The sequence below is a fragment of the Photobacterium jeanii genome (assembly GCF_001650345.1).
Lineage (GTDB): Bacteria > Pseudomonadota > Gammaproteobacteria > Enterobacterales > Vibrionaceae > Photobacterium > Photobacterium jeanii.
This window is the reverse complement of the sequence record NZ_LVHF01000018.1, coordinates 1-57,671: the sequence shown is the minus strand read 5'-3', so window position 1 is coordinate 57,671 and position 57,671 is coordinate 1. Positions and strand designations below refer to the sequence as shown.

The window sequence follows — 57,671 nt, the reverse complement described above, 5'->3', positions numbered from 1 at the left end:
TGCGCTAAACATGCACGATCTGCTAAAAGCCGGAGTAATGTAATGGCGCAAATCGAAACTATTTACGGCCCTGTTGGTCAAAACGTATATCACAGTGCGAAAGAAATCCGCCTATTGATCTGTGATGTCGACGGTGTGTTTTCTGATGGTCGCATCTACATGGGTAACGAAGGTGAAGAATTAAAAACCTTCCATACCCGTGATGGCTACGGTATTAAGTCGCTCATGGGTGCTGGCGTTGAAATCGCCATTATTACTGGTCGTAAGTCAGCGATCGTTGAAAACCGTATGTCTGCGTTGGGCATCAAGCATGTCTACCAAGGGCAAGACAACAAACTGGCTGCCTATGCAGATATTCAAGCCAACCTGAATATTGCACCCGAGCACACCGCTTACATCGGTGATGACTTGATTGACTGGCCTGTGATGGAAAAAGTGGGTCTGTCGGTTTGTGTCGCTGATGGTCACCCGCTGTTAGCACGCCGTGCTGACTTCGTGACGCGTATTCAAGGTGGCTACGGTGCGGTACGTGAAGTGTGCGACCTGATCCTCGAAGCGAAAGGCGAACTCGACAAACATAAAGGTTTAAGTATATGACCTTACACAAGCTGCTCTACACCTTCGCGTTTATCGTGTGTGTAGTGACAGGCTTTTATTTATTCGACAAATATTGGCAAGACGATGTTCAGGTAACCCCTGATGCTGAAAAGCCAATGTTTACTGGTAGCGTGGTCACCAATACCGCTTATACCGAAGCGGGTGTTCGTAGCTATCAAGTTGACTCGGATTATCTTGAGCACTTCAGTAGCACTGGCGATACCGACTTTACTAAGCCTGTACTCTGGGTCTTTCGTGACGGTAGCGAGACCGAGTGGCGTATCAGTTCTAATGATGCCACACTCGATCAAGATCAGATCCTCTACATGAAAGGTAATGTTCGGATCTTCAACTTACTGCCAGAGTCGACCTTAAAAGTGATTCAAACCGATACCTTACGTATCGATTTGATCAGCAAAGATTTTGATACCTCTGATCATGTCACCATGACGGGCGATGCCTTTATTAACGAAGGTGATGGAATGACAGGGAACATGGATCGCAGTGTGGCGACCCTACTTAAAAACGTAAAAGGTAGATATGAATCTATTCAAAATTAGTACCTTACTTTGCCTGTGTATCAGCGCATCAAGCTGGGCACTAAGCAACGATACCGAGCAGCCTATCTACATTGATTCTGATAAGCAGGATCTTGATATGCAAAACAATACCGTGACCTTTACCGGTAACGTTATTTTGCGCCAAGGCAGTATCGATATTCGCGCAGATAAAGTCGTGGTAACGCGTCCTGGCGGTAAAAGCGGTCAAGAAGTGATTGACGCTTATGGTAAACCTGCGACTTTCCATCAAGTAATGGATGACGGTAAACCTATCGACGGTGAAGCATTAGAAATGCGCTACGAAACCTCGATCGAGTTTCTGAAAATGACCAACGAAGCCTTGTTGATCCAAGACGGCAGTGAGATCCGCGGTAAAGTCATCACCTATAAAATTGATGAACAAAAACTCGCGGCACAAAGTGGCGATAAGAAACGCGTCACCACTATCTTGCAGCCGAACCAACTCAACTCGAATAAGAAATAAGCACGACATGGCAACGTTAAAAGCAGAACATCTCGCGAAAAGCTACAACGGCCGTAAAGTGGTGTCGGATGTAAGTCTTGAAGTGAAATCAGGCGAAATCGTAGGCCTCCTTGGGCCAAACGGTGCAGGTAAAACTACCTCGTTCTACATGATCGTGGGCTTGGTTGCGCGTGATGAAGGCAATATCACCATTGATGATGTTGATATCAGCCTTCAACCCATGCACAACCGTTCACGCATGGGTATCGGTTATCTGCCACAGGAAGCCTCGATCTTCCGTCGCCTGAGCGTACACGACAACTTGATGGCGGTACTGCAAACCCGCAAAGAGTTGAGCCGTGAAGAACGCCAAGACAAGCTGGAAGAATTATTGGATGAATTCAACATACAGCACATTCGTAACAGCCTAGGTATGGCATTATCAGGGGGTGAACGCCGCCGTGTCGAGATTGCTCGCGCGCTAGCTGCCAACCCTAAATTCATCCTACTTGATGAACCTTTTGCGGGTGTAGACCCAATCTCTGTGATTGATATCAAGAAGATCATCGAGCACCTACGTGATCGTGGTTTAGGCGTTCTGATCACCGACCATAACGTTCGTGAAACTCTCGATGTATGTGAACACGCATACATTGTTAGCCAAGGGCAACTAATTGCTCATGGTTCACCGAGCGACGTTCTGAACGATGAACACGTAAAACGTGTTTATCTGGGCGACCAGTTCCGTCTATAGTTAGATATAGATCGGCACGCACAACAATAACGACAAGGTGCATATATACCAATGAAAACCTCGCTCCAGCTCAAGCTAGGCCAACAACTTGCAATGACGCCGCAACTGCAACAAGCCATCCGCTTATTGCAGCTTTCGACTTTGGATTTACAACAAGAAATCCAAGAAGCTCTCGATGCAAACCCATTACTTGAACTGGATGAAAGCGAGCACAGCACCGACGATAAAGCCAACGAAAACAACGAGGTTGAGGTTTCAGCACAAGACAATAGTCAAGATGCGGAACCAGAACCTTTCGACACCTCAGAAGTGATCGAACAACGCGAAATGCCCGAAGATCTGCCTGTTGATACCACTTGGGACGATGTCTACAGTGCAGGCACTGGCAGTACTGGGATCAGCGTCGATGACGAGATGCCGCTATACCAAGGTGAAACCACCGAGTCACTGCAGGATTACCTAATGTGGCAGGTGCAACTGACCCCATTTAGCGAAACTGATCTCGCCATCGCCACCGCAATCATCGATGCCATTGATGAAAAAGGCTACCTGACCTGCTCAACCGAAGACATCCTCGACAGCCTTGGCGTTGAAGAGGTTGAACTCGATGAAGTGGAAGCGGTACTCAAACGCATTCAGCAATTCGATCCTCTGGGTGTTGCTTCACGCAGCTTACAAGAATGTTTATTGCTACAGTTGGCCACCTACCCGGAAGATACCCCATGGTTAGCGGAAGCCAAGCATATTCTTGAGCATCACATTGGTTTGCTCGGTAACCGTGATTACCGCCAACTCATGCGTGAGACCAAGCTGAAAGAGCCCGAGTTAAAAGCGGTGATGCAGCTGATCCACTGTTTAGACCCGCGTCCGGGTAACCATGTCATTTCGTCAGAGACCGAGTACGTCGTGCCGGATGTGTCGGTATTTAAAGACAACGGTAAGTGGGTAGTCACCATCAACCCTGATAGCGTGCCGCGGATCAAGGTCAACGAACAGTATGCAGCGCTTAGCAAAAACACCCGTAACAGCGCTGATAGCCAATTTATTCGCACCCATTTACAAGATGCGAAGTGGCTCATAAAAAGCTTAGAAAGCCGTAACGAAACCTTGTTAAAAGTGGCACGATGTATTGTCGAACACCAACAAGATTTCTTCGAATATGGTGAAGAGGCTATGAAGCCAATGGTGCTTAACGACATCGCTCTCGATGTTGATATGCACGAATCCACCATCTCACGGGTTACTACCCAAAAATACATGCATACACCACGTGGCATTTTTGAGCTGAAATACTTCTTCTCAAGCCATGTTAGTACGGATAACGGCGGCGAATGCTCGTCTACGGCGATCCGTGCTCTTGTCAAGAAACTGGTTGCCGCAGAGAACCAAGCGAAACCATTAAGTGATAGTAAGATTGCAACATTATTGGCGGAACAAGGCATCATGGTAGCGCGACGAACAATCGCCAAATACCGTGAATCACTTGGGATCCCACCATCGAACCAACGTAAACGTTTGATCTAGCTTTAGCGCCTCAAACGCCCAACAGAAGGAAGATGTCTATGCAAATCAATCTCACAGGACACCATGTGGAAGTTACGGATTCCATGCGTGACTATGTACACACTAAGTTTGAAAAGCTTGAACGTTTCTTTGACAAAATTAATAATGTCCATGTGATTTTAAATGTTGAAAAATTGCAGCAGGTTGCCGAAGCGACCTTGCACATTAACAATGGTGAAATCCACGCCAAAGCGGATTCAGAAGATATGTATGCCGCTATCGACGCGCTAACCGATAAACTCGTGCGCCAACTCAACAAACACAAAGATAAACTCAATAGCCATTAATCATGCAACTGAGAACGGTATTGAGCTTGGACTGCACTAAAAGTGCAGTCCATTGCTCTAGTAAGAAGCGCGCCCTCGAAATCATTAGTGAAATCGCTGCGCAGCGCTTGGACCAGAACCCCCAGCCTTTGTTTGAGTGTATGCTCAACCGAGAGAAAATGGGCAGTACAGGCATAGGCAATGGCATCGCCATTCCCCACGGCCGCATCACTCACAGTGACGAAGCCATCGCCATACTCATCCAATGTGATAACCCTATCGAATTTGATGCTATCGACAACCAACCCGTCGACCTGCTATTTGCATTACTCGTTCCCGACGCACAATGCAAAGAACATCTCAAAACCCTTTCAAGCATGGCTGAAAAGCTCAGCGATAAGCAGATCTGTAAGCAATTACGCACTGCTAAAAGCGATCAAGAGCTTTATCAAATCATGACCAATGACTCATAATGTCTTTAACCCTATCCCCGCTGTTTGAGGAAATGTCGCCATGATGCTAATGGTCGTGAGTGGTCGTTCCGGCTCAGGAAAGTCTGTGGCTCTTCGTGTACTCGAAGATCTCGGTTACTACTGTGTCGACAACCTACCGGTAAACCTACTGCCCCAATTCATCAGTACGGTTGAAAACAACCAACAAGATATTGCGGTCAGTATCGACGTACGCAACATGCCGAGCCAAGCAGGTGAAGTTCAAAAGATCTTGGACTCACTGAGCAGCCAACTCGATGTCAATGTGATGTTCTTGGATGCTGACGACAAAGAACTGGTTAAACGCTATAGCGAAACCCGCCGCTTGCACCCTTTGTCGCGTAACAATATGAGCTTGGAGCAGGCTATCCAATCGGAAAGCCAGATCCTATCAGACATCAAAGAGCATGCCGACCTGGTGATCGACACCACCAAGCAATCCATTCATGATCTCAGTGAAACTGTACGCTCACGGGTATTAGGTCGTGAAAATCGCGAACTGATCATGGTGTTTGAATCCTTTGGCTTTAAGCACGGGTTACCAACCGATGCCGACTATGTGTTCGACGTTCGCTTCTTACCAAACCCACACTGGGTTCCCGAGCTCAAACCACAAACAGGGGTGGATTTAGGGGTTCAAGAATTTCTCTCTAGCCATCCAGAAGTTAACCAGCTAATCAATCAAATCCGCAACTTCATCGAAACTTGGTTACCTATGCTGGAGAAAAACAACCGCAGCTACTTAACCATTGCGATTGGTTGTACCGGCGGTCAACACCGCTCTGTGTATGTGGCAGATCAGCTCGCTACTCACTTTGAGCACGCTGGGCAGCAAGTGCAAGTTCGCCACCGTACCTTGGAAGGCTTGATATGAGCCAGTTGTGCCGCGAGGTTTTCATCAAAAACCGCCTCGGGCTTCACGCTCGCGCCGCGATCAAACTCGTTGAATTAGCGCAAAGCTTTGATGCCACGGTGACTATCTGCAATACGCATAAGCAAGCCACCGCAGACAGCGTGATGGGCTTACTCATGCTTGAGTCAGCCCAAGGGCAACAAGTCACGGTAAGTGCTGAAGGACCTCAAGCTCAGCCAGCGTTAGAGGCCGTTATCGCCCTCATCGAAGCCGGTTTCGACGAAGAAAACTAACCCTAGCTTTTAATTTGTAGCACGCGGATAAAGCATTAACCTTGGCTTATCCGCTGCTATCTTGCTGATAACAAGCAACATCTCCTGATATCTCTTTCTTTCGGTGTTTCAGTGCTTTTTTGACTGTCCCATGAATTTTGCAACGACTCTCAATTCTGGTGAGACAACGACCGCATTATTGCGTTAAAATTCAGCTTATTGCGGAAGTCGTTGACCCGTATAAGCGCTCAGCCATCCATCATTTAATGAGATGGTACATGGCACTACCTTTTCAGTCCCTCGCCTCGCGTAAGACTGACAACCACAATTCCATCTGACCAGTTCTCTGACGTTACTTTGGTACTACGGCAATCTCTCATTACAGAGAATTGCTCAGATGGCACAACCGAGTTTGTATCTATGGCGGATCTACTAGAGCAAGACAACACCCATCAAACCCTGCAGGAAGTGAACAAAGCGTTGGAAAACGGCATGTTCGTTCACGTCCGTCGCATGTTGCAAGACATGGAGCCGGAAGATATCGCTCACCTGCTGGAAGCCTCTCCGCCGAAAGAACGTCAAGTCCTATGGCAACTTACCGATCCTGAAGAACAAGGTGAAATCCTTGATGAATTATCAGAAGACGTAAAAGACGGCATCGTTGCCCAGATGGCACCAGAAAAACTGGCTGCTGTTACCGAAGGCATGGAAAGTGATGACATGGCCTACGTTCTACGTAGCCTGCCAGATGATCGCTACCAAGAAGTATTGGCACAAATGGATGCCACCGACCGTCACCGCATCGAAAAAGCCCTTGCGTATCCGGAAGATACTGCGGGCGGCATGATGAGTACCGACTTCATCACCATTCGTAGTGATGTAAATGCTGACGTAGTCTTGCGTTATCTGCGCATGAAAGGGGAACTCCCAGAAGCCACTGACTCCCTCTATGTGGTGGATGAAAACGAATATCTAATCGGCCACATTTCATTGGCAACCTTGATCACCACCCAACCAGATACCGAAATCCGTGAAGTCATGGATGATGCCGACGAAGCAATTCCAGTCGATATGGACGACAGCGAAATCGCTAATCTGTTTGAACGTCGTAACTGGTTGTCGGCCCCTGTCGTCGATAGCAATAACCACTTGGTCGGTCGTATCACCATCGATGACGTGGTTGATATCATCCGTGAAGACGCTGAGCACTCGATGATGAGTATGGCGGGTATGGACGATGAAGAAGATACCTTTGCGCCGGTGATGAAATCAGCCCGTAGCCGTAGCATCTGGCTAGGGGTTAATGTCCTTGCTGCATTAGCAGCGGCATCCGTATCGAACATGTTTGAAGCCACCTTAGATAAAATGGCTGCTATCGCAGTACTCATGACCATAGTACCGTCAATGGGCGGTGTGGCGGGTAACCAGACAGTTGCCTTGGTGATCCGTGGTTTAGCTGTTGGTCACATCGGTGATTCCAACACCCGCTGGCTACTGAGCAAAGAAGCCCGCGTAGGTATCATCAATGGTCTCTTGTGGGCATTAATCATTGGCGGTGTGGTCGTACTATGGAAAGGTGACTTCTTGCTAGGCGCTATCATTGCCGGTGCAATGCTCACCAACTTGATTGTGGCTGGTGTGGCTGGGGTTTGTATTCCGGTTATGCTCAAGAAATTCAATATAGATCCCGCCCTTGCTGGAGGGATGGCGCTAACTACCATCACCGACATTGTCGGTTTGTCGGTCTTCCTCGGGTTAGCCACCGTCTTCTTGGTCTAACGCCTCGTTAGCAAACCACAGATAATAAAAAACCGAAGGTCATGCCTTCGGTTTTTTTGTCTCCATAGCAACGCACTCATCAGCAGAGAAGGCGTCCTATCAGGAAAGTTATTCGCCTGCGATCTTCATGGTATCAAGCAAGATAGAACCAGTTTGAATTTGGCTGCGCATCTCGGTATCACTACCCACTGCAACAATGTTTTTCATCATGTCTTGCAGGTTACCCGCGATAGTAATTTCACTCACAGGGTATTGGATTTCACCGTTTTCAACCCAGAATCCAGCAGCACCACGAGAGTAGTCACCAGTAATGATGTTGACCCCTTGGCCCATCAATTCAGTGACCAGTAAGCCGCGATCCATCTTCTTCAGCATTTGCTCGAAGCTTTCACCAGTAGAGTTCACCATCCAGTTATGAATGCCACCTGCATGCCCAGTTGGCTGCATCGACATCTTACGCGCTGCGTAGCTGGTTAGTAGGTAGGTTTGCAGACAACCGTCGGTGATAATTTCACGGTCATATGTCGCCAGACCTTCGCTATCAAACGGGGTACTCGCCATTCCACGTAGAATGTGGGGGCGCTCGCTGATATTTAGCCACTCAGGGTAAATTTGCTCGCCAAGTTTATCGAGTAAGAACGATGATTTGCGGTACAAGTTAGCGCCGCTGATCCCCATTACAAGGTGACCAAACAAACCTGTCGCAACATCAGCCGCAAACATCACAGGCGCTTCACGCGTCGTCAGTTTTTGAGCATCAACACGCCCAACGGTACGCTCGGCAGCTTGTTGACCAACACGCTCTGGCGTCCACAGTTCAGAAGCAATGCGAGAGGTGGTGTAGCTGTAATCACGCTCCATCTCCCCATTTTTACCTTGAGCAATTACACAACAACTGGTGCTGTGGCGGCTAGATGCATAACTTGCCAGCATTCCGTGGCTGTTACCGTAAACGCGCACACCGTAGTGGCTGTCGTAGCTTGCACCATCGCTCTGCTTGATGCGAGAGTCGTAATCCAACGCTGCTTGCTCAGCGGCAATCGCGATCGCGGCTGCACTGTCAGGCTCTGGCTCGTCAGGGTGAAACAAATCAAGATCTGGGATCTCGCGCGCCATCAACTCTTCCGGACCAGGACCGGCATAAGGATCTTCTGAAGTGTAACGGGCAATATCCAACGCGGCTGCAACGGTTTGAGCAATCGCATTTTCACTTAAGTCAGAAGTCGAAGCGCTACCTTTACGTTGACCACGGTAAACCGTGATCCCCAGCGCGCCATCGCTATTAAACTCCACGTTTTCAACTTCACACATGCGAGTTGATACACTGATACCCGTGGTTTTATTAATAGCAACTTCGGCGGCATCGGCCTGTTGACCGGCCAGTTCTAAAGCTTTTGCTACTGCCGCTTCCAACTCAACACGCTGTTGTACGACCTGTTCTCTCACGTCCATAATTTCACTTATAGTTTGGCTGTTATAACTAGAATAACACTCCAGTGCGCTAAATTGCGCCCAAATTTGTGTTTAAGCTGATAAAATAGAGGCATTAACACCAAACCGACATCTATATCAGGTTAGTGAGCCCTTTATGAGCCGTAAAAACAAAAAAGCCCCTTGGGAAGAGGAAGAAGAAATCATCTGGGTAAGTAAGTCCGAGATGAAACGCGACATGGAAGAGCTACAACGCATTGGCGAAGAAATCGCTGAGTTGAAGCCAAACGCCCTTGCAAAAATCCCGCTTGATGACGAAATGTTAGCAGCAATCAAAGATGCGCAGCGCTTCAAAAACGAAGCTCGCCGTCGCCAACTGCAATACATTGGCAAGCTAATGCGCAACATTGATGTTGAGCCGATTCAAGCGGCGCTTGATAAGCTAAAAAACAAGCACTCACAAGCAACGGTTGAGCTGAAAAAGCTTGAGCAAAAGCGTGACAAGCTAATCGAAAATGGCGATAGCATGATCAACGCCATTTTGGTTGATCACCCAGATGCAGACCGTCAGCGTCTTCGCCAACTTGTTCGCCAAGCGAAGAAAGAAAAGACGCAAGAAAAGCCAGCAAAAGCTTACCGTGAAATCTTCCAGTACCTTAAAGAGCTGTACTTAGAAGACTAAGCGAGAAGAGCGCTAGATATCGACATAACGCTATTTTCAATATCCCATAAACGACAACGCCAGCATCATGTTGGCGTTGTTTTATCACAGTTAAAGCCTGATCACTCAGTACCACCGACGGTCATTGAGTCCAGCTTCAAGGTTGGCTGTCCGACACCAACTGGTACGCTTTGGCCGGCTTTACCACAAACACCCACACCACGGTCGATATCGAGATCGTTACCCACCATAGATACTTGTTGCATCGCTTCAATGCCGCTACCGATCAAGGTTGCGCCTTTGATTGGACGAGTGATCTTACCGTTTTCAATCAAGTAAGCTTCTGAGGCTGAGAACACGAATTTACCCGAAGTAATATCAACCTGACCACCACCGAAGTTCGGAGCGTAAATACCCTTCTTCACGCTTGAGATGATCTCTTCACGCGAGTGTTCACCAGGCAGCATGTATGTATTGGTCATGCGAGGCATAGGAAGGTGAGCATAAGATTCACGACGACCATTACCCGTTGGGTCTACGCCCATCAGACGCGCATTGAGCTTGTCTTGCATGTAACCTTTGAGCTTACCGCCTTCGATCAACACATTGTATTGACCCGGAGTACCTTCATCATCGATGTTGATTGAACCGCGACGATCCGCCAGTGTCCCATCATCAACAATCGTACAAAGTGGTGAGGTTACTTGCTCACCCATGTGACCTGAGAAGACTGAAGACCCTTTACGGTTAAAGTCACCTTCTAAGCCATGACCTACCGCTTCGTGCAGCAACACACCTGGCCAGCCAGCACCCAAGACCACTGGCATAGTACCCGCAGGAGCCGCTTCTGCATCTAAGTTCACTAACGCCTGGCGAATCGCTTCATCAGCAAAGTTCAGCGCAACCGTCTTACCATTCGCTTCAGGCTGAACAAAGAACTCGTAGCCATAGCGACCACCGCCACCAGCACTGCCGCGCTCACGCTTATCACCGCGTTCAACCAACACACTGATCGACAGACGTACCAATGGGCGAATGTCCGCACCGTACGTACCGTCCAATGCCGCGACTAACACTTGTTCGTACACACCATTGATACTTACCGAAACTTCGGTCACCAATGGCTCTTTGCTGCGAACATAGGCATCAATTTCTTTCAGTAAGGCGATCTTTTGGTGCTTATCAAAGCTTGATAGCGGATCAATCGGCGCGTAAATTTCAGCAGCATCAACGGGCGCAAATGCTTTCACTGATGCACTGCTACCTTGACGGGCAATACCACGTGCCGCTTTCGCACTTTGCATTAGCGCTAATTCATTGATTTGATCTGAGTAAGCAAAGCCTGTTTTCTCACCCGTTACCGCACGCACACCTACCCCACGGTCGATGTTAAACGAGCCATCTTTAATGATGCTATCTTCCAGCACCAAAGATTCATGCCAGCAGGATTGGAAATAAATATCTGCGTAATCAACGTCACGGGTCGCAATTTGCCCCAAGATACGTTGAAGATCGTCGCGATCGATGCCCGACTGATCCAGCATGGTGTTTTCTACAGTTTTTAGCGTCATCTACTCAGCTCTTGTTGTGGCATTGATGCACCCTGTATTTGGCATGCTGCATCAATGGCATATTTGTTCTTATAGTGTGGCTTAAATTCAAATCGATGTCTGCGGTTAACACCCCGCGCCCTTGCGGCTGACAAGCGACCACTTGCCCCCAAGGATCGACAACCATCGAATGCCCCCAGGTCTCACGACCGTCAAAATGCTCACCCGCTTGTGCGGCAGCAATCACCCAGCACTGGGTTTCAATCGCTCGAGCCCGCAACAACACGTCCCAATGGGCTTGGCCGGTAACACGTGTAAAAGCGGCTGGCACCACGATAATATCGGCACCTTGCTCGCGAAGCGCAGTGTATAAAGGTGCAAAGCGGACATCATAGCAGATCGACAAACCAATATTGCCAAAGGGGGTTGGCACAACCACAGCGTCATTGCCTGCAGTGAAGGTATCTGATTCTCGGTAGCTATGGTGCTTGTCTTCGACCTCAACATCGAACATGTGGATCTTGTGATAATGCGCCACCAAATGTCCTTGCGCATCAAAGACCAAAGCAGTGGAAGTTAAACGCCCATCCGATTGACGGATAGGAAACGAGCCCACCACAATCCATAACTCTAAGCGACGCGCGAGCTCTGCAACAGCCTGTTGTATTGGACCATCACCTAATGGCTCTGCATGGCGTTGATAGTCTTCTCGATCCCCAAAAATCAAAGCGTTTTCTGGCGTGACGACCCAGCGTGCCCCTTGCAACTGCAACCCTTGCAGTTTCTTCTTCAGCTTTGCCAAATTCACTTCAGGATCGCGCCCCGAGTTCATTTGTACTATACCGATTTTATTCACTTTGGCTTTCGTCATCATCCTCACTCCTTGAATGATTAAGCCTCGTTGGCTCGCCTATATACTACGCCCAACGAGGCTTATCCGCTTATTTTTCTTCTTGTTTCCCCATTGATTCAGGTACCACAAACTCACCGGTAAAGCGCGATTTCTCCGAGACAATCGGCGCTTCAATCGGCCCTGTAATTTGGTAGTTAATTTGGGTAAATACTTCGACCACAGGCGATAGCGCCGTTGAAATGGCAAACACGTACAATGCCGTTGGCGGTGCGATCGCAAACGCTGTGAGCACAGGGATCCCCGAGGTCAAATCCGGATTAAAGCGCACTTTGGCATTGACCGTTTCATCCACCAAGTTCGCCTGACCTTGGATAAACATATCCCCTGCCAACGCTTTCATCTTAATGTCGTCGGTGGTGAAAATACCGTTATCGATCTTGCCTGAGCCACGAATATAGTCGAATGCTAACCCGTTATCGAACACCCCTGAGAAGTCCAATTGCATCTTACGAATGATCGAATCGATACTGAACAAACCGAGCAAGCGCCCTGCGCCACCCACATTGCTGATCAACCCTTTCCCCGTTTCCGTTTTGATTTCACCGGATAAGGTTTCACGGTGCATCGACCACGGTGCGCCAAGCCACTGAATCGAGGCATAGCTACTGAACGAGGCATCTTCAACCCCACCAGAAATACCGAAGCGGCCCATTAGATCCGAGCTATTTTCTCCTTCGATATCAAACGCAACATGAGTTTCGTTTTGACCGTTTTCTAACGTCCAGTGACCGTCCAAACTGAGCGAAGTCACCCCTGAATCAACTAACAGATTCTGTAACACCAGTGTGGCACCATCATGACGCAATTGCCCAGAAACTTTGCCTAAACGATAACCCTGTAGCCACGCATCTTTGATGGTTAAATCCATATCTGGCGTATTTGCCATCATGCTGCGATCAAACACGGTTGCTGGCGGTACATCGCGCTGCGGTACATATTTCTCGGCAGGTAGATCCTGCTCAATGCCTTCCAGAGCAGGTAAGTTAATGTGGATTTTATCCATCACCACATTCAGCGGCTTATCTTTCGGCCAGAAAGCTTCACCGGTAGCCTCTCTGCTCCCCAGAATAAAGTGCCATTGATTACGGCTATCCCGCGCTGCTAACGCAACATCATGCCAATCAAGGGTCGCCAAGCTTAAACGCTTAAGCTGCACATTAACTCGAGTTGGTAATGGGATCTCTGGAAATACAGAAGGTGCCGCTTTCGCATTCTGAGGACCTGACTCATAGCGAGTTTTTATTTGATCGAACAAGTCGACCCAAGTATCGCCATCAAAATAATCACTGTTGATATTGACGATATGGCTACGTTTGCCAAGCGGACGTAATTGGCTCGCGCCCACCGCTAAGTAGCTGGACTCCAGCGTGAGCTTCGGCTCAGTCAACGCGAGACGTGTACGGTACTTGGCATCCGGTAATAACACATCGGCAGTGAAAGCATCCGCATTCCCCTCAACCAATACCTTAGCTGCAGGCGTTGCGGTACTCGCTTTAATCGCCAGCGGATACGGCAGTTCAGTGCTAACTTGAGTTAACGGCAAACGCATATCGACTTGGTAGTCCAAGCCAGTGTCGTAAAGATTAATGCCTACGTCACCTTGCCACTGACTGCGACCTGACACTTTGGCAAGTAGCGGATCAGCAAATAGCTTTTGTAACGGTGCGATTTGCCAATCACCCGCCACATCGATATCTACCCGATAAGCCTTTGGCTGGTTTTTACCATCAAACGCAATCGACACCGGCTGTGACCACAAATTCGCGGTCATGCCTTTGGCTGCAATCACATCATTATCGAACTGAATTTCGCCACTGACGTTATTCAACGGTAACGGCGGCGCCTCGATACTCACTTGGTTATCAACCAAGTTTGCCTTACCCCACGCGCGAACATCGCTACCATCGAAAGGAATATCTAGCTGGAAGTTAGCCGTTACGGGTCCAGATACCTTGACTGTTGAGAGTGCCGCACCGACTGAGTCCACCAGCGGAGTCGCCATCATGTAATCACGAACATCAGGACCATCGGCTTTAACTGCAACCTTAAGCTCTAGGCCGCCATCTTCACTCAGCTCAGACTTACCGGTCACACGTGTCGCTTTGGCTCCCATCGTGGTCGCATGGCGTGAATCGAGGTACATGAAATCATTTTCAAACAACAGATCCAGCTGCAGGTTTTCCAACTCAGGCCACTCGGTATCAAAGCTAAAACGCCCATTTTTCAGCGGCACTTTGGCTTGGAAAATACCCTCGTGCTTAGTGTACGGGAAATCTTGTAAATCACCGTACCACAGTAGCTGCGCCCCTTCGGCTTTACCGCCACGAATAGCCGCCGACAGGTAATCCGTTAGTTCTGCGCCCAAGGCTGGTTTAGGCAGGTAACGCCAGGTTTCACCGACTTTGGAAGCGGTTGCTTCACCATAGAAAGAAAGCCAGCTTGGCTTATTGGTAGGAAAATCAATTCGGAATTCACCATTCACCGCCAGATGCGGTGTAGTCGCTTTCAGACTATCACTCCATAAGCGCCAGCCTTTATCGTCAATCTGCCAATAAGCGGTGATATCTGCGCTATCAATGTTTAGCGGCGCTTGAAAAACCGAGCTGTACGGCAGCACATCATCTTGCAAACTTAAAATGGCACGACCTTGGTTCAAGTCACCGCTGACATCCGCATTAAGCTTATGCAGCCCCGGTAACAAATCCCATTGCTTAATACCAAACTGTTCAAGCTCCAAAGAGAAACGTGGGGATTTATCGCCTTGCTGAGCAACCAAAATATTGCTGACGAAGCCCGATGGTGCGAGCTGTTGCAGCACTTTCTTGGCTTCAATGTCAGCTGGCAACAATGCAAGTAACGGCTGTAAATGATCCAACTTGATAGTATTGATCGCCACCTGCCAGTCTTGAGGCTGCCACTGAGCAGAAACGTTCAACTCTGGCCAATCCTGTTGGTCGGTTTGCCATTGCATCGCATTGGTATCAATACGCCACCCAGTTTGAGCTTGGGTTGGTTGAATGGCAACGATGCCTTGCTTGATCCCAATTTGACGCGTCTGTTTGTTGTCTTGCCAAGCAAAGTGGCTATCTGCCAGTTTCACCCGACTAGCCGTGAGTTGACCATCTTGCAGAGATACCCATAGCTCAGCATTCACTTCGCTATCTGTGATGGCAACTTGCTCGGTAACCTGCTGGTTAAGCCAAGGTGTGAACGACAACTTTTTCGCCCGCGCATAAATTTGCCCAGACAGCGATGCCAAATCACCACGCTCAGATAAGTTTGCACTAACATCCAGCTCACTAAGCTGAGTGCCCGCAATGCTAATAACCCCTTCTGCTCGGTGGTAACCGAGATTATTGGCCCACTTAAGATGGTCGATATCCAGCTCAATCACTTCACCCGATGGTGCCCACATCGTCACTTGCGCATCACGCAATGAGAAATGGCCAAGACGAACAAAGAATACCTGCTCCAGTTGCTGAGCAAGCGATAAGGTTTCTTGCTCTGTCACGGTCACCGTTTCCGGTTTCGCTGGCGCATCAGGATGCAAACTTGGGATTTGCGTGAGATCGACAGCCAGTTGGTGAATACTGACATCTTTGAAGACAGGGCGTAGCTGAAATGCGGATCGCCACAGATCGAAGCGCACTTCAACATCACCCACTTTCACAAAAGAAGGGCTTACATCAGAAGAGCTCACGCGCACACCTTGCAAGGTCAAAGACGGACCAAAGGTGCGCCAATGCCCTTCTACACGCGTGATCGCCAAATCCATGTCGACTTGTTGCGATACCCATTGGCGGATAGGTTCACGATATTCGTTAAGCTGAGGAAGAAGAAGACGTAAACCACTAACAGCAATCGAAGCCAGTACCAACAAAGTCAGTACCAGCCACATCATTCCTCTCGCCAGACGAACGGGAAGCTTTGTCACTCAGTGCCTCACTTACATCATGACAACATCAAACTGCTCTTGCACGTATAACGGCTCGCCTTTGATTTTGACTTGTTTACCAATGAAGACTTCCAGCTCTGCCAACGCATGATATTCATCACCCGCTAATGCATCAGCAACCGCAGGCGATACATAAACCACAAAGCGATCAGCATCGTATGCGCGGTTCACTCGCGTAATTTCACGCAAGATCTCGTAGCACACACTTTCAACGGTTTTCACCGTGCCACGACCTTCACAAGTCGGACAGGTACCACACAGTACGTGCTCGATACTTTCGCGCGTACGCTTGCGGGTCATCTCGATCAAGCCCAGTTGGGTAAAGCCATTGATGTTAGTTTTCACTCGATCGTAAGACAGTGCTTGTTCAAGCGCTTGTAATACGCGGCGTTGGTGATCTTCCGAAGCCATATCAATGAAATCGATGATGATGATCCCACCCAAGTTACGTAAACGTAGCTGGCGCGCAATGGCTTTGGTTGCTTCGATATTAGTATTGAAGATGGTTTCTTCAAGGTTGCGGCGGCCCACAAAGGCACCGGTATTAATATCGATAGTCGTCATGGCTTCGGTTTGATCGATGATCAAATAACCGCCAGATTTAAGTTCAACTTTACGGTCTAATGAACGCTGAATTTCACTCTCGGTATCGAACAAATCAAAGATAGGCTGCTCACCAGCGTAGTATTCTAGTTTCTCGCTCAGCTCAGGCACGAAATCGTCAGTGAATTCTTTCAACTTCTCGTGCGCAAGGCGTGAGTCAACCTGAATGCAATCTAGCTCGGTACCAACAAAATCACGCAAAATACGTTGCGCTAAACCTAGCTCACCGTACAACATAGATTTGGGTTTGTTCTTAGCGCGACGCTCTAATACTTTGCGCCATAAGTGCTTTAAGAAAGCCGCATCTTGTGCCATTTCATCATCCGTCGCGCCTTCAGCTGCAGTACGAATGATAAAGCCACCCAAGTCATCACAGTGATGCGAGACCACTTTCTTCAAACGCTCGCGCTCTTTCTCGCTTTCGATGCGTTGAGATACACCCACATGACTCGCGCCCGGCATGAACACAAGGTAGCGTGATGGCAGCGTGACATCCGTGGTTAGACGGGCACCTTTGGTACCGAGCGGATCTTTAACCACCTGCACAACAAGGTCTTGCCCTTGGCGTACGAGTTCAGAAATGTCGCGTACTTGGAATTGTTGTTTCTCATTTTCAGCCACACACTCAGTATGTGGAACGATATCTGATGCGTGTAAAAACGCCGCTTTTTCCAAGCCGATATCAACAAATGCCGCTTGCATCCCCGGTAATACACGGCTTACTCGCCCTTTATAAATATTACCAACGATACCGCGTTTAGATTCACGCTCTACGTGTACTTCTTGCAGACTACCTGCTTCAATCATTGCAACGCGCGTTTCACTTGGCGTCACGTTAATTAGCAACTCTGTACTCATGATTGCCTCTATTCTAATTCTAAAAATGCTTTTGCCATCATGTCGGTTTCCACTAACGGTAACCCCATCACAGCGTAATAACTGCCATCGATGCGCTCGATAAATTTGCCGCCAATACCCTGAATGCCGTAACTACCGGCTTTGTCTTGCGGTTCGCCACTTTGCCAATATTGTTCTATTTCTTGCTCAGACAAAGGTTTAAACCAAACGCGAGTAGTCACTAACTGAGTTTCAATGCGACTTGTCGTTGCCAGCGTTACCGAGGTCATCACCTGATGCTCGCGGCCTGACAACAAATTCAACATTCGCTTAGCATCAGCAAAATCTGTCGGTTTTTCTAAAATGGTATCGTCAACCACCACAATGGTGTCAGCGCCCAGTACAGGCAAGGTGCCATCACTGGCCGCAACGCCTGCTAGTGCCTTGTCGTGCGATAATCGCTGCACATATTCAGCAGGACTTTCATGAGCCTGGTGTTGTTCTTCAACATCCACCACAACCCTTTCAAAACAATACCCTAATTGCGCTAATAATTCTTTGCGACGAGGAGAGCCTGAAGCCAGCAGCAATTGCAGTGCAGCCATGAGATACCTTTTCGTTATTCTTTCTTAGACAAACAGAGCCCCATCTGGAGCTCTGTTATCATTAGTGTACTTGCTAAGCCAGCGTGCTATTTTGCGAAAAAGCAAAATGCGGACTATTTCTATTCATGGTTTCATTAACGAATCGAAAACTTACGTCGCATCCTGCGGAGTAATAAAAATAGCCACGGCCATAGTATAAAGTTTAGTAACACCGCCCACACCCGTTGTGGTTCAAAGGTGACTTCAGAAACCAAATACTCGGCCCAGAACTCAATCAACTTACCTAACAAGGTTAATAAAGCGACCAACAGCGCCTGTTGCAATAGCGACAGGTTACGTAAGACCTGGAAGTTAAGGGCCACCAGATAACAGACTATCGCCATCATCAAGCCACGAACCCCAAGGGTCGAGCCCAACATCAAATCCCACAGCAAACCGACAATCAGCGCACTGCCGACATTAACGCGGTGTGGTAATGCCAACACCCAGTAAAAAGTGACCAACAACACTAAAGATGGGCGGAATGGGTCTAGCTCACCCGGCCACGGTGCCGCTTGTAAAATTAGCGCGACGGTAATGGATAACCAGATCCAAAAACGCCCTCTAGGACGACTATGAGGCATCGTTTAGTCCTCCTACATTATGAAGCTCTTGCGGTGTCGGCCATACCAGTAGCAAGTATCGTAAGCGATCAAACTGCACCGTTGGGCGCGCTTTGATCTGGGCAAACGGACGCTTGTTATCGAATGAAAACTCAGTCACATTCGCAACCGGATAGCCTTCAGGGTAGCGACCACCTAAGCCAGATGTAACCAGTAAGTCACCCACTTCAATGTCAGTACTGCTTGGCACATGCTCAAGTTGGATTTGATCAATCTGACCACTGCCCGTGGCGATAACGCGAATGTCGTTACGTACTACCTGTACCGGAATACCGTGGGTGGGATCGATAAGTAAAAGTACGCGACTGTTATGGGCACCGACATAAGACACCTGACCAACGATCCCTTTTTCATTGATCACTGGTTGTCCTTCATACACCCCGTCAGTTCGACCTTTATCGATCATCACTTGGTGGCTGTAAGGGTCTGAATCAACCGCCATCACTTCAGTGATCATCTTGCGCTCATCACGTATAAACGGCGAACCAAGCAAATCACGTAAACGCTGATTTTCTTGTGTTAATTGATCCAACAGCAACACATCGCTCTGCTGTACCAACAGCTCTCGCTTGAGTTTTTTGTTTTCAGCCAAGAGATTTTGATGCGAGCTTAATTGACCGGATACATTATCGAGCATCGCGCGAGGAAGGTTCGCTGCATATTGCAGTGGTGCAATCGCGGAGTTCAGCAGGTAACGGAAATGAGCAAAGGCATCAAGTCGACTATCGGCCAGCATTAAGCTGACCGAAAGGAGTATGGCTAGAAACAGGCGCAATTGCAGAGAGGGACCTCTGCCAAAGATAGGCTTCATGTAACGCTATAACCTGTTTTATCAATCGCCATTGCTGGCATTATTCTTCGCTGAATAAATCGCCACCGTGCATGTCGATCATTTCTAGCGCTTTACCGCCGCCACGAGCCACACACGTTAGTGGATCTTCAGCAACGACAACTGGAATACCTGTTTCTTCAGTTAGTAGACGATCTAGATCGCGAAGTAGTGCACCACCACCGGTTAGTACCATACCGCGCTCAGAGATATCTGACGCCAGCTCTGGTGGACATTGCTCTAGCGCAACCATTACCGCAGACACGATGCCTGTTAGTGGTTCTTGCAACGCTTCTAAAATTTCGTTTGAGTTCAGCGTAAAGCTACGTGGCACACCTTCAGCTAGGTTACGACCGCGAACTTCGATTTCACGAACTTCGTCACCTGGATAAGCTGAGCCAATTTCGTGCTTGATACGTTCAGCTGTCGCTTCACCAATCAAGCTACCGTAGTTACGGCGTACGTAGTTGATCACCGCTTCATCAAAACGGTCACCACCGATACGTACAGATGATGAGTACACAACACCGTTAAGCGAGATAACCGCTACTTCTGTTGTACCACCACCGATATCGATCACCATACAACCTGTTGCTTCAGATACTGGCATGCCAGCACCGATAGCAGCCGCCATAGGCTCATCGATAAGGTAAACTTCGCGTGCACCTGCACCTTGTGCTGATTCACGAATCGCACGACGCTCAACTTGAGTCGAACCACAAGGAACCGCCACCAGTACGCGAGGGCTTGGGCGTAGAATGCTGTTGTCATGCACTTGCTTGATGAAGTGCTGTAACATTTTTTCAGTTACGTAAAAGTCTGCAATTACACCGTCTTTCATCGGGCGAATTGCAGCAATGTTGCCTGGTGTACGACCAAGCATTTGCTTAGCGTCGTGACCTACTGCGGCAACGCTTTTTGTACCACCCGCACGATCTTGGCGAATAGCAACAACAGATGGTTCATCCAGTACGATGCCCTGTCCTTTGACATAAATAAGGGTGTTGGCGGTACCCAAGTCAATAGACAGGTCATTAGAAAACATGCCACGAAGTTTTTTAAACATAGTCTTCGGCTAATCCTGCAAGCTTACAAATTCGTTAAATTGCGCTAAATGTACCAAGGGGCAGGAAGTGACACAAGGTATGCTTTGTCAAACCTGCCACAGATCCGCATTTTATTTATGGATCCACTTAATTTGGCAGTGCTGTCATGCCTTTTTCACCTCGGTAAATAATGCGATCGTTACCACGATAAACACCAAAAGTGATCACCGCAGATGGGCTTTCATCCCCTTCACCACGCCAGTTATAAGTTAACCACGGCAGATTGGTGTACCCTAGTTCTTGAGGGCAAGTAATAGTTTGCTCGCCTTTTATTTGCGACGGCGGAGTTGAGCGTAACTTATGCCAAAAACGCACTTGTTCACGATAAAAGCCCGTACGATTAGGATTGGCTTCAATCGCGGATGTTTTCCCTATTTCAATATGACTGCCACTTCCCTGAAGAACAGACTTAGATTTATCCGCCCCACTCCCTGTAGGCCAAATCATCTGTTTACAGTATTTACCGCCATCAAACGGGGTATAGCTGTCATCTTTATTAATCACAAACTCACTACCGTTCCAATATTCCACTCGCATAGGCACCGTCACTGAGGTATCAAAGGCACTACCTACATCATCGAGAACCATACGACCATAACGAGCATCTAATCGCCCAGCTAACGCGGAGCCTGTGAACGTCTCACTGTCTGTGACGAGATCTTGCGGTGATGAGCTATAGGAAATAGGATCTGTGTGATCTCCTTTTTTGCTATACACCATCACTTTCATGTTCGGGAATACCCGATTATCCGTTATCGTGCCTTTACCCTGTTTGATACGTGAAAACATCTCACCGGTAACCGAATGCGAGAGCGAAGCACTCGTCCAAGGGCCCAACACTCCTGACATCTTAGATTTGGAGCGCGCACTCCAATCATTATTGGCTTTGTCTGCGGCATCGCCGTCAACAAGCGCTAAGCGAACTTTAGCTTGAAACTCAGGTTTTAACAGGCCGTAATTAGTTGTTGGTTCTGTATAACCATTTGCTTTTGCCGTTAGAGTGAAATCATAGCCCCACTCTTGATTCATATAGGTGAAGCCTGTCAGCGAATTCGCAGGATGGGCATTTTTCACAGCACTTGAAGTTAACTCAAAATAAGCCGGATAAATCCTACCAATTCGAAACGGTGCAGGTGGAACCGCAAGTCCTTTTATCAAGTAATCATCCGATCCTAACCCCACCTTAAAACTGCCTACATCACCCCAACCAACAATACCTTTACCATAGTCATCACCAGCTTTGAATTTAGCATCATCCCCAAAGACATTGTCTCCAAGCTTTCCACTACTAGGGGTATCAAGTGAGTAAACACCCACATTTAAATCTGTTTGGACAGTATCATCAACAAACTGCGTTAACGCGGTTTGTCCGCAGTAGTGATCTTCATTCTTATTGACGATTGGCGTTTTAAATGAGTTATTCGATGCATAATCACTCCCCATCCATGCTAACGGTTTAGCGTAAAAATTGATGCGTTCGCCAGCTTTTGCTAGCCCGCTGCCAGTGTTTGCATCTCCTTTAAATAAAGAGCTATTTTTATCATTCCAATCACATAACGCTAAAGCAAATGGACGAAAGTAGAAATTTTCACTTGCGGCCATCTCTGAAGGCTTACCCTGATATTGCTTATCTGTGATATTCAGCATCACCTTGCCAGCTTCCGAATATATCCCTTTGTTGCCAGTGGCTTTACCTTTCACAAAAATAAAATCAAAATCACCCGATGCGTTCTTAAAATTAGAGCCCGGTTTATTTGATTTTATTCTCAGCTGCTTACCTCCATTGGTTAAGCTCTGTGTATGTGAAACCGTTAATTTACGATTTCCGGTATAACCTTCCATCACATCACAGCGGCGGCTATTACCTGCTTTAGCCTTAGCAACGATATCCCAGCCAAATTCACGCCCTACAATTTGGCCAAAAGGAACATTATCAACGAAGTCTTTATTCTCAATCGCTAGAGCAAACGGCACAAAGGTATAAGCCCCCGCAGTTTTGGTGACATCACCATGGCTGGTGAGTTTTGCTTGGATATTAATTGATGCAAGATCTTTACTCGATAGCTTATATTTAACCGAGCCAGTTTCACTATTAAACTGATGCGTAATTTTGGAAGGACACGTCCCTACCGGCGCTGAAGCACTATTAAACCAGCACACATCGGCATTATTTGGTGTTGTTGATGGTGCGGTTATTTCTAGCGATCCAGTAAAGTTCTCAGCCACTTTATTAGTAGTTTCATCGATAATTGAGAAAGTAATTTCTTCTCCATCACAAGCGAGTACTTTATCTTTTTTATCTGGTGATATTTCAAGGCGGTATGTCGGGCCTGAATCAAAACAGTCACTATCGCCAATAATCTTAGCGAATGATTCCATTTTTAATTCACGAGTCGTCACAGCACCATGTAAAACCGTATTTTTTAATAGAACCTCATCACCAGCTAATATCAACGCTTTAGCCACAATACCCTGTCGATTATCTTGACTCGCACTGCCAGCATCCATTTTTATTTCAGAGTCAGAGTTATGACCTAGAATAATCAAGTTATCAGGTTTACTCCCTTGCTCATAATTAATAAATCCAGACCCACTAACTTTAAATTCTTTTAAAATATGAACTGTGACTTGACCATTAACAATAAGTTTCGAACTTCCCTCTAATTTAAATTCTTGTACCCAATACTCACCTGCATTTAAAGTTAAATTCGATGAGCCTTCAACTTTTATTTCTTTATAACGATCAGGAGAGATTGTTTTGCTGCCAGTACTTAACTTAACTTCTTTATCACCATAACGGAAAGTTTCTAAAGTAAGTGATGGAAGCATTAAACTAGGTGTAGGCTCACAAGCACGATTAACACAACTGTCGTAGTTAAACTTCATATCACCATTGTCAGGAAAACCGAGCTGATATCCACTCATGGCATTATAAATTTTCGAATGTTCTTTCACTTCAACTTCAGCACTCTGGCTCCAAGTCTGTGCAGGCCCTGTAAAAATATCACAAACTTCTTCGCTAACTTTTCGTTGAAAAGCCATAAACCCTATATTTTCAGAGGCATGCTTACGCTCTAAAGTGTTTTGTTTTCGCTCATTAAGATCCTCATCATTAACAAAACTAACCGAGTAATCGTTACCTGTTTTTTTTGCCTGACAATACCTTAACCAGCCACCATTGTTACCTTTTCTTGAGCTCTTAGAAGCAAGGATCATCGGTTGTTCTGTAAAGCCACTTGATCCAGGTATTTCAATGAACTTGTCACACTGCCGAATAATAGGAATAGTTACTTTGTCAAAACCTTTTAAGTCATCATCTAACGTATTCGGTGTTGCACCAGCGCCCATTGTAAACTGCAACCCTTTATAGACACCGGCACCTTCGGCAATGATATAAGCGACTTCTTTAGCTGGCCCATCATCATGATCAAACGAACTGCTATCAACTTCAGAGCGATCTAAACCAAGATAAAAACGATTCACTGTAAACCCTAAATCAACATAAGGCACAACAGGCGTTATCCAATGACTTCTTTGGGAATAGTTTTCTCCATTACCTTGAATACTCACTAATATTCCAGGGTTAGTGAAATTATTACTAAACCGTACTTCTGTCGTATAATCATCGACATCACTCCAAGGTAATTTCACTCCCCCCTTTAAATACTTATTAACTGAGATCTTTCCTGCTTTTATACGCCCCTTACCACCAAAATTAACTTCACCCTCTTCAATCACAAAGTAATTGATTTTATTATTAGGCAGTTTCTCTAAGCAAAAATTTCGATTATTACAACTTTGCCCAACTTCTTTAACCTGTAGTATTGTTCTACCTTTATTATCTTTACTTCGAAAGGGAGCTAGATGCTGTCGAATCGTCGCGGAGGTAGTTGTGACTTTTGTTACAAACAAATTAGAAGGTGCATCTCGACCGTTACGTTCAATCGTCGACATAACAAAAACAAGAGGTTTTTTAGCATATGTTTTTTTAAACTTAATCTCACAGTTTTGATTAAAACAATCACCTCTTACGTTCAATTCACCAAATTCAAACGTTGGTTCAGCAGCATGCAAAGAGCAACTCAAAGCAACAAGAAGAACATATGCTAAATATTTTATTATTTTCATGATTAATACTCAGTAATATCCTTTGCCCATGTTTCTTGAATTCTGCTGACTTGATTTTTGTTACTACCGCAGGTTGCCATGCTGGTTAGTTGATAGGTTGTCATTGCCCCTGAGACTTTATACTCATCACAAGTTACTTGAATTGAACAACCAGCAATCATATTCAATGAAAGCTTTTCTGTTGCGCCGAAAGCTGTTTTACAGCCCACCGCCTTAACCTCATCTCCCAATGGAAACAATTTTGCTAGGCCCACTTCATTACCGCTGTTCGCGGCAAACCAAGCTCGGGTTGATAGCACTTCTTTGGCCGTTGTATCGCTCTGTGACCAATTAAGCTTCACCATACCAACCGCCATCACTGCCATAGCTGTTAAGACAAAAAGTACAATCACTAACGTACTACCTTGCTGTTTATGGAACATTGAGCACCTGCACATCATGACTAAACTGAGACTCTTCTTCCTTGCGGTTGCCAATCACCATCGTAATTTGAACTAAAGCACTACGTGATAACGATGCAGAGCTCAAATTAAATGAACTCTTAACTCGGTTAATATTTTTTGCCATGACCGCTTCATTTTCTGATTGCTGCGATTCCCAAATCAAACCGTTACGCGTCAGTTCGGTACCAGTAAAACAAAAAGTAATACGGCGATCATAGGTGTAAAAACGCTCGCCACTGGAAAGTGAGGCAAACGTCGGAATGCGAGTCGTTTTTAAGGTGTATGAATTGGTAGATTGCTGCTCAATTCGAGCAGATTGCGCTAACGCATCCACCTTATTCGCAACAGGAGGAAAAAAATCATCAGAATGACTTGGATTAATAATCAGGCGATCGCCAACATTACCAGCAGAAGAACCTGAAGGCTTCACGACATTAAGCTGATTAGTCAGATTGGTGAAATCAAAATAAAAACCATGCTGTTTTATCGGCACGAAGGTTAAGCACTTATTATCTGTGCTGACGCTCAAACTATTGGGCACTGCATGCCTTACTTCACGACTGATCCGCTCCATCGCAAACCGCGCTTCACCTTGCTGTCGCTCCCGAATCACAGTATCGACATAGCCGTCAGCACCTAACTGTAAGTAACTACTTACCCCTAAGGTAATAATGGCAATCACCACCATAGTGAGCACCATTTCAATCAGAGTAAAACCACGCTGAAGCATCAGTAATTACTCCTATAGGCTTTGTATTCATAAGGGCCAAACCGAGAAGCCCATATGGTAGTGGTTACTAACTTATGTAACCCCTTGCCTGCAATATCTTCACCGCCTGTTAAGCCGTTATCGTATACCACCGAAATATTGAGGCGAAAATGAGGATAGTCCAACGCGATATCACTACCAACCACGTTATTTAACTTTCCACGATAAGGTTCAAGACCATCACAGTCAGATGCTTTATCGGCCCAGCAACCAATATAATCATCAACATCATTGACCACATCACGAATTAAGCCGCCATTAGGGTCAAGTTCACCACTATCAGGACCTAGTGTCGTTTTACAAGCAGGGACAGGGGTAATCACATTACTACCAGTATCTCCGCAGCGATAGTTGCCTCCATTATGATCACTATTCTCGTCAAAGCTTCGCGCCAATACTTCGCTTAACACTGCATTCGCAAGGGCTGCTGAACGGGCTTGGTAGTGGATTTCACCTGATTCTCTGGCTTGAGGGAACATCACAGTGATCATCATTGCCATTGCGATAGCCAAAATTACAATCGCTAACAATGCTTCAATTAAGGTGAAACCTCGCTGATTACTGACAATCACTGATGTACCCTTCTCCGTTAATACAAAGCGAAGCATCAGCTCCATTCGTTGCGGTAAAAGTGACGATGCAATCAGCATCCACACACATTCTATTACTGTCAGCTTTCCAATTCGCTCTTGGTCGCCCTAAAGCATCGAATGCCATATAGATGCCCGGTACCAGTTTGCTGTCGAGCTTGGCTTCTACTTTCACACCAGCTTCCGAGGCTAATAAATGATCACTACTTTGATCAAAACACTTCGCCAATGCACCAAACCCCGTGCTATTGACTTGTAAGAGATAACAATCGGGATCTGCAGCATTGGCTATATTGCCTTGATTCATTGCTGTGATTTGGATTTGGCGCGCAATAGAAATAGCTTGGTCACGCGCAACTTGTGCAGAGAAAGTGCTTTTGCCAGATAAACGAGAAAATGCCGTTACCCCTAAAATACCGATAAGCAACAGTACAATGATAAGTTCGATGAGGGTAAACCCCTGCGGGCGACGAGGCATAGGCAACCTTAGTATCTAGCGGGGAGGAAAGACTCTATCTCATCAAGGCGCTAACACACCATGATGAGATAGAGCCTCACAAGGAGGCTCTATAATGATTATTCACATTCAGTAACTGAGACTGTTGCAGCTGAAACTGCAGATTGTGCTTCAGTGTAAAGTACGTAACATTTAGTTACTGGATCTTCAGCATAATTTTTTAAGGTAAATGCTTTCTTAGTGCCTGTCGCACCAGATACATTTGCAACCTTCCATTCTGACGTTAGATCAAGCTGAACTGCTTTATCAATATCTGCTGCTTTAGGGTAACCATATACAACATTTAAATCTTGGCCATCAACGGTAATTTTATCTGCACTCTTTCTCTCTTTACCTTCAATAGCAGACTTACCATAAACAATACCTGCAGCACCATTAATGGCACCTTTAAGGCCTTCAAGTGACGCATTACGCGCATCATCTTGTAAGTTCAAAAAGCGAGGAGCTGCCGTAACTGCCAAGATCCCCAAAATTACAATCACTACCACTAATTCAATCAGTGTAAAACCATTTTGGCGTTTCATATTTTCTCTCTTTAAACCTTATTAATATTATTTACATGCATCTGCTGTAATTTCGACTTTGGCAGGATTTGTTGAGTCCGCCGCGGTATACGTTAAGAAACACTTACTAGGAATACTTCCTTCTGCTGTGTCTTTGTATTGTTTAAATGTCAGCTTAATTGTTTTCCCTGCTGCATTTTCTTTACCTGTATCTTTTACAATTTCCCAGTCATCACTGAAATTTGAAATTGTTGCAACAATACCTGCTGATGTCGCTGTTGGATATCCATAAACAATTTCAACCTGATTTGGTGATTTACCAATAGTTTGAGGTGAAGAGTCCGACTCTTTCCCTTCAACAGCGGCTTTACCGTAAACAATGCCTGCACCACCATTGATGGCACCTTTCAAACCTTGTAGCGCGGCGTTACGTGCATCGCCTTGCAAATTCAAAAAACGAGGTGCCGCGGTCACAGCTAAGATACCGAGAATAACAATTACAACTACAAGTTCTATCAGTGTAAAACCACCTTGACGCTTCATATATTTCTCCTACTTCTCTACCCTAATTAAAAATTTGCTGCATTAATTCAGCACGACTTCTACTTGGCCTTTTGCAGGCTTATAAATAAATGAATGCCCAGAAGTTAAGTTACTCACGACATCACCTTGTGAGTTAGCAGACGCTAACTGATAGTATCGGCACGCACGTTGGTTACCCGACGTTACTTGATTAACGTAAAACAGGTATTTTCCTGTTTGTGCTTCCGATGAATTACTCGTCACAAGCGGTGGGTTCTGCAACAGGTTTTGCATTAAATTAACGCAATCTGTGTTATCCATCGCTGTAATTTTTTTGTTGTCCAAAGACACTGGGTAACCGTCACTCACGCTACCATCGCTAGAGGCAACAGTGAGGTAAAAATCAGTGCCATCGTAATTGACTTTTTGTACTCGATCCGCGCCCGAACCTTCAGTAGGACGACCATAAGCTTCCCATTGCGCTCGAGCAGAGAGTGCAGCTGTCGCAAAACCACCTGCAACCCCTTGAATTGACGACTTTTTAGCTTCATCTGTTACGTTTAAAAAACGTGGTAAAGCGGCAACAGCCAACAAACCGACAACAATTATTACAATCACCAATTCCACTAAAGAAAAGCCGATTTGTTTCTTCATACCCACCTCGTAAAAGCGTCAACTTTTCGTCGACTTTTCTGCCACAAAGTCATTTAACTTTATTGTCTCATTTCCATAAAATAATTCCAGCCATTTTCCAGCACTTATTTCGTATACACATGATTCATATGTCACAGATTTCGGTTCTTTGCTATACAACATTGAGATATGAGGCGCCGGAATATTGGCAGGCGATAAAAGTCGCCATAAATTGTAACAATCCAGACTATTATTCTGTTCTACTCGTGGCCAACCTTTAGCGGTAAAAATCACATCAATATCATCCACTTTCAACGTCGCTGGACGATTATTTAACTCCCACATTTGGCGCATTGCGACCGCCCCTTCATTAAGGCTTTTTATCGTTAAGCGCATCGCAATATCATCGGCTTTTTCATTCACTTTTCGCCACTCAACACGCAATGCGATAACCAGAATAAGTACAACAACAAACCATATTGTGTAGTGAATGCGATTTATCTGACGCTGATTAAACACCTCTGGCAACATCGAGCATACTCCACATTGGCACGAAGATACCCAAAGCAAGCACTAACACCATGGCTGCAACCACCATCAGCAAAATAGGTTCAATTTTTGCGGTTAAGGTTTTTAAGTCGTAATCCACTTCTCGGTCATAAAAGTCAGAGGCTTCTAAAAGCAGTTCATCGACTTGACCCGTCTCTTCGCCCACCGCAATCATTTGCAACACGAGGGGGGTAAATACACCGGATTGAATCGCAGTATTCGAAATGCTGTTACCGCCTTCGATACCGTTTTTCATTTCAATCATTCGCTTTTCGAGATAGCGGTTACCTAAACATTCCGCTGCCATTTGTAATGCTTGGTTAAGCGGCACCCCTGCGCGGATCATCAAAGAAAAAGTCCGAGAGAAGCGCGATAACAAGGTTCGGTTAACAATGTTGCCGATAATAGGTATTTTGATCCGCCAGCGATCCCATTTCTCTTCACCAGCAGGCGTGCGTCGCCACATCATCACAGCAAAACCAAGACCAAAAACACCAGCTAACAATAACGGCCAATAATCGACAAAGAAGTTTGATGTCGCGATCAAAATCCGTGTTGGAAGCGGTAACTCAACGCCAAAGCGTTCAAACATGGCAGCAAAAGGTGGGATCACTTTGATATTCAGCACCACCATCGCAATGGTAATGGCGATCAAAACAAAGCTTGGATAGCGCATTGCCGATTTCAAACGGCGTCGAGTTTCCATTTCTTGCTCATAATATTGCGCAAGTTGAAGCAGTGAATCATCTAGTCGACCTGTGTTCTCACCGATATGGATCATGGAGACAAACAGCTCGGAAAATACCCGCGGGTGCTGGCTCATAGAAGATGAAAGGGTACGTCCATTGGTTAACTCGGCACACACCGATTCCAAGGTCGACTTCATTAAAGGATGACTGGCGCTTTGCGTCAAACCGTTAATCGAACGCAGCAGTGGCACCCCAGCTTTGGTCAAGCTGTACATCTGACGACAAAAAATGACCAACATTTCCAGCGGCACGCTGCTCTGGAACATGGCTTTGACGTCAACACTCGCCGACTTCGCTTTTCCTAGGCGCACATCCAAAGGGATCACCCCTTGGCGGATCAAAATATCCACTGCCGCCTCTTGTGAGGCAGCATCAAGCTGACCACGTTGGATCTTTCCTTTGCTGTCGCGACCGCGATAATTAAAGATTGGCATAGGCTATCTCACTACAACAAAGTGCCATCATTTAAGTCACCCTCGCCCAATTGGATCACTTCCTCAAGGCTAGTGCGACCCGCTAGCGCCAGATCAAGCGCTGAATTAATCAAAGGTTTGTAACCTGGGCTAGTGCGAGCAATTTGACTAAACAGTACCGCATTGTTACTGCGAAGCGCGTCCATCATGGGTTGATCTAATTCCAATAATTCAAATACCCCGATTCGGCCTCGGTAGCCCGTAAAGTTACAGCTCTGGCAGCCACTCCCCACACGGAAAGTCTCGGCTTGAACATCAGGAAAACGCGCTTTCAACCATTGTTGTTTCGCATCATCTAATGCTTCGTCTTCCCCACAATCGGAGCAAACTTTACGCACAAGTCGCTGCGCTAATACCGCACGCACACCACTCGCAACCAAATAGCCAGGCGCTTCCATATCCATCATTCGCAGTGCGCTATCTACGGCGTCATTCGTGTGCAAAGTCGATAACACTAAGTGACCGGTTAAAGCCGAGCGTAAGCCGATTTCCACAGTTTCCTGATCACGCATCTCACCGACCAGAATAATGTCGGGGTCTTGGCGCAAGAAAGTACGCAGAATGGAAGAAAAGGTCAGCCCGATCTTACTGTTTACCTGAACTTGGTTAACACGCGGCAAGCGATATTCCACCGGATCTTCTGCCGTGATCAGCTTTTTACCCGGTTTATTTAATTCACTCAGGGCACCGTAAAGGGTGGTGGTTTTGCCCGAACCGGTTGGCCCCGTTACCAAAATCATCCCATGAGGGCGTTTTAACTGGCGGCGAAAACGCCCCAAAATATCAGCAGGCATGCCGACTTCTTCAAGGCTCAAAATACCTGCGGATTGATCAAGCAAACGCATCACCACCGACTCGCCGTGTTGCACTGGCATGGTTGAGACACGCACATCTACCGAGTGCCCACGCACCTTGACATTAAAACGTCCATCTTGCGGCAGACGCTTCTCTGAAATATCCAGCCCACCCATCAATTTCAAACGCAAAACAAGGGCAGAGGCGACACTCGCTTCATTCAACAAAGTTTCGTGGAGCACGCCATCAATACGCTGACGAATACGCAAAACATTGCTATCTGGCTCGATATGAATATCCGAGGCACCAACCTGAATCGCGTCTTCAAACAAGGAATTGATCAGCTTAACAACGGTAACTTCTTCGTTATCACTGTCTTCCATGCCAAAGCTGTAATCACTATCGCTTTGGTGCTCTGCTTGTAACTGCTCGGCAAACGACACGATATCTTTGGTACGACGGTAATAACGGTCAAACGCATTGATCAATTGACGCTCAGGCGCGATCACCAACTCAACTCGGTAGTCTTGAAGTTGATCGTATACCGCTTCTTGTGCCGCTAAATCCGCAGGATCACTCATTGCGACTCTAACCGTGTCACCGCGCAAACCAATCACTAACGCACGTAAACGACGAGCATGAACTTCACCCAGCATCGCTACCGCATCAATATCGATATTGGCACGGTTCAAATCCACCAATGGAATATCAAGCTGACGAGACAAGAACTCCAGCATTTGCTTTTCAGTCAAAAAGCCAAGGCTGATCAGGGTGTCACCTAACTTACGACCTGAGACTTGCTGCTGATCCAGCGCATGCTCCAGTTGTTGCTGCGAAATGATCTGCTCTTCTACCAGCAAATCACCCAAGCGTTTACGTAATCGAATTTGCATCTGTTAACTCTCTTGCGATTGCAGGTAAGCGACGCGCTGCTGAATAAACTGCTGCGTCTTCGCTGAAATTTGTCCCATTACCAAAGCTTGTTGATAGGCTTGTAATGCTTTATCCATCTCTTGGGTACGCTCGAGAGCAATCCCTAATCCGAGCCACCAGCGACCGTCGTAAGGCTCACTTTTAACTAGTTGTTGATAGCTCTCTAACGCACGCGAGTTATCTTTAAGCTGTTGTGCCAATGCACCTCGCATCGCTAGGTAATCACTTGGCGCACCTTGAGGCAGTTTCCCTAACACAGATAAAGCCGCTTGTGGTTGTGACTCATTGACTAGCAATTTCGCCAAAGTCAGTCGCAGTCCAGGTTGCTCGCTATTACGAGCAAGACCTTGTTGCAACGTCGCCACCGCTTGGCGGGTTTCACCACGCCCGTAGTAAAGCGCTGACAGTTTTTGGCGCGCTTCCACCCAATCAGGTTGGTACTTCATGGCTTTGGTTAGGTAATCGATGCCTTTCTGGCTGTTACCCGATTTCACCGCTTTCATCGCACGACGGAATTCAATTTGAGCAAGCTCTTGACCAGAAAGCTCCACCGCCTCGATAGTTAGGCTTTGTTCACCATTGTTTAATTCATCAAAGCTTGATTCATCCAAACCTGAACCGTCATGGCTTTTTTCAACATGACTTTTTCCGACACGGCTTTCATTTGTGCCACTCTGTTCTGGCTGCGTTTCATCATTCAGATCAGCTGAACTTTGGAGGCGCGCGACTTTTACGGGCTCTGCAACCACCGCTTGGGTTGCTTTTGGTACTGGAGCTACCGCCGCTTTTGGCTGAACAGTATTGGCTGTCGATGCAGGCTTAGATACCGTCGTTTTTTCTTCTGGCGCACTCTGAGTCAGCGGCTTAACTGGCTCTGCTTTAGCAGTCATAACAGGCGTCTTCGCATGCTGCGAGCTCTCGGTAACACTCGGCTTATTGCTAGCTTGAGCTTGTGACGATTTCGTCACTAGCACGGGTGTTTGCGCAGCTTTGTCCTGTTCACCATTTGCACCACGATCAACTTCACTGCGTAATTCACCACTAACAACACCGTTAGCAGCCGCTGTATTCGTGGCTAGCTCTTGTGGTTGATAACTGCCCAGCCACCATCCGAGTCCAATCGCCAGTGCTAAGGTACTCGCTCCACCCAACAGCCATAGTGGTGTGCGTGACTGAGGTACTGGCTTAATATGCGCAGCTTTCAATGGCGTATTTTCAGGGGCGCTATGCGCTAACTTATTGTTATCAGAATCAACTTGGCGCTGTTTCGCCAAGCCAGACAACATTTTATTAATTTCACTCATGCTGACTTCCATCCCCACATGACAGGGAAGGTCCATGATGGTTGGCTTGCGCCATGGGTTTCTTTAATAGCGAGTAATAACGATTGTTGGCTCACTTCAGCTTCACGACGACTCATAGTGACCAATAATGCTTTATGACATAACACGTTAATAATGCGTGGGATCCCACGACTTGCTCGCCACAGGGCGCGATATAAAGGTAAAGAAAATAGATTTCGCTCACAGCCAGCACGCGTTAAACGGTGCTCGATATAAGCAATAGTTTCAGCCAAATCTAACGGGCGCAAAGCAGCACGAAAGGTTATACGTTGCTGAAGTTGACGTAATTGGTGTTGCTGGAGGCGATGATCCAACTCAGGCTGACCTATGAGGACAATATGCAGCAACTTCTCCTGCTCAGTTTCTAAGTTACCTAATAGACGCAGCGCTTCTAAAGCTTCATCTGGTAAGGCTTGGGCTTCATCAAGCAACACGACTACCGACTGACCATTTTGCTTACGCGTAATCAGCTCTCGGTGTAGACGCGCAGTAAGCGTCGTCATATCACCATCCGTTGCCAGTTCTAATTCTTTCGCAATCGCAACACGTAACTCTTGGGCGCTGGTGACAGGGGTCGGCAAATACACCAAATCAAAATGTTGAGGTAATTGGTGGATCAACATCCGACACACCAAGGTTTTCCCCGTCCCCACTTCACCAGCAATATGTACGATCCCTTCTCCCATCTGCAGCGCTGCTAACACGGTTTCTATCGCTTCTAAATGCGATGGCAACGCATGAAATAACGCAGTATTGGGCGTTAGGGTGAAAGGTGCCTGTTCAAATTCAAAATAGGACTCGTACATACACCACCGTATTAGTTATCTTCAGGGAACCAATCGGTCACTAAGGTGCGAGAACGCTCAATCTCTTTCTGCCAAGTCTGCTCACCAACAACAGTTGGTTTAAGCAAGATCACCAGCTCGGTTTTTTGGGTAATTTTATTAACGTTACGGAACAAATGGCCTAGCGCTGGAATATCACCCAGCAGCGGTACTTTTGATACCTGATCTGCCGTTTGTGACTTCATTAAGCCACCAATCACCACGACATCACCGCTACGAGCATGGATCACCGAATCCGACTCTCGAATTGAGCTTTTCGCCAATGGCAGTTTGTAGACGCCAAATTGTGAGCCCAGATCGATCTCTTTCGATTCCGTTACCACATCAACTACCGCAGGGTGAACATGCAGTAAAACTTCACGCTCATCGTTAATTTGTGGTGTCACATCAAGTGAAATACCGGAGAAAAATGGGGTTAGTTCAATATCCGGAGATGCCTGACTGTTATCGCCACTCACTTCACCACCGGAAATATCTGTCACGAAATACTCATCACCACCGACTTTGATAATGGCTTTCTGGTTATTCGCCGCTGTTACACGCGGGCTTGATAGCACATTCAAGTCACCTTGAGTTTCTAAGAAGCTCAATACCGCCTCAAAATTGCCATCTTTAATGGTGATATTGGTTTGACCGCCAAGAGCAGCCGCGATGGCATCACCGCCCGGAAGTGGGATCACACCGGCCGCGTTATTCACGCCAGTACGACCAAAAATAATGTCGGTGCCACCAATGCTGGAAGTAATGTTGCTCCAATTGATCCCTTGCTGGTAACCATCATTAAGCGTGACTTCCATGATTTTGGCTTCAAGCACCACTTGGCGTTTCAAACGTTCTTGAGAAACGCCCAGAAACTCTTTAACTTCGCGCAATTCATTCGGATAAGCACGTACACTGATCAAGCTCGCTTGTGGTGACACCACGATGCTGCGGCCCTGACCACTGCCAATCATGGCAGTCACTGCTTTCTCTAGCTGAGTCCAGAAATCACTTTCCGACAAAGTTTCGATGCTACTACCACCAGTAGGCGTCGTATTTTTCTTATTGCTGCTATTGTTGTTATTGCTGTTGTTCTTGTTATTTGAATTGGAACTAGAATTCGACTTTGAGCTATTGTTCTGGCTGTTATTGGTCATCGAGCCAGTAGTAATCGATGTCAGTGATACACCACGACGTTGCAGTTGCAAGTAATCAACAGGGATCACTTCTGTGCGCAAGGTCGCCGGGAATACTTTGATGATGTTGCCCTGACGCGTCGCGTTATAGCCGTAGATATCAGACACCACCGCGAGCACTTCATCGAGTGTGACATCTTGTAGTTTCAGCGAAATACGTCCACTGACTTTAGGGTGGATCACCATATTAAAAGGCGTGCCTTTAACGAGACTGCCAAAGAATGCCCGAGCATCGACATTACGCGCATTCACTCGGAATCGCTTTTCCAACGAGCTTGTAGAGGCGAAATCTTTACCGTCTAACGACGGCATCAAGTCATCATTAACTGAGGTCGGTAAGTCAACCAGCGGACGGCTATTAGCTTCATTTGCAGCCACATTCAATTCTTGTTTGATCTCGACCGGATCTCGGTGTCCCATATTGGTCGAGCAGCCAATTAACGACGCTAGAGCAACGCCAATAACTAATCTACGCATGATAACTACTAACCTTTAATTTGTTTTTATATTCTCGGCAAACAACTCGAGTTGCCACTGCTTTCCATTGCGCGTCACTGTCACGCTATCATCATGGATGGCGGTTAAGGTGTAGCCGCTGACTCGCCCACCGACACCTACGAGCTTGTTATTTATAATCACATTACAGTCACTCTGCTGCTCGCAGAAAATACCCTGTAATTGCGGCACCCGTGCTCGCACTTTTACTTGTTTTTTCGCTGGCGCTTGCCAGCCTAATGGCGCCGTGGGATCTTGGCTGGCCCATGCCGTATGACTCGATGCACTCGCCACCAGCATCGCGGCCAATAGTCCCCATCGCTGCTGTTTTGTTATCATCATTAGCCACCTATGAAATCTTTACTTTCACCCAAGGTGTACACATTGAGTTGAATATCTGCCCACGGGTAACGATCCACCTGATAATTCAGACTTTGCCAGTAATACTTCACTGGTAACTCTTCCAATTGCTGAAGATAATTCACCACATCAAAATAGCGACCACGCAAATTCAATTGCACGGGATGAATGTAATAACCTTCATCATCACCACTGATCAATTGCACTGACGGCATAGACTGCAAGCTCACCAGTTTCAATCGCTCGCTACGGCGCAACACATCTTCCATCAAACTCGACATCTGCACTGGTGTCACCAAACTACCGACACGTCCCTCTAGCTGTTGATTAAGTTGACGATTAACAACGCGTAAATCTGCAATTTTTTGGTCGACTTCAACATCCGGATCTTGGCTCAATTTACGGCTCATGAGCGTAATTTGATTATCACTGTTGATCAGTTGATTGGTGGTATTGATCACTTGCAACTTGGCATTCGCTAATTGGTTCATTTGCGGCTCAAGCACCACAATAAAACCAACAAAAAGCAATGCGACCCAGCCTGAAATGAAAATTAAAATTTGCTCTCGCTGACTCAGCTCATCAAAACGATCAACGAGCTGATACCAATAATTACTCATTGCTCGCTCCTACTGACACGTTGCTACGAGTCGCCTGAAGTTGGAAAGTCACGACATTTTCATTTTCTTCTTGGCGACCTAATTTCATCACTTGGAAACGACGATCCATCAGGTGCTCGTGAGATTGGAAAGCTTGGATCCAACTCGGTACTGACTCAGGAGAACGGGCTATTCCCGCCAAGTCCAAGGCATGACCCGTCGCAAAAATATGGTTCAAAGAAATGTCACCGTTAGCCGCATCGGAAAGTTCTCGCAGCATGCCGGCAAAACCAACTCGTAAGCTGTCATCATGTCCTTCGATAGCTTTAAGCGTGGCTTGTTGCGCGGCGATGTGTTGCTCAAGGTTACCCGCTAACTCCACTTTGAGTGGGCTTGGAATATGCTCAGCTAAGCGTTGTTTGAGCCCTGTGATTTCACTTTGCTTAACCGCCAGACGGTTTTGCTCTGCCGCTAATTTTTGGCTCACAACATAGTTTTGCCATTGGTGCCATCCCGCTAGTGCGCCAATCAACATCGCGCCAATCACCCAACTCGCCGCTACATTCGGCAAAGTTAACAGCTGAGTTTTCGGCTTTAAGCCTTCGCTATAAAGATCGATTACGGCTTCAGGTAACTCAGAAAAACCAGACCACGCAATACGGGAAGCATTTGAATCCAGTGCCACAGCAGAAGGTGCAACAGCAACCACCTTAACACTCAAGCGCTCACTCAGCTCTTGAGCCAAGCGGAGATCGTCTTCGCCATCACAAGAAATCAGCAATTGTGCGATCGGCATATCACGCAGCTGTGCACTCAAGAAGTCTAGCGAGCGCTGCAACTCCAATGCTAAGCCATCAAGCTGTAACTGAACTTGAGTAGCACTGGCATCGTCACCCATTAAAGGAAAAGTTACGCCACGTAGTTGACGCTGAAAACACATGACCTGACGTTTAAATGCCGTGAGGTGTAGCCCTGCATCTTGACGACGGTGAAGGATCAATTGACTCATGGAGCCGGAAGTGAATGCGCCCCACTGAACTTCTTCAGTTGAGATAGTGCTAACATCACTGCCCGCTTGGCGAATTGCTTTGATTAGCGGTTCAAGTACCGTACGACTCGCCGCAAAGACTTGAAGACGCTCTTTAAGCGGAGCAATAAAACCATCCGCCACCATCTCCATTGGTGACTCATTAACTAAGTCTTTAATCAAGAAAGGCAGCGCTGTTGCCCACTCTTCTTGCGGGATCTCAGGTTTCTCAATCAATAACGATTGATACAATCCATGACCAAGCACGATCTTGGTTTGACAATCAACCAAGTGGTTGCGCTTGAGTAATTCCTCAATCGCGGTCACGCGTTGGGCTGAATTGGTGGCTTCAATGGTGTCGATAACCCACAGCTCATCGGCCTGAAAAGCTAATGTCAGCGATTCAGGAAATATTGCCACGCTAATTTGTTGGCGCTGTTTGTTATTTCGGATAAATCGACTAAAAAAAGAATGGGCTTTCATGGCATCCAAATCAAAGACTTATGCTGAAAAAGGTATAGTCATAGTCAATACTTTGACTATTTTACATTAAATTAATACTAATAAGTACGTAAAATAACTATTTTTTATGGCTAGAGCGAAATAAAAATTTTGTGGGCTTTACATCTTCAGTAAGTTGTTTTGCCAAACTCATTTCCGGCGCGAAATAGCGGCCTTGACCCGCAGCAACGCCTAACGATTTCAATACATTCCACTCTTTTTCATTCTCAACGCCGACCGCAATCACTTGCGCTCTACTATCGCCGCAAGCACCCAGCATTGAACGTACAAAAAGTTGATTTTCTTGTCGTAAATTTATTTCACGTATCAGGCTACGATGAAGCTTAATAAAGTCCACATTGAGGTCTTTAATGTAGTGGGTACTCACAATGGTTCGCCCAGCTTGATCGACCACCAGCTTACAACCTAAGCCGACAATCATACGAGCGATAGGCCGCATGGCATCTAGGTGTTTCACCAATGCCCCTTCCGTCACTTCAAACGATAAACGGGTTAATACCATGCGCGGTGTTTGCAGTAATTCATCACGAAGCCAACGCACAAAATCACGTTCCAATAACGAGGTGACATTAACGTTCACTGATAGCACTTCATCCGGTGGTAACTGCTTTAATGAAGCTAATGTTTTGCTGATCACCTGTTTGTCCATCCGCACGGTATAACCCACTTGTTCTACCGCGGTCATAAAGCGCGATGCTTTGATCTGTACTCCGTTTTCATCCTTAATACGAGCCAGCAATTCACGGTGGACAACCTCACCATCAAGCGCACTGATCACAGGTTGCTGATAGAGGTCTATCGCGTTGGCGTTAAACACGGCATCAAAGAGTGTTCGCCATCGAACACTACCTCGCGCATCTTCCCCTTGTTGTTCCTTCTTAAATGCGAACCAATTATTTGACGCTTGCAGCTGAGCACTACGCAATGCCATATCTGCTTCGTCCATAATTCGACCTCGGCGTTCACCACTGGCAAACGTGGTTAAGCCAATATGGCACCAGTTATCCGGCTCTAGCGGCGGCGGTGGAAGCAAACGCTCTAGCGCATTAAGCATCTGATTGGTGAATAAACGCACTTCCTTCACCGATTGCTGTGGCAGCATGATTGCAAATTCGGCGTCAAAGTATCGCGATAAAACCGTATCAGGATAACGTTGAATCAAGTTAGATAGGATCATGCCAACATCGTGAATCAGCTCATCGGCCTGCTCTTTCCCTTGCTCTGCCAGCAGCTCATCCCAATCCGCCAAGCGGATCAAAATCACCGCCCCGTGAGTTTCTTGATCTTGAAGCGCTGACTGTAATCGACTGTCAAACAACACTCGGTTAGCTGCGCCTGTTAACTGATCGAGGAAGGTATGGGTACGAATAAAGGTATCAAAGCGGCTACGCTCTTGGCGGGCATCTTTCAACTCGGCGATCATTTGATCCAAAGCCAGACTGGCTGTAGCCGGCCATTCTTTTTCATCGCCGACGGCGTGCTCTTCCACCCTTCCGGCTAATATCATTCGCCCACGTTCTTCTAAGAGCTCAGAGCCCTGTAACTGTTGACGAAGCCAGTTCACGCCCCATACGAGTCCGAGAATAATGGTCATGATCGCGAGACTGATCGACGACATAGCGCCAATCGAATAGGTAAATTCGGTATAAGGTGGTAGGGATTTTAAGGTGACGTAAAAGCCGGGGTTTTGTTCGAGCTGATAATAGCCTTCATGAAGAATGTTTGGATCAGGTAGCTTTTGCAGCCCTTTAAAGGCATAGATCACCCCTGAGTCACTCCCCACTTCCAACTCAATCACATTACTGGCTTTGAGTAATTTAGGGAGCCAACGGGATAGCCCTTGCGAACCTTGAGGATCGGCAAGCTCTTGGTCTATCACTTCCACAATCCCATCCAGATAATGGGTTAAGTAATCCTGACCTAACTTACGAAAACTAAGTGCTCCACCAACAAAAACAATGAAGATGGCACAAATCACAATAAGCGTGACAAAAGCAACCAAGCGGTTGGTTAACTTCATCCCTGAGACTTTTCTCATAACTTCCTGCTTCACATAAAGTTCTGAATCAAATATAAAGGGTTGATAGATGAATACAATACGCAACCCGGCAAGCATCAAAAAACAGTATGTGGCATAGCTACCCTGACTGTTATGATAAAGATGTTAGCTATTTGTAATGATTATCACTTGTTCGCGCCACAAAGTGAACATTCGCTACTGATTTTCGTTCACTGCATCACTGGATTTTTATGGATTGGATAACCTGCACCAAAAGCTTTGTCACTGTTGTTGAAAAAGGCTCGCTGGCACAAGCGGCGACTCAGCTCAATACATCCAGCTCGGCACTGTCAAAACGGCTATCTTGGCTGGAAAAACAGCTGGGAGTTCAGCTATTAAAGCGCACAACGCGCAGTTTAACCGTGACCGATGCAGGAGAATTGTTTTATCAACGCAGTACACGGTTATTGGATGACTGGCATCAAATGCTTGCCGAAACGACTTCGACCTATAGCGAGGTCAGCGGAGTGTTAAGAATAGGCGCCCCACTCGCGACAGGCAGCCGTGTATTGGTGCACTATTTGGCTGAATTTATGGATCGTCATCCCAACATCCAAGTTGAGCTCCATACCATCACCGCAGGGCAGTTGCCGGATCTCAATCTCGATGTATTCATCACCCGAGAGCTGACCGATTTTAATTCCTCGAGCTACATCGCCACAAAACTGTTTGATTTCCAGCCGCGCTTTTATGCCTCGCCAAGCTATTTAGCCAACAAGCCGCTGATCGAAACACCAGAGCAACTCAGTCACCACAACTGTCTGTTATTTGGAGTATATGGTCACGAACAAGTACATAATTTTGAAAACGATATTCAGCTAAAACTGAGAGGAAATTTCACTACCCAGAATCCTGAGGCTTTAGTGGCGGCAGCCGTTTCTGGGATGGGGATTATTTTAGCAGGCGAAAACACCATCAAGCGCGAGTTAAGCAAAGGGTTATTAGTGCCAGTATTGCCGGAATTAAAGCAAGCCAAAAATACCGCTTATGCCTATTACCCGAAGCTGGATTACAACCATGTAAAAACCAAGCTCTTCATTGATTTCATTAAAGAAAAAGCGGCGCCAATGACAGTATGATGGAATGAGATAAAACACCAAATACAAAAAAGCTCCGCATATAACGGAGCTTTTGAGATCTAAGCACTTAAGCTGGATTTAGAACGGAATGTCGTCGTCGAAATCCATTGGTGGCTCATTGTATTGCTGCTGTGGCTGTTGTGCCGGCGCTTGCTGAGGAGCCGCTTGTTGTTGTGGTGCAAAGTTGTTTTGCTGCGCAGCAGGTTGTTGAGGTTGACCCCAGTTACCTTGTTGCTGCTGACCGCCCATAGGCATGCCTTGACCACCGCCTTGACGACCACCAAGCATTTGCATTGTGCCGTTAAAGCCTTGTACTACTACTTCAGTGGTGTAACGCTCTTGACCGTTTTGGTCTTGCCATTTACGAGTCTGAAGTTGACCTTCGATGTAAACTTGAGAGCCTTTACGTAGGTATTCACCAGCAACTTCTGCAACTTTACCGAATAGCGCAACACGGTGCCATTCCGTTTTCTCACGTTGCTCACCAGTGTTTTTATCACGCCATGACTCTGAAGTAGCAACAGTAATATTTGCTACTGCACCGCCGCTTGGCATGTAACGGATCTCTGGGTCATTACCTAAGTTACCGACTAGGATAACTTTATTTACGCCACGACTGGCCATAGTTAGCTCCAAATTTCGTCAGACGCAGCGTCAATCTTCGCTGCTACAAATATAAGTTTAGATGTGATCGCGAAGTCTATCATGGATAGGTAGCTGACGGCTATGCCGACTCACCGCGACAATAAAGATACTTTATCGAGCTTTATCTCTGCTCGCTTCTATACTGTATCTTTATACAGTTTATTCTTTCAAGCCCCTTACGGCTATGCCATAATAATTGTCTTATTTATCACCAGATGCACGGCGGATATGGATCAAATCGAAGTCAGGGGTGCACGTACGCACAACCTAAAGAATATCAATCTTACTATTCCACGCGATAAGCTGATTGTTATCACCGGCTTATCAGGTTCCGGCAAGTCTTCCCTTGCGTTCGATACCCTATATGCCGAGGGTCAGCGCCGTTATGTTGAGTCGCTATCAGCATATGCACGCCAATTCCTGTCGCTGATGGAAAAGCCCGATGTCGATCATATTGAGGGCTTATCGCCAGCGATTTCCATCGAACAAAAGTCGACCTCGCATAACCCGCGTTCCACTGTGGGTACCATCACCGAAATCTACGATTACCTGCGTTTGCTCTATGCTCGAGCCGGTGAACCACGCTGTCCAACCCATGATGTCACTTTGGCGGCGCAAACCGTCAGCCAAATGGTCGACCAAGTGCTGACACTGCCTGAAGGCAGCAAAATGATGTTACTGGCACCGATCGTCAAGGATCGCAAAGGGGAACATGTTAAAACCTTGGCCAACCTCGCAGCTCAAGGGTATATCCGTGCACGTATCGATGGCGAAGTGTGCGATCTTTCCGATCCTCCAACACTAGAGCTTCACAAAAAACACACCATTGAAGTGGTTGTCGATCGTTTTAAAGTGCGTGACGATCTCCAACAGCGCTTGGCAGAATCGTTTGAAACAGCACTCGAGCTGTCAGGCGGTACCGTTACTGTGAGCCCTATGACGGAAGGCGAGCATGATGAGATTGTTTTCTCCGCCAACTTTGCTTGTCCGCACTGTGGCTATAGCATGCAAGAACTTGAGCCGCGTTTGTTCTCGTTCAACAACCCTGCAGGCGCATGTGGCACCTGTGATGGCCTCGGGGTACAACAATACTTTGACCCTGATCGCGTAGTACAAAATGGTGAGTTGAGCCTCTCTGGTGGGGCGATCCGTGGCTGGGATAAACGTAATTTCTACTATTTCCAAATGCTCAACTCCTTAGCCGACCATTATGGCTTTGATGTTGAGGCGCCATTTGATTCACTGCCAACCAAGATCCAAAATATTATTCTGACTGGTTCTGGCAAAACCGACATTGAATTTAAATACATCAATGACCGTGGTGATATCACAGTACGTCGTCATCCATTTGAGGGGATCCTCAATAACATGGAGCGCCGCTACCGCGATACAGAATCTAACGCGGTACGTGAAGAGCTCAGTAAGTTTGTATCAACCAAGCCATGTGCTAGCTGTGAAGGATCGCGCCTGCGCCAAGAAGCCCGTCATGTCTTCATTACCGATACCACCTTGCCGCAAATTTGTGAGTTCAGTATTCAAGAAGCGCTTACCTTCTTTGAACAATTAGCACTCAGCGGTCAACGGGCCAAAATCGCTGAGAAGATCTTAAAAGAGATCCGTGACCGTCTATCTTTCTTGGTCAATGTCGGCCTAAACTACCTGAACCTTTCTCGTGGTGCTGATACCTTATCCGGTGGTGAAGCCCAACGGATCCGCTTAGCTAGCCAAATTGGTGCTGGGTTAGTGGGCGTAATGTATGTGTTGGATGAACCTTCAATCGGTTTGCACCAACGCGATAACGAACGTCTGCTCAAAACCCTGACTCACCTGCGTGATTTAGGCAACACTGTAATTGTGGTCGAACACGACGAAGACGCTATTCGCGCCGCCGATCACGTGATTGATATCGGCCCGGGAGCTGGGGTACATGGTGGTCAAGTAATTGCCGAAGGTACCATGGCTGATATCCAACAATCCACGGAGTCACTAACAGGACAATATCTCAGTGGCGCAAAATCCATTGCTGTGCCTGAGACGCGTGTGCCTTTCAACCCTGAAAAAACAGTTAAGTTATTAGGCGCAACGGGCAACAACCTCAACAACGTAGACGTTGAAATTCCGGTAGGCTTATTCACTTGCATCACAGGGGTATCTGGTTCGGGTAAATCGACCTTGATCAACGATACGTTTTTCCGTATCGCGCATCACCAACTCAACGGTGCCACCAGCGGTGAGATTGCCCCGTACCGTGAAATCCAAAATCTTGAACATTGCGACAAAGTAATCGATATCGACCAAAGCCCAATTGGTCGCACCCCGCGCTCAAACCCTGCTACTTACACAGGGATTTTCACTCCTATCCGTGAACTGTTTGCCGGAACCCAAGAGTCGCGAGCACGAGGCTACAAACCAGGTCGATTCAGCTTTAACGTAAAAGGCGGTCGCTGTGAGGCCTGTCAAGGTGACGGGGTGATCAAAGTAGAGATGCACTTCTTGCCCGACGTTTATGTGCCATGTGACATGTGTAAAGGCAAGCGCTACAACCGTGAAACGTTGGAAGTGAAATATAAGGGCAAAACCATCGATGAGGTGTTAGACTTGACCGTCGAAGATGCTCGTCAATTTTTTGACCCCGTTCCGGCTATTGCCAGAAAGCTGCAAACCTTAATAGATGTTGGTCTATCCTACATCCGCTTAGGACAAGCTGCGACCACCCTTTCAGGCGGTGAAGCACAACGAGTGAAATTAGCCCGCGAGCTTTCCAAACGTGATACTGGTAAAACCCTGTATATCTTGGATGAGCCGACCACAGGTCTGCACTTCCATGATATTCAACAACTACTTACGGTACTGCACCGCTTACGCGAGCACGGCAATACCATTGTAGTGATTGAGCATAACTTAGACGTGATCAAAACAGCGGACTGGATCATCGATTTAGGTCCGGAGGGCGGTAGCGGCGGCGGTAATATTATCGCAACAGGTACCCCCGAAGCGGTCGCGCAAGTGGAAGGTTCGCATACCGCGAGGTTTTTAAGCCCCTTACTTGCTCAAGGGAAAAGCTAATTAATCAGCTTAATTATCAGTAAAAGCAGGGCTCAACGAGTACCTGCTTTTTCTTTGGCACTTATACCCTGCTTTGTAATACCGAGTTGCTAAGGCAAACTGGAATAAGGGTAATTATCAATGATGGAACCGAGATGACAGTGTTACACCTCCAAGGGACACGGCTTGCCCAACCGGGGATCAGCAAACCTTTGGTCAAACCCTTTCTAGCCTCAATGTGCTTGCTCTTCGTCCATGCTTTGCTGTATTTCCAGCACAACCAAGGCGGCTCGGGGCTTGAATTACCTTTCAATGCCACTAGCTGGATCCCATTTAGCTTTGCGATTGGTATTGGCTTACTCGAAATCAGCCGCCAGCGGATTATTCGTTTTACCCGTCTCACTGGTGTGTTATTTGTCTGCTGTTTACTACTGACATTACCTATTTTCTACCCCAATGCCGATATTGCAGCGGTTAGCGATCGTATCTTTGGCTTATGGGCTGGGTTTCTATTTTTTGTCGCACTCCAGCAGTTTGCTTTTACCCCAAGTCGCCGCCAGCTGCTCTTGTGGTTTATCTTACTTGGCATCCTGACTCAAACCTTATTTGGCTGGTATCAATACCTGTTTATCAGCGCAGACAATGCTTTCGGGTTTGATCCTACAACCAGTCGCCCTCACGGTATTTTTCAACAACCGAATGTCATGGCGAGTTTCTTAGCGACAGGTCTCGTGCTGTCAGGCTACCTACTCGCACGTGTACCTATGTACCGTGGCAAATGGTCATTCCAACAAGCACTGTTACTGCTCACTCCAGTTTTAGTTATTCCGATCTTGGTGGTACTAAGCTCGCGTACTGGCTGGCTTGGCGCTATTGTCGGGGTATTGTTACTCACTCCATACCTCAAGCGATTCGCCGCTAAAGCGCAATGGCGGATGTGGTTTTTGATGATTGCGCTGGGCTTGGCGACTTCTTATAGCATCAACCAATCCACAGGATGGGAAGTAAAAGAAGAGCGAGTAACGCTAGAAAGCCCACGCTCAATCCATATTCCGCAATCCATCAAGATGTTTGCCACTAAGCCACTGACAGGTTACGGCTATGGCACCTTTGAGGTATCTTACCTCACTCAAACCGCACGTTGGCATCAAGCCGATCCAACCCAACCGGCAGGTATTCCAGCTTTAGATCACCCACACAACGAACTCACTTTCTGGGCATCGGAAGGTGGCATAGTGCCATTACTGGCGCTGTTAATTGCTGCAACAGCGGTGGCGCTTAAAATTCGTAAAGCACGAGAAGGCAGCCAACTGGCGCTGGTCGCGCTTTTCTTCCCTATCACTTTGCACTCCCAGCTTGAGTATCCGTTCTACCACTCATTGGTGCACTGGGTGCTGTTTATTGTCTTGATCTATTGGGTCGATAACCTGACCGCCAAATACCACAAAAAGCCACTTCAGTATGTTCTGGGGATCAAAGTCAGTGCATTACTACTGCCGCTACTCATTAGTAGCTATATGATCACGACCTTGTATTCTGGCAAGATGCTGACGCGCTTTGAGACGACTCTGCCGCTCAATATTGATTACCTTATGAAGGTGAATAACCCATGGGCATGGAAGCACCGTTATGAATGGGCGGTCCACCAGCCGCAATTAGAGCTAGCCGCTAAAGCCAATAAGCCAGAACTGCTTAAAGAATACATTCGCTGGGCAAGCGAAAAAGCCAAAACCTGGCCTCGCCAACAGCTGTACAGCAACCTTATTGTGGCGTACCGCTTATTAGGTGAAGATGATCATGCCCAGCAGATTTACCAAGAGGCCATGTTCCTTTTCCCTGAAGGGGATTTCAGTGAACAACTCGCGACGCTATCACTCGATAAACAAGCGAGCCAAGCTAACAGTAGCGCTCAATCCAGTGCGTCTGCCAACCAGTAAGCGCTTATGACTAAGACCGAAAAATAACAAAGGCGACCACAAGTTACTCTCGTGGTCGCCTTTCTCTTTATTAGTTAACTTAGCCCGTTAGAGGCTCAGTGTACTCTCGGCTACTTCAACGTGCTTTCAAGTGCCTTCAAACACAGCGCAACATTCTCATTTCGCGCCGCATAGCCCATCAAACCAATACGCCATGCTTTACCCGCTAAATCACCTAAGCCTGCCCCTATTTCAAGGTTATAACGATTAAGTAAGGTAGCGCGTACTGCTGCATCATCAACGCCTTGTGGAATATACACCGCATTCAATTGAGGAAGGCGATGAGCCTCCTCAACCACAAATTCAATACCCAGTGATTCTAAACCAGCTTTTAAGGCTTGGTGAGCATCACGATGGCGTTGCCACGCTTGCTCTAACCCTTCGTTTTTCAGCAATACTAAGGCTTCATGCAAGGCGTACAAACTATTGACGGGGGCTGTATGGTGGTAGCTACGTTTGCCTTCCCCACTCCAATACCCCAACACCAAACTTTGGTCAAGGAACCAACTCTGAACAGGGGTAGTGCGCGCTTCAATTTTCGCAATCGCCTTCGGCGAAAAAGTCAGCGGGGATAGTCCCGGCACACATGACAAGCACTTTTGGCTACCCGAGTACACGGCGTCCAATTGCCACTCATCAACCAATAAAGGCACACCGCCCAGTGACGTCACCGCATCCACAACAGTCAAACATTCGTGGCGACGTGCCACTTCAGCAATGGCTTTAGCATCACTTAATGCACCCGTTGAGGTTTCAGCATGAACAAAAGCCACCAGCTTCGCATCAGGGTTCGCTTGCAGTGCCTCTTCTACTCGTTGCGGATCAACAGGTTCACCCCAAGCATTATCCACCATCACAGCTTCACCGCCACAACGCACCACGTTTTCACGCATACGCTCGCCAAACACGCCATTCCGACACACAATCACCTTGTCACCCGGCTCAACCAGATTCACAAAGCAAGCTTCCATCCCTGCACTTCCCGGCGCCGATACCGCAATCGTGAATGCATTTTGAGTTTGAAAGGCATATTGCAGCAACTGTTTAAGCTCATCCATCATCCCAATAAAAGTGGGATCTAAATGGCCTACCGTTGGTCGGCTCAGCGCTTGCAATACTTGCGGATAAATATCCGAAGGCCCAGGCCCCATCAAAGTACGTTGTGGTGGATAAAAGCTTCCTATTGTCATCGTTATTCTCCTAGAGGTAATTGCATGAAGGATCTGTTGACCCTAGTTATAGTTCAGAATTATGTAGGGTAAATTTTTAACTTTCATTGGTGTGACAGTGAATTATCAACTCATACAAGTTATTTCAATTTATTTGCATAATCAATCATGGATGTGTTGACAACCTCATAACAAATCCGATTCAATGGAGTCAGTTTTTGTTCATCCTGCTTTGTATTTCAGCAGGTCAAAACAGAAGAGGAGCGTTACCCAGGTATCGGATTTGCGGGGCCCCACCCCAAAGCAAGTTCAGAGAGGGGGAGTAACGCCGAGATACAGCAACGCAGGGGAGTTGTTGTATCGGCCTTGAAGGTTGAATCCTTCAGGCTGTCACTACGCGTCTTTGAAAGGAATCCTGAAGGCGCATAGTGGGGAGCTTCTGGTTGTCGTGATGTTAATCCGTCTCACCGCTTGATACTACCACTGTCGGTAGCACCTCCCGCTTATTTCATTCGATTCCTATACTATCCGTTGTTCTAGGAGACATGTTTTGAGCCCGAATTCTATTTCTGCATCAAACCCGAATCTTGTTGTCGCTAAATTTGGCGGCACCAGTGTTGCCGATCATCAAGCGATGCGTCGCAGCGCTGCCATTGTCGCGAACAATCCCAATACCAAGTTAGTGTTGATCAGTGCCTGCTCAGGGGTAACCAACCAATTGGTTGAGCTGGCGAAAGGGATCAATGATCCTGCTCTGCGTTTACAGCGTATTCAAACGCTGACCCAAACTCACCAAGCGATTCTTGATCAGCTCAATGAACCAGACGTAATAAGCCAAGCGGTTTATCAACTCTTGGATCATATTGCGACCTTAGCGGAACAATCCGCAATAGCACCAAGCGCAGCTCTCACCGATGAACTTGTGGCTAATGGTGAGCTATTATCCACCCACTTGTTTAGTCAAATCCTTCGTGAACAAGGTATTGATGCCGTACGTTTTGATATCCGCCAAGTGATGCGCACCGACAGTCGCTACGGTAAAGCCGTGCCAAATCCAACCGCTATCCGCCAATTGTCACAACAACACCTTGCTCCTCTCCTAACCAACCAAGTGGTGATCAGCCAAGGCTTTATTGGCTCAGATGAAGATAATCACACGACAACCTTAGGTCGGGGCGGCAGTGATTACAGCGCAGCATTAATGGCTGAGGCTATCAATGCCACCACGCTAGAAATTTGGACCGATGTACCGGGGATGTACACCACTGATCCCAGAATTGCAGCCAATGCACAGCCGATCAAAGAGATCAGCTTTAGCGAAGCATCAGAAATGGCCAACTTTGGGGCGAAAATTTTACACCCATCCACTTTAGTTCCTGCGATTCGCCAACAAATTCCGGTCTTTGTCGGTTCATCTAAAGCTCCAGAGCTCGGTGGCACTTGGATCCGCCAGCATGTGCAAGATGCACCGCTTTTTCGCGCCGTCGCGCTACGATGTAATCAAACGATGGTGACTCTAACCAGTTTGAATATGTTCCATGCCTACGGCTTCTTAGCTGAAGTCTTTCGGATCTTGGCAGAGCACAAAATTTCCATTGATTTGATCACCACCTCAGAAGTGAGTGTGTCATTGACTCTCGACCAAACCGATACCGCTGGCGGTGCCCCAACGCTACCACCGAGTGCCATCGAAGCCCTTAGCGAGCTCTGTCGAGTCGAGATCGAGCAAGAGCTTTGCCTAGTGGCATTGATCGGTAATCAAATGAGCCAAACTCAAGGCTCAGTTAGCCAAGTGTTTAATACCTTAGAACAACACCCATTACGTATGGTGTGCTACGGCGCCAGTCCTCATAATCTGTGCTTTCTGGTTGATCAAAGCCGCGCTAAAAACGTAGTCAAACAGCTCCACCAGCAGTTATTCGAATAAGTTCTAGGTCTCTCATACAACAAAGGCACTCCGTGGAGTGCCTTTGTTTTTATTGCAATTATAAGTTAGGTCCGAGCCATTTTTCGGCTTCATCCAACGACCAACCTTTTCGCTTTGCGTAGTCTTGCGCCTGATCATGTTGGATCTGTGCTACAGCAAAGTAACGGGAGTCTGGGTGTGAGAAATACCACCCCGACACTGAAGCGCCAGGCCACATCGCATAACTGCTTGTCAGCGACATTCCTATCGTTTCTTCCACTTTCAGCATGTCCCATAAAGTGCCTTTTTCAGTGTGCTCTGGACACGCAGGGTAGCCCGGAGCAGGACGGATCCCTTGATACTTCTCGCGGATCAGCTCTTCATTCGACAAACGTTCATCAGCTGCATAACCCCAGATCTCAGTACGCACCTTTTCATGCAGACATTCTGCAAATGCTTCAGCCAAACGATCAGCCACCGCTTGAATCATGATCGCGTTGTAATCATCCCCTTGCGCTTTAAAAACATCCGCCATTTCACGCTCACCTATCCCACCAGTCACTGCAAATGCCCCTATCCAATCGGCTTTACCACTCTCTTTCGGGGCAATGTAGTCAGACAAGCAGTAATTAAACCCTTTCGGCTTTTCAGTCTGCTGACGAAGATGGTGCAGCACATGCGCCACTTGGCTGCGACTTTCGTCACTGTACACTTCAATATCATCGCCAACACTGGCGGCAGGAAACAACGCACACATCCCCCGTGCTTTGAGTAACCCTTCACGTTCGATTCGATCTAGCCAATCATTGGCATCTTTAAACAAACGTTGTGCTTCCTCACCGACCTCTTCATGCTCAAAAATTGTTGGGTATTTGCCCATCAAGGTCCACGTCATAAAGAAAGGCGTCCAATCAATGTATTGACGTAAAGTAGCAATATCAAAATCATCAAACACATGCACGCCAGGTTTTGCAGGCATTGGGGGCGTGTAGTTATCCCAATCAATCGCCACCTTGTTGGCATGTGCTTGCTCAAGCGTGACAGGCTTGGTTCGTGGTTTTTTACGGCTATGTTGATCGCGAACACGTTCATAATCACGATCTAGAGTTGCCACAAAATCAGGTTTTAATTCATTAGATAACAGCGAAGTACAGACCCCTACTGCGCGAGAAGCATTATTCACATAAACCACAGGCTGATGATAATTTTGCTCAATTTTCACCGCGGTGTGGGCTTTGGAGGTTGTCGCTCCGCCAATAAGCAAAGGTAAATCAAATCCTTGTCGCTCCATCTCTTTCGCGACATGAACCATTTCATCCAGTGATGGGGTGATCAACCCCGACAAGCCGATAATATCGACCTGCTCTTCTTTTGCCACTTTCAAGATTTGCTCACACGGCACCATCACCCCAAGGTCGATAATTTCGTAGTTATTACACTGCAAAACAACCCCCACGATATTCTTACCGATATCGTGAACATCACCTTTTACTGTCGCCAACAAGATCTTACCGTTAGATGACCCTGCCTGTTTTTCTTTGTTAATGAATGGCTCAAGGTGGGCTACCGCTTGTTTCATCACTCGCGCTGACTTCACCACCTGAGGTAGAAACATTTTTCCTTCACCAAACAAATCACCGACCACGTTCATGCCATCCATCAACGGACCTTCGATCACCTCAAGTGGCTTGGAAGCGTTCACGCGTGCTTCTTCGGTGTCTTCAACAATAAACTCGGTGATCCCTTTCACCAACGCGTGCTCCAAACGTTTTGCGACAGGCCAAGTGCGCCATTCCTGCGCGGCGGCATCTTCTTCCTTACCAACGCCTTTACCTGCATATTCAGCGGCAATATCCAGCAAACGTTCTGTACCATCGTCGCGTCGGTTCAGTACTACGTCTTCCACCGCCTCACGCAATTTTTCAGGAACATTATCGTAGATTTCGAGCTGTCCAGCGTTAACGATCCCCATATCCATGCCGTTTTTAAAACAGTGATACAGGAATACCGCATGGATGGCTTCACGCACATAGTTATTACCGCGGAAAGAGAAGGAAACATTTGAGACGCCCCCCGAGATCATTGCGTAAGGTAGATCACGCTTAATGTCGGCAACCGCTTCAATAAAGTCGACCGCATAATTGTTGTGTTCTTCGATACCAGTCGCGACGGCAAAAATATTCGGGTCAAAAATAATGTCTTCCGGTGGAAAGCCCACTTCATCAACTAAAATACGATAAGCATTAGTACAGATTTCTAACTTACGAGCACGAGTTTCTGCCTGCCCCAACTCATCAAACGCCATCACAATCACTGCCGCCCCGTAACGACGAATTAATTTGGCTTGAGCTACGAACTTTTCTTTGCCTTCCTTAAGAGATATCGAGTTAACAATGCCCTTGCCTTGAATGCACTTAAGACCAGCTTCGATCACTTCCCATTTCGAAGAATCGACCATGATTGGCACTTTGGAGATTTCTGGCTCCGAGGCACAAAGGTTGAGAAAACGCACCATGCAAGCTTCTGCATCGAGCATCCCTTCATCCATGTTGATATCAATAATTTGGGCGCCGTTTTCTACCTGCTGGCGAGCAACTTCGAGCGCCTCATCATATTGCTCTTCTTTGATCAAACGCTTAAAGCGCGCCGATCCAGTTACATTGGTTCGCTCACCAACATTAATAAATAAGGTGTCTTTCTCTATGGTCAGCGGCTCAAGTCCGGATAACCGACAGGCCACAGGAAGTTCAGGCAACGAACGAGGTGGAATATCAGAGGTCACTTGCGCCATTTGCCGAATATGTTCAGGCGTGGTACCACAACAGCCGCCAACCAGATTCAAAAAGCCACTTTGTGCCCACTCTTTAATATGAGTCGCCATCTCCTCAGGGCTGAGGTCGTACTCGCCAAAAGCATTCGGTAAACCAGCATTGGGGTGAGCGGAAACATAACACTCAGAAATACGCGAAAGTTCTTCAACATATTGGCGCAGCTCATCTGGACCAAGCGCACAGTTAAGACCAAAAGAAATCGGTTTGACATGGCGAAGCGCATTATAGAAAGCTTCGGTGGTTTGCCCTGACAACGTACGCCCAGAGGCATCGGTAATGGTGCCAGAAATCATCACTGGCAGCTCAACCCCTAACGCTTCAAATACCGACTCAACCGCAAAAGCACATGCTTTGGCATTTAAGGTATCAAAGATGGTTTCGATCAAAATCAGATCACTGCCACCTTCAATCAAAGCTCGAGTCGACTCAGAATAAGCGGCAACCAAATCATCAAAGCTCACATTACGAAAGCCGGGATCATTAACATCCGGTGAGATCGAACAAGTGCGATTCGTAGGGCCAAGGACTCCCGCAACAAAGCGTGGTTTTTCTGGGGTTTTCGCCGTCCACTCATCAGCCGCTTGGCGGGCAAGCTTGGCTGCTTCAAAATTGATTTCCGCGCTGAGGCTTTCCATATCATAGTCAGCCATCGCAATCGTAGTCGCGTTAAAAGTATTGGTTTCTAAGATATCAGCGCCAGCTTCAAGGTAAGCGGAATGGATATCTTTGATCAGCTGCGGCTGCGTCAGCACCAAGAGATCATTATTACCTTTCAGATCACTATGCCAATGGCGAAAGCGTTCACCACGATAATCTTCCTCTTCCAACTTATATCCTTGGATCATGGTGCCCATGCCACCATCAATGATCAGGATTTGTTGTGCTAACCTTTGCGCCAGTAGTCCATTGCCTTTAGCCACTATTTACTTCCTTATTTAGTGTTACAGCTCATTCACATCCTATCATAGCAAAGATGGAAATCTAGACGTCTAAAGTGAATAAAGTCAGAAAAACTAATTCGTTTAAACCATCATTTTTTTATGGCTATCAGCAGCTGATGGTTTTATATTTTGTGACAATTTTTAACTTTACACATTCACCAATTCGGGGTTCAGAATGTCTGTATACAGTACCTTATGCTTTATGGCGGCAGCAGCAATGCTCATCGCTTTTATCAATAGCAAAATAGGCAAGATGCAAACCACCATCGCTATTACCGCTGGCGCACTGGTGTTATCAATAGGGATAGTGATCGCTGGTCAAAATGGCTGGTTCAACCTACAAGATATTGCCGCCGAGCAATTAGGGAAGATTAACTTTGAGAGCTTCTTGTTAAAAGGGATCTTGGGATTCTTACTGTTTGCAGGCGGACTGGGCATCAAACTGCCTAACCTCGAAGACCAAAAGTGGGAAATCACAACCCTCGCCCTCGGCGCGACCTTATTCTCCACTTTCTTCATCGGCGGTGCTTTATGGGGAGCATGCCAGCTGATTGGTATCCAATTTGATTTTATCTATTGCCTATTGTTTGGCGCACTCATCTCACCGACTGACCCCATCGCTGTTCTTGCTATCGTTAAAAAGCTCGATGCTCCTCGCCGGATCTCAACCCAAATCGAAGGCGAATCGTTATTTAACGACGGTTTTGGCTTAGTGCTTTTTGTGACCCTCTTTACCATCGCCTTCGGTAATACCGCACCTACCGTACTCGGTGTTGGTCAGCTTTTCCTTCAAGAGGCGATTGGTGGCATCGCTTACGGCTTTGCATTGGGCTTGCTATTCCATTACCTGATCAGCGCGACTAACGACCACTCCATGGAGCTTCTCTTAACCCTTGGCATCCCTACTGCGGGTTATGTATTTGCAGATGTGATCCACGTATCAGGCCCACTCGCAATGGTCGTGTCAGGCATCATGATTGGTAACTGGACGCGCTACATCGGTTTCTCGAAAGAGAGTGAAGATCACCTAGATCACTTCTGGGAGCTCGTTGATGAATTTTTAAATGGTGTGTTATTCCTGCTGATTGGTATGAGCATGCTGCAATTTAGCTTCCACCAAGAAGACTGGATGTTGATGGCTGTTGCCGTTCCTCTGGTGCTCCTTGGTCGTTACCTCAGCGTACGCTTGTCTTACTTCGGTTTCGAACGCTACCGTGATTACAACCCTTTCTCGGTACGTATCTTAACTTGGGGTGGCTTACGCGGCGGTTTAGCCTTAGCAATGGCGATGGCAATCCCTGCTGGCGTGATTGTGATCCCGGAGAAAAACATTGATGTTCGCGAAATGATTCTTGTGATGACCTATGCGGTGGTTGTGTTCTCAATTCTTATTCAAGGCTCAACGATCACTTCGCTGATCCACAAAGCGAAAGCGTGGGAAGCACAGAAGTAGCCACACCAACGCTAAATACCAGAACAACAAAGGCCTGCAGTCACGCAGGCCTTTTTAATATCTTCATTTTGTCACTATCTCCTTCCCCATCTAGGATTACTCATCCTTAGTAAAGTTATCTTCTGAGAAGTGATCTAGGTCGTATGGCGTTTGTTGATAAACACAATAATTCAGCCAATTGGCAAATAACAAATGCCCATGACTGCGCCAGCTAGCTATAGGTGGGCGATTAGGGTCATCATCTGGGTAATAGTTCACAGGGACTGCAGGCTCCATCCCTTCACCACAATCACGGACATATTCGTTATGTAAGGTATCGACATCATATTCCGGATGCCCCGTGACAAACACGTTACGCTTATCTTTGGTTGCCGCCAAATACACCCCTGCTTGTTCGGAAGTAGCTAACACGTCGAGATCAGTATGCTTAGCAAGATAACTCGGGGCAAAATCTGCATAACGTGAATGCGGCGCTTTAAAGCTCTCATCAAAACCACGCAATAACGGATGATGACAGTCATGCGTTTGGTGCCAATAAACGCCAGAGAGTTTTTCTTTACGCGTTCGCTTAGGTAAGTCATACAGAAGCTTTAAACCCGCTTGTGCCGCCCAACAGACAAACAGAGTCGAGGTCACGTGATCTTTGGCCCAATTCATGATGGTTTGAATTTCTTCCCAGTACAGTACATCTTCGAACTGCACTAACCCTAAGGGGGCACCAGTGACAATCAAGCCATCGAAGTTACGATCCTTAATCATTTCAAACTGACGATAAAAGGTATCAAGGTGTTCTTGCGGGGTATTCTTGGTCGGGCGATTATCGATCCGCAACAACTCCACATCCACTTGTAGTGGCGTATTCGATAATAAACGTAGGAACTGGGTTTCAGTCTCAATCTTCTTTGGCATCAGATTAAGCAACAACACTTTCAGTGGACGTATCCCTTGGCTTGCCGCTCGAGCCTCCGTCATCACAAAGATATTCTCACCACGCAAAATATCAGTTGCCGGCAAACGATCGGGAATTTTTATTGGCATCTCTTCACTCCTTTAAGATGTTTAGACGTCCATACATCCAAATAAAACTATACAAAGTAGAGCGTATTCGCAAGTGAAAATATAAAAATGAAAGAAAGCTCAGAGAAGTGTTGAAACAAATATAGGAAGGGTAATAAAAATAAAAGATGCAGATATGAAAAAACCCAGCCGAAGGCTGGGTTTTAGAAGGGGATTCAGCAATGACCTACTCTCACATGGGGAAACCCCACACTACCATCGGCGCTACAACGTTTCACTTCTGAGTTCGGCATGGGATCAGGTGGGACCATTGTGCTATTGTCGCTGAAAAATTCGTGGTGCTAGTACCCAGATTTGAACTGGGGACCTCACCCTTACCAAGGGTGCGCTCTACCAACTGAGCTATACCAGCACGCAATTCTTATTAAACAAAGTCTTACAGTTAATTGCTTTGTTTATCCGCATTGCGGTTAAATTGGAAGCCTGGCGATGTCCTACTCTCACATGGGGAAGCCCCACACTACCATCGGCGCTATTACGTTTCACTACTGAGTTCGGCATGGGANAAGCCTGGCGATGTCCTACTCTCACATGGGGAAGCCCCACACTACCATCGGCGCTATTACGTTTCACTACTGAGTTCGGCATGGGATCAGGTGGGTCCATAATGCTATGGTCGCCAAGCAAATTCTGTTTATCTTACGCCGTTGGCGGAAGATACAATCTGGGAAAATCTAACTAGTTTCTCGACACTCATTCAAGTGCTCATGGAGTCCATAAAAACCCCTTGGGTGTTGTATGGTTAAGCCTCACGGGCAATTAGTACAGGT

Annotated in this window: 48 protein-coding genes, 1 tRNA gene, 2 rRNA genes and 1 riboswitch (1 of these 52 running past the window's edge); of the genes, 17 read left to right on the top strand and 34 right to left on the bottom strand. The window is 46.9% G+C overall.

Going from position 1 to position 57,671, the window contains the following annotated elements; genetic code table 11:
- The 11 genes from kdsD to mgtE all read left to right on the top strand — a co-directional run.
- Positions 1–43: the end of an arabinose-5-phosphate isomerase KdsD gene (gene kdsD, locus A3K86_RS10245; protein ID WP_068330886.1), read on the top strand. Its footprint begins 929 nt before the window's first position; 43 of the gene's 972 nt are visible here — the last part of the coding sequence; its start codon lies beyond the left edge, outside the window; its stop codon occupies positions 41–43.
- The gene (gene kdsC / locus A3K86_RS10240) at positions 43–597 is read left to right on the top strand and encodes a 3-deoxy-manno-octulosonate-8-phosphatase KdsC (RefSeq protein WP_068330803.1); all 555 of its coding nucleotides are present in this window, start codon (positions 43–45) and stop codon (positions 595–597) included. The genes kdsD and kdsC overlap by 1 nt, the downstream gene beginning before the upstream one ends.
- A complete protein-coding gene (gene lptC, locus A3K86_RS10235) occupies positions 594–1,157 on the top strand; it encodes an LPS export ABC transporter periplasmic protein LptC (RefSeq protein ID WP_068330802.1) in 564 nt (187 codons plus the stop codon). Before kdsC ends, lptC begins: the two co-directional genes overlap by 4 nt.
- Entirely contained in the window at positions 1,138–1,641 is a 504-nt protein-coding gene (gene lptA / locus A3K86_RS10230) for a lipopolysaccharide transport periplasmic protein LptA (RefSeq protein ID WP_068330801.1), read from the top strand. Before lptC ends, lptA begins: the two co-directional genes overlap by 20 nt.
- A 7-nt stretch (positions 1,642–1,648) precedes the next feature.
- A complete protein-coding gene (lptB, locus tag A3K86_RS10225) occupies positions 1,649–2,374 on the top strand; it encodes an LPS export ABC transporter ATP-binding protein (RefSeq protein WP_068330800.1) in 726 nt (241 codons plus the stop codon).
- A gap of 51 nt (positions 2,375–2,425) precedes the next feature.
- The gene (locus tag A3K86_RS10220; protein ID WP_068330799.1) at positions 2,426–3,898 is read left to right on the top strand and encodes an RNA polymerase factor sigma-54; all 1,473 of its coding nucleotides are present in this window, start codon (positions 2,426–2,428) and stop codon (positions 3,896–3,898) included.
- 38 nt (positions 3,899–3,936) lie between these two features.
- Positions 3,937–4,224, top strand: a complete 288-nt coding sequence (gene hpf / locus A3K86_RS10215; protein WP_068330798.1) for a ribosome hibernation promoting factor — start codon at positions 3,937–3,939, stop codon at positions 4,222–4,224.
- 2 nt (positions 4,225–4,226) lie between these two features.
- Entirely contained in the window at positions 4,227–4,676 is a 450-nt protein-coding gene (gene ptsN, locus A3K86_RS10210; protein ID WP_068330797.1) for a PTS IIA-like nitrogen regulatory protein PtsN, read from the top strand.
- Between the two features lie 40 nt (positions 4,677–4,716).
- On the top strand, positions 4,717–5,568 hold the full coding sequence (gene rapZ, locus A3K86_RS10205) for an RNase adapter RapZ (RefSeq protein ID WP_068330796.1): 852 nt from the start codon (positions 4,717–4,719) through the stop codon (positions 5,566–5,568).
- A complete protein-coding gene (locus A3K86_RS10200; RefSeq protein ID WP_068330795.1) occupies positions 5,565–5,840 on the top strand; it encodes an HPr family phosphocarrier protein in 276 nt (91 codons plus the stop codon). The genes rapZ and A3K86_RS10200 overlap by 4 nt, the downstream gene beginning before the upstream one ends.
- A gap of 399 nt (positions 5,841–6,239) precedes the next feature.
- Positions 6,240–7,598 (top strand): magnesium transporter, encoded by a 1,359-nt coding sequence (gene mgtE, locus A3K86_RS10195; protein WP_068330794.1) that lies wholly within the window; start codon positions 6,240–6,242, stop codon positions 7,596–7,598.
- 108 nt (positions 7,599–7,706) lie between these two features.
- Here the strand turns inward: mgtE and pmbA are convergent, their stop codons facing one another.
- Positions 7,707–9,050 (bottom strand): metalloprotease PmbA, encoded by a 1,344-nt coding sequence (gene pmbA, locus A3K86_RS10190; RefSeq protein WP_068330793.1) that lies wholly within the window; start codon positions 9,048–9,050, stop codon positions 7,707–7,709.
- A 136-nt stretch (positions 9,051–9,186) separates the two neighbouring features.
- Here pmbA and yjgA point away from each other — a divergent pair, with 136 nt between their 5' ends.
- The gene (gene yjgA, locus A3K86_RS10185) at positions 9,187–9,711 is read left to right on the top strand and encodes a ribosome biogenesis factor YjgA (protein ID WP_068330792.1); all 525 of its coding nucleotides are present in this window, start codon (positions 9,187–9,189) and stop codon (positions 9,709–9,711) included.
- Positions 9,712–9,812: 101 nt separating this feature from the next.
- Here the strand turns inward: yjgA and tldD are convergent, their stop codons facing one another.
- From tldD to csrD, 26 genes are all read right to left on the bottom strand, one after another.
- A complete protein-coding gene (gene tldD, locus A3K86_RS10180) occupies positions 9,813–11,261 on the bottom strand; it encodes a metalloprotease TldD (protein WP_068330791.1) in 1,449 nt (482 codons plus the stop codon).
- A 4-nt stretch (positions 11,262–11,265) separates the two neighbouring features.
- Entirely contained in the window at positions 11,266–12,096 is an 831-nt protein-coding gene (locus A3K86_RS10175; protein ID WP_068330885.1) for a carbon-nitrogen hydrolase family protein, read from the bottom strand.
- 85 nt (positions 12,097–12,181) lie between these two features.
- Positions 12,182–16,087 (bottom strand): YhdP family protein, encoded by a 3,906-nt coding sequence (locus A3K86_RS10170; protein WP_084406563.1) that lies wholly within the window; start codon positions 16,085–16,087, stop codon positions 12,182–12,184.
- A 12-nt stretch (positions 16,088–16,099) separates the two neighbouring features.
- Positions 16,100–17,569: a ribonuclease G gene (gene rng, locus A3K86_RS10165; protein ID WP_068330790.1), complete on the bottom strand. Its 1,470-nt coding sequence runs from the start codon at positions 17,567–17,569 to the stop codon at positions 16,100–16,102.
- A gap of 8 nt (positions 17,570–17,577) precedes the next feature.
- On the bottom strand, positions 17,578–18,153 hold the full coding sequence (locus A3K86_RS10160; protein WP_068330789.1) for a Maf family protein: 576 nt from the start codon (positions 18,151–18,153) through the stop codon (positions 17,578–17,580).
- 134 nt (positions 18,154–18,287) lie between these two features.
- Positions 18,288–18,776, bottom strand: a complete 489-nt coding sequence (gene mreD / locus A3K86_RS10155; protein ID WP_068330788.1) for a rod shape-determining protein MreD — start codon at positions 18,774–18,776, stop codon at positions 18,288–18,290.
- Positions 18,766–19,626 carry a rod shape-determining protein MreC gene (gene mreC, locus A3K86_RS10150; RefSeq protein ID WP_068330787.1) on the bottom strand — a complete coding sequence of 287 codons (861 nt, stop codon included), beginning with the start codon at positions 19,624–19,626 and terminating at the stop codon, positions 18,766–18,768. The genes mreD and mreC overlap by 11 nt, the downstream gene beginning before the upstream one ends.
- A 40-nt stretch (positions 19,627–19,666) precedes the next feature.
- Entirely contained in the window at positions 19,667–20,710 is a 1,044-nt protein-coding gene (locus A3K86_RS10145; RefSeq protein WP_048899201.1) for a rod shape-determining protein, read from the bottom strand.
- A 127-nt stretch (positions 20,711–20,837) separates the two neighbouring features.
- Positions 20,838–24,878 (bottom strand): DUF6701 domain-containing protein, encoded by a 4,041-nt coding sequence (locus A3K86_RS10140; RefSeq protein WP_068330786.1) that lies wholly within the window; start codon positions 24,876–24,878, stop codon positions 20,838–20,840.
- Positions 24,879–24,880: 2 nt separating this feature from the next.
- Positions 24,881–25,300 (bottom strand): MSHA biogenesis protein MshP, encoded by a 420-nt coding sequence (locus A3K86_RS10135; RefSeq protein ID WP_232321957.1) that lies wholly within the window; start codon positions 25,298–25,300, stop codon positions 24,881–24,883.
- Positions 25,290–26,051 carry a PilW family protein gene (locus A3K86_RS10130; protein WP_068330784.1) on the bottom strand — a complete coding sequence of 254 codons (762 nt, stop codon included), beginning with the start codon at positions 26,049–26,051 and terminating at the stop codon, positions 25,290–25,292. The genes A3K86_RS10135 and A3K86_RS10130 overlap by 11 nt, the downstream gene beginning before the upstream one ends.
- Entirely contained in the window at positions 26,051–26,662 is a 612-nt protein-coding gene (locus tag A3K86_RS10125; RefSeq protein ID WP_162844322.1) for a type IV pilus modification PilV family protein, read from the bottom strand. Before A3K86_RS10125 ends, A3K86_RS10130 begins: the two co-directional genes overlap by 1 nt.
- The gene (locus tag A3K86_RS10120) at positions 26,649–27,158 is read right to left on the bottom strand and encodes a prepilin-type N-terminal cleavage/methylation domain-containing protein (RefSeq protein ID WP_068330782.1); all 510 of its coding nucleotides are present in this window, start codon (positions 27,156–27,158) and stop codon (positions 26,649–26,651) included. The genes A3K86_RS10125 and A3K86_RS10120 overlap by 14 nt, the downstream gene beginning before the upstream one ends.
- Before the next feature lie 98 nt (positions 27,159–27,256).
- The gene (locus A3K86_RS10115) at positions 27,257–27,721 is read right to left on the bottom strand and encodes a type II secretion system protein (RefSeq protein WP_068330781.1); all 465 of its coding nucleotides are present in this window, start codon (positions 27,719–27,721) and stop codon (positions 27,257–27,259) included.
- Between the two features lie 27 nt (positions 27,722–27,748).
- Positions 27,749–28,243 (bottom strand): prepilin-type N-terminal cleavage/methylation domain-containing protein, encoded by a 495-nt coding sequence (locus tag A3K86_RS10110; RefSeq protein ID WP_068330780.1) that lies wholly within the window; start codon positions 28,241–28,243, stop codon positions 27,749–27,751.
- Between the two features lie 42 nt (positions 28,244–28,285).
- On the bottom strand, positions 28,286–28,876 hold the full coding sequence (locus A3K86_RS10105; RefSeq protein ID WP_068330779.1) for a prepilin-type N-terminal cleavage/methylation domain-containing protein: 591 nt from the start codon (positions 28,874–28,876) through the stop codon (positions 28,286–28,288).
- A gap of 18 nt (positions 28,877–28,894) precedes the next feature.
- Entirely contained in the window at positions 28,895–29,386 is a 492-nt protein-coding gene (locus A3K86_RS10100) for a hypothetical protein (protein WP_068330778.1), read from the bottom strand.
- Complete coding sequence (locus A3K86_RS10095) at positions 29,367–30,587, bottom strand: type II secretion system F family protein (RefSeq protein ID WP_068330777.1); 1,221 nt, start codon at positions 30,585–30,587, stop codon at positions 29,367–29,369. The genes A3K86_RS10100 and A3K86_RS10095 overlap by 20 nt, the downstream gene beginning before the upstream one ends.
- Before the next feature lie 11 nt (positions 30,588–30,598).
- The gene (locus tag A3K86_RS10090; protein ID WP_068330776.1) at positions 30,599–32,314 is read right to left on the bottom strand and encodes a GspE/PulE family protein; all 1,716 of its coding nucleotides are present in this window, start codon (positions 32,312–32,314) and stop codon (positions 30,599–30,601) included.
- 3 nt (positions 32,315–32,317) lie between these two features.
- Positions 32,318–33,658: a tetratricopeptide repeat protein gene (locus A3K86_RS10085; RefSeq protein ID WP_068330775.1), complete on the bottom strand. Its 1,341-nt coding sequence runs from the start codon at positions 33,656–33,658 to the stop codon at positions 32,318–32,320.
- The gene (locus A3K86_RS10080; protein ID WP_068330774.1) at positions 33,655–34,503 is read right to left on the bottom strand and encodes an ExeA family protein; all 849 of its coding nucleotides are present in this window, start codon (positions 34,501–34,503) and stop codon (positions 33,655–33,657) included. Before A3K86_RS10080 ends, A3K86_RS10085 begins: the two co-directional genes overlap by 4 nt.
- An 11-nt stretch (positions 34,504–34,514) precedes the next feature.
- A complete protein-coding gene (gene mshL, locus A3K86_RS10075; protein ID WP_068330773.1) occupies positions 34,515–36,194 on the bottom strand; it encodes a pilus (MSHA type) biogenesis protein MshL in 1,680 nt (559 codons plus the stop codon).
- Positions 36,195–36,209: 15 nt separating this feature from the next.
- Positions 36,210–36,554 carry an MSHA biogenesis protein MshK gene (locus tag A3K86_RS10070; protein ID WP_232321955.1) on the bottom strand — a complete coding sequence of 115 codons (345 nt, stop codon included), beginning with the start codon at positions 36,552–36,554 and terminating at the stop codon, positions 36,210–36,212.
- Entirely contained in the window at positions 36,554–37,192 is a 639-nt protein-coding gene (gene gspM, locus A3K86_RS10065; RefSeq protein WP_068330771.1) for a type II secretion system protein GspM, read from the bottom strand. Before gspM ends, A3K86_RS10070 begins: the two co-directional genes overlap by 1 nt.
- A complete protein-coding gene (locus A3K86_RS10060) occupies positions 37,185–38,681 on the bottom strand; it encodes a PilN domain-containing protein (protein WP_068330770.1) in 1,497 nt (498 codons plus the stop codon). Before A3K86_RS10060 ends, gspM begins: the two co-directional genes overlap by 8 nt.
- A gap of 97 nt (positions 38,682–38,778) precedes the next feature.
- Positions 38,779–40,758, bottom strand: a complete 1,980-nt coding sequence (csrD, locus tag A3K86_RS10055) for an RNase E specificity factor CsrD (protein ID WP_068330883.1) — start codon at positions 40,756–40,758, stop codon at positions 38,779–38,781.
- Between the two features lie 212 nt (positions 40,759–40,970).
- Between csrD and A3K86_RS10050 the strand changes: the two genes are divergently transcribed.
- Entirely contained in the window at positions 40,971–41,858 is an 888-nt protein-coding gene (locus A3K86_RS10050; RefSeq protein WP_068330769.1) for a LysR family transcriptional regulator, read from the top strand.
- A 78-nt stretch (positions 41,859–41,936) separates the two neighbouring features.
- On the opposite strand, the gene A3K86_RS10045 is transcribed toward A3K86_RS10050, so the two are convergent.
- Positions 41,937–42,482, bottom strand: coding sequence for a single-stranded DNA-binding protein (locus A3K86_RS10045; RefSeq protein WP_068330768.1), 546 nt, complete (start codon positions 42,480–42,482; stop codon positions 41,937–41,939).
- Between the two features lie 249 nt (positions 42,483–42,731).
- Between A3K86_RS10045 and uvrA the strand changes: the two genes are divergently transcribed.
- Positions 42,732–45,569 (top strand): excinuclease ABC subunit UvrA, encoded by a 2,838-nt coding sequence (gene uvrA, locus A3K86_RS10040; RefSeq protein ID WP_068330882.1) that lies wholly within the window; start codon positions 42,732–42,734, stop codon positions 45,567–45,569.
- Between the two features lie 134 nt (positions 45,570–45,703).
- Positions 45,704–47,485, top strand: coding sequence for a PglL family O-oligosaccharyltransferase (locus A3K86_RS10035; RefSeq protein WP_068330767.1), 1,782 nt, complete (start codon positions 45,704–45,706; stop codon positions 47,483–47,485).
- A 110-nt stretch (positions 47,486–47,595) separates the two neighbouring features.
- Here the strand turns inward: A3K86_RS10035 and A3K86_RS10030 are convergent, their stop codons facing one another.
- Complete coding sequence (locus A3K86_RS10030) at positions 47,596–48,714, bottom strand: pyridoxal-phosphate-dependent aminotransferase family protein (RefSeq protein WP_068330766.1); 1,119 nt, start codon at positions 48,712–48,714, stop codon at positions 47,596–47,598.
- A gap of 227 nt (positions 48,715–48,941) precedes the next feature.
- Positions 48,942–49,140: riboswitch (Lysine riboswitch) on the top strand.
- Between the two features lie 118 nt (positions 49,141–49,258).
- Between A3K86_RS10030 and lysC the strand changes: the two genes are divergently transcribed.
- Positions 49,259–50,620, top strand: a complete 1,362-nt coding sequence (gene lysC / locus A3K86_RS10025) for a lysine-sensitive aspartokinase 3 (RefSeq protein ID WP_068330881.1) — start codon at positions 49,259–49,261, stop codon at positions 50,618–50,620.
- A 58-nt stretch (positions 50,621–50,678) separates the two neighbouring features.
- On the opposite strand, the gene metH is transcribed toward lysC, so the two are convergent.
- The gene (gene metH / locus A3K86_RS10020; RefSeq protein ID WP_084406560.1) at positions 50,679–54,350 is read right to left on the bottom strand and encodes a methionine synthase; all 3,672 of its coding nucleotides are present in this window, start codon (positions 54,348–54,350) and stop codon (positions 50,679–50,681) included.
- Positions 54,351–54,546: 196 nt separating this feature from the next.
- Between metH and A3K86_RS10015 the strand changes: the two genes are divergently transcribed.
- Positions 54,547–55,824, top strand: coding sequence for a cation:proton antiporter (locus A3K86_RS10015; RefSeq protein ID WP_068330765.1), 1,278 nt, complete (start codon positions 54,547–54,549; stop codon positions 55,822–55,824).
- 96 nt (positions 55,825–55,920) lie between these two features.
- On the opposite strand, the gene metA is transcribed toward A3K86_RS10015, so the two are convergent.
- The 4 genes from metA to rrf (A3K86_RS09995) form a co-directional block, all read right to left on the bottom strand.
- Positions 55,921–56,862 carry a homoserine O-acetyltransferase MetA gene (gene metA / locus A3K86_RS10010; RefSeq protein ID WP_068330764.1) on the bottom strand — a complete coding sequence of 314 codons (942 nt, stop codon included), beginning with the start codon at positions 56,860–56,862 and terminating at the stop codon, positions 55,921–55,923.
- A gap of 192 nt (positions 56,863–57,054) precedes the next feature.
- A 5S ribosomal RNA gene (rrf, locus tag A3K86_RS10005) occupies positions 57,055–57,170 on the bottom strand.
- A gap of 7 nt (positions 57,171–57,177) precedes the next feature.
- A tRNA-Thr gene (locus A3K86_RS10000) sits at positions 57,178–57,253 on the bottom strand.
- Positions 57,254–57,409: 156 nt separating this feature from the next.
- Positions 57,410–57,525: ribosomal RNA gene (gene rrf, locus A3K86_RS09995) — 5S ribosomal RNA — on the bottom strand.
- Between the last annotated feature and the right edge of the window lie 146 nt (positions 57,526–57,671).

Excerpts from the sequence above, each read along its gene's own strand:
- kdsC (WP_068330803.1), top strand. The coding sequence starts at position 43 with ATGGCGCAAATCGAAACTATTTACGGCCCTGTTGGTCAAAACGTATAT.
- lptC (WP_068330802.1), top strand. The coding sequence starts at position 594 with ATGACCTTACACAAGCTGCTCTACACCTTCGCGTTTATCGTGTGTGTA.
- lptA (WP_068330801.1), top strand. The coding sequence starts at position 1,138 with ATGAATCTATTCAAAATTAGTACCTTACTTTGCCTGTGTATCAGCGCA.
- lptB (WP_068330800.1), top strand. The coding sequence starts at position 1,649 with ATGGCAACGTTAAAAGCAGAACATCTCGCGAAAAGCTACAACGGCCGT.
- A3K86_RS10220 (WP_068330799.1), top strand. The coding sequence starts at position 2,426 with ATGAAAACCTCGCTCCAGCTCAAGCTAGGCCAACAACTTGCAATGACG.
- hpf (WP_068330798.1), top strand. The coding sequence starts at position 3,937 with ATGCAAATCAATCTCACAGGACACCATGTGGAAGTTACGGATTCCATG.
- ptsN (WP_068330797.1), top strand. The coding sequence starts at position 4,227 with ATGCAACTGAGAACGGTATTGAGCTTGGACTGCACTAAAAGTGCAGTC.
- rapZ (WP_068330796.1), top strand. The coding sequence starts at position 4,717 with ATGATGCTAATGGTCGTGAGTGGTCGTTCCGGCTCAGGAAAGTCTGTG.
- A3K86_RS10200 (WP_068330795.1), top strand. The coding sequence starts at position 5,565 with ATGAGCCAGTTGTGCCGCGAGGTTTTCATCAAAAACCGCCTCGGGCTT.
- mgtE (WP_068330794.1), top strand. The coding sequence starts at position 6,240 with ATGGCGGATCTACTAGAGCAAGACAACACCCATCAAACCCTGCAGGAA.
- pmbA (WP_068330793.1), bottom strand. The coding sequence starts at position 9,050 with ATGGACGTGAGAGAACAGGTCGTACAACAGCGTGTTGAGTTGGAAGCG.
- yjgA (WP_068330792.1), top strand. The coding sequence starts at position 9,187 with ATGAGCCGTAAAAACAAAAAAGCCCCTTGGGAAGAGGAAGAAGAAATC.
- tldD (WP_068330791.1), bottom strand. The coding sequence starts at position 11,261 with ATGACGCTAAAAACTGTAGAAAACACCATGCTGGATCAGTCGGGCATC.
- rng (WP_068330790.1), bottom strand. The coding sequence starts at position 17,569 with ATGAGTACAGAGTTGCTAATTAACGTGACGCCAAGTGAAACGCGCGTT.
- A3K86_RS10160 (WP_068330789.1), bottom strand. The coding sequence starts at position 18,153 with ATGGCTGCACTGCAATTGCTGCTGGCTTCAGGCTCTCCTCGTCGCAAA.
- mreD (WP_068330788.1), bottom strand. The coding sequence starts at position 18,776 with ATGCCTCATAGTCGTCCTAGAGGGCGTTTTTGGATCTGGTTATCCATT.
- mreC (WP_068330787.1), bottom strand. The coding sequence starts at position 19,626 with ATGAAGCCTATCTTTGGCAGAGGTCCCTCTCTGCAATTGCGCCTGTTT.
- A3K86_RS10145 (WP_048899201.1), bottom strand. The coding sequence starts at position 20,710 with ATGTTTAAAAAACTTCGTGGCATGTTTTCTAATGACCTGTCTATTGAC.
- A3K86_RS10140 (WP_068330786.1), bottom strand. The coding sequence starts at position 24,878 with ATGAAAATAATAAAATATTTAGCATATGTTCTTCTTGTTGCTTTGAGT.
- A3K86_RS10135 (WP_232321957.1), bottom strand. The coding sequence starts at position 25,300 with ATGTTCCATAAACAGCAAGGTAGTACGTTAGTGATTGTACTTTTTGTC.
- A3K86_RS10130 (WP_068330784.1), bottom strand. The coding sequence starts at position 26,051 with ATGCTTCAGCGTGGTTTTACTCTGATTGAAATGGTGCTCACTATGGTG.
- A3K86_RS10120 (WP_068330782.1), bottom strand. The coding sequence starts at position 27,158 with ATGCCTCGTCGCCCGCAGGGGTTTACCCTCATCGAACTTATCATTGTA.
- A3K86_RS10115 (WP_068330781.1), bottom strand. The coding sequence starts at position 27,721 with ATGAAACGCCAAAATGGTTTTACACTGATTGAATTAGTGGTAGTGATT.
- A3K86_RS10110 (WP_068330780.1), bottom strand. The coding sequence starts at position 28,243 with ATGAAGCGTCAAGGTGGTTTTACACTGATAGAACTTGTAGTTGTAATT.
- A3K86_RS10105 (WP_068330779.1), bottom strand. The coding sequence starts at position 28,876 with ATGAAGAAACAAATCGGCTTTTCTTTAGTGGAATTGGTGATTGTAATA.
- A3K86_RS10100 (WP_068330778.1), bottom strand. The coding sequence starts at position 29,386 with ATGTTGCCAGAGGTGTTTAATCAGCGTCAGATAAATCGCATTCACTAC.
- A3K86_RS10095 (WP_068330777.1), bottom strand. The coding sequence starts at position 30,587 with ATGCCAATCTTTAATTATCGCGGTCGCGACAGCAAAGGAAAGATCCAA.
- A3K86_RS10090 (WP_068330776.1), bottom strand. The coding sequence starts at position 32,314 with ATGCAAATTCGATTACGTAAACGCTTGGGTGATTTGCTGGTAGAAGAG.
- A3K86_RS10085 (WP_068330775.1), bottom strand. The coding sequence starts at position 33,658 with ATGAGTGAAATTAATAAAATGTTGTCTGGCTTGGCGAAACAGCGCCAA.
- A3K86_RS10080 (WP_068330774.1), bottom strand. The coding sequence starts at position 34,503 with ATGTACGAGTCCTATTTTGAATTTGAACAGGCACCTTTCACCCTAACG.
- mshL (WP_068330773.1), bottom strand. The coding sequence starts at position 36,194 with ATGCGTAGATTAGTTATTGGCGTTGCTCTAGCGTCGTTAATTGGCTGC.
- A3K86_RS10070 (WP_232321955.1), bottom strand. The coding sequence starts at position 36,554 with ATGATGATAACAAAACAGCAGCGATGGGGACTATTGGCCGCGATGCTG.
- gspM (WP_068330771.1), bottom strand. The coding sequence starts at position 37,192 with ATGAGTAATTATTGGTATCAGCTCGTTGATCGTTTTGATGAGCTGAGT.
- A3K86_RS10060 (WP_068330770.1), bottom strand. The coding sequence starts at position 38,681 with ATGAAAGCCCATTCTTTTTTTAGTCGATTTATCCGAAATAACAAACAG.
- csrD (WP_068330883.1), bottom strand. The coding sequence starts at position 40,758 with ATGAGAAAAGTCTCAGGGATGAAGTTAACCAACCGCTTGGTTGCTTTT.
- A3K86_RS10050 (WP_068330769.1), top strand. The coding sequence starts at position 40,971 with ATGGATTGGATAACCTGCACCAAAAGCTTTGTCACTGTTGTTGAAAAA.
- A3K86_RS10045 (WP_068330768.1), bottom strand. The coding sequence starts at position 42,482 with ATGGCCAGTCGTGGCGTAAATAAAGTTATCCTAGTCGGTAACTTAGGT.
- uvrA (WP_068330882.1), top strand. The coding sequence starts at position 42,732 with ATGGATCAAATCGAAGTCAGGGGTGCACGTACGCACAACCTAAAGAAT.
- A3K86_RS10035 (WP_068330767.1), top strand. The coding sequence starts at position 45,704 with ATGACAGTGTTACACCTCCAAGGGACACGGCTTGCCCAACCGGGGATC.
- A3K86_RS10030 (WP_068330766.1), bottom strand. The coding sequence starts at position 48,714 with ATGACAATAGGAAGCTTTTATCCACCACAACGTACTTTGATGGGGCCT.
- A3K86_RS10015 (WP_068330765.1), top strand. The coding sequence starts at position 54,547 with ATGTCTGTATACAGTACCTTATGCTTTATGGCGGCAGCAGCAATGCTC.
- metA (WP_068330764.1), bottom strand. The coding sequence starts at position 56,862 with ATGCCAATAAAAATTCCCGATCGTTTGCCGGCAACTGATATTTTGCGT.